Origin of the sequence: Sinorhizobium sp. FG01, from assembly GCF_002531875.1 — a bacterium.
Taxonomy (GTDB): Bacteria; Pseudomonadota; Alphaproteobacteria; order Rhizobiales; family Rhizobiaceae; genus Sinorhizobium; species Sinorhizobium fredii_C.
The window spans coordinates 166,011-223,223 of sequence record NZ_NWTB01000008.1 but is presented as its reverse complement, the minus strand read 5'-3'; the positions used below and the strand labels follow the sequence as shown (position 1 = coordinate 223,223).

Below are 57,213 nucleotides of genomic sequence, written 5' to 3'. Positions count from 1 at the left end.
GGTCTGTACCTTCCCGTCCACGACGCCAAGGGAGGTCGCGCTGCCATTGCCTTTGGCGGAGACCGGGAGGTGGTCTCGAGCGACGAAATGCAGGCCCTCAATTTCTGGGCGGGGCTGCTCTATAGCCGGCTTTCCGAGATCAGAACGCGCGACCGGCGCCGCCCGGGCGGCCTTTCCCGACGCGAGATCGAATGTCTGCGCTGGGCTGCGGCCGGAAAGACGACCGTCGAGATGGCGCGAATCATGGCGCTTTCCGAATACACGGTGAACCACTATCTGAATCGCGCGACCCGCAAGCTCGATTCGGTCAATCGTGTGCAGACGGTCGCCAAGGCGATGCGGGCCGGCCTGATCAATTAAAAGAACAAGCCTCGCTCCTGCCCCTCGTGCGTCCCGCCGCGCGAAACGTAATACACAGCCTTTTGGCGGCGAAGGGAGACCATTGCCGATCACCTGTTGGCAATCATGCGCGGCTCAGGCTATTTGATACTTGATGAATGTCATGGAACGCGCGAATGCAAGATACGATGACGACCGGGATGACTGACATCGATCTACCCCGGGGCGGTGATTTCGCGTCTGAGATCGCAAGGCTGGAGACTCAGTTCGATATCATCCGTTATATGCGGCGGATTACGCATATTTTCGGCTTCAAGACGTTCCTCATCTGCTCGATCCCGCCGATCGACATGGAGCGGCTTTCCGCCGCCACCGTCATTTCCAACATGCCGGCCGAGCTTCTCAACAAATATGACAGCCTGTCGATGCTGCGTTTCAGCACGGGCGTTCGTCGGTTGCGGGAGACCACGACGCCGTTCCAGATCACCCTTGAAGACTGGGAGAGCGAGGGCGGCAAGCCGGCGTCTGCCGGGGACTACATCGCGATGCTGCGCGAAAACGGCATCTTTCAGGCCAACTATTTCCCTGTCCATGATGCCGAGGGCGGCCGCGGCGCGGTCATTCTCATGGGCCCGGCGGCCGATCTGCCGATGACCGCGGCGATGGAACTGCAGATGATCGCGATCCACGTCTATAACCGGCTCGCCGAGATCGGTTCGGTTTGGAAGAACAGCAACACGACCCTGTCTGAGCGGGAAATCCAGTGTTTGAGCTGGACCGCAGCCGGTAAGACAAGTGCTGAAATTGCCGGGATCCTGGGCCTGTCCGAGCACACCGTCAATCACTACCTCAACCATGTCACGAAGAAGCTCGACGCCGTCAACCGCACGCAGGCGGTCGTGAAGGCGATGAAGAAGGGCTATATTAGCTAGCCTTCGGCCCGCCGTTACGGACAGCTGCTCGATTGCGGTCAAAGTGTTGTGCCCAAAAGCACGCATGCCCAGGATTTGGGCGGACACGCGGCCTGCGTCTCGCGTCGCTTCGCCTATTTCCGTGGAAATCGCAGCTTTATCCCCGCCGTTTGAAACTGGCACGGTTTCTGCTTGTTCATTGCTGGTCCACAGAGGGGACTAAAAAGAACAGCGCCCAAGAAGGTCGCGAAAAGGGCCGCCGCCCACCGCCCGTGATCCCGGATGTACGGACACGGGTGATAGGCTGGCGGCCCTTCATTTTCTCAATTCCAACATTGGCGAAGTGCCTCGCCTCGATTATCTACTGCACAAGGACTCTCGGATCGGACTCGGTTCGAAGGGATCGCATTGTAAGCGTGGGCAGCACCGTCCCGTCCCAACAGGCGGTGAATAGCCGGCGCGGCAGAGAGAAGAGGGCGAGATGCCGGACGTGACCAGGGAAATGGTGCTGGAAAGGCTGCGGAGCGTGCGCGGCCCGGACATGGAGGGCAACATCGTCGATCTGGGCCTGGTCTCCGATGTGTTCATCTCCGACGGCAAGGCCTATTTTTCGATCACCGTGCCGGCGGATCGTGCGAAGGAGCTCGAACCGATGCGCGCCGCTGCCGAACGAGTCGTTCGGGAGATGCCGGGCGTGAAGGCGGCCATGGTCGCGCTGACTGCGGACCGCAAGGCGGCGGCTCAGGCGACCCCGGTACAGCGGCCGGCGCCGCCTTCAGGGCAGGCTCACGCGCATGCTCCGCGGCCGGCCGGCGGCGCGCCGGCCAAAGCAGGTATCCCGGGCGTTGGCGCGATCATCGCGGTTGCCTCGGGGAAGGGCGGCGTCGGCAAGTCGACGACCTCGGTGAATCTGGCCCTGGCGCTTCAGGCGAACGGTCTCAAGGTCGGGTTGCTCGATGCCGATATCTATGGCCCGTCGATGCCGCGCCTCTTGAAGATTTCCGGCCGGCCGCAGCAGATCGAGGGGCGGCTTATCCGGCCGATGGAAAATTACGGACTGCCGGTGATGTCGATGGGATTCCTCGTCGACGAGGAGGTCGCGATGATCTGGCGCGGACCGATGATCCAGTCCGCTCTCCTGCAGATGCTGCGCGAGGTGGCCTGGGGCGAACTCGACGTGCTCGTCGTCGATATGCCTCCTGGCACTGGCGATGCGCAGTTGACGATGGCCCAGCAAGTGCCGCTCGCGGGCGCGGTTATTGTGTCGACGCCGCAGGATCTGGCGCTCGCCGATGCGCGCAAGGGAATTACCATGTTCCGCAAGGTCGAGGTGCCGGTGCTCGGAATCGTCGAGAACATGAGCTATTTCGTCGCTCCCGACACCGGCAAGCGCTACGATATTTTCGGCCATGGCGGTGCCCGCAAGGAGGCCGAACGCATCGGCGTGCCCTTCCTCGGCGAAGTCCCGCTCACCATGGGAATCCGGGAAACCTCGGATGCAGGCACACCCCTGGTGGTGTCCGATCCTGATGGTGAGGTCGCGCGAAACTACCGCAGCATCGCCGAACGGGTCTGGAAACAGCTCTCGGCCGGGAAGGCGAACAAAGGCCGGGCGATGCCGAACATCGTCTTCGAATAGACCATCGGTGGGGCAGAACCAGACCGCGCTATTTTTTCTTTCGCGGGAAGGTACCGCTTGCGGAAAATATGACGTAGGGTCCGGCACCGTTCGCAACGAGGCGTAATGTGCCGCCGAGGTCGGCATCTGCAAAAAGCATTGATTTTGCCCGAGTGTTGCGCCATATGGCTTGCCGCTCGCGCAGAGGCAGGCGCACACCGTCCCTCACCGGAGATTTCAGCCAAGGGGAGATGTCGTGGGGCGGAAGTCTGCATCAGATGAATCGGCATTGTGGAAATCCTGTGGCGGCTGATCGTTTCAATCCTTCATCCTTCTTTCCTGTCGGTCCCACCCAAAAGGCGGCCGCATGATCTCAGGCTATTGCGTCAATGGCGAAGCCGTCGCCCTTACGACGGCCGAACCGCCAGCCGCCCTGCGCCCGGAGATCGTCTGGATCGACCTCGTCGAGCCGACCAGGGCCGAAGAACACATGATGGAGGGGCTGCTCGGAATTTCCATTCCGACCCGCGACGATCTCAAGGGCATAGAGCCGTCGAGCCGCCTTTATGTCGAAGGGGGCGCCGTCTTCATGACCGCGTCGCTGGTTTATCGCAGCGAAACCCAGATTCCCGGCTTGACGGATGTAGGCTTCATCCTTTCCGGAGGCAGACTGGTGACGATCCGCTACGCGGAGCCGCGCGCCTTCGGCCTGTTCAAGGCGGGCTTGCATCGGATTCCCAACGGCTGCCGCAACGGCGTGGTGCTGCTGACCCGGCTGCTGGAAACGATCACCGACCGGACGTCGGAAATTCTTGAGCAGGCCGTCGTCAAGATCGATGACCTGTCGATCGAGGTGTTCGGCGACAGGGCTGCGGGCCGGCGCCGGCCGCCGCAATTTCTCGAAGCCCGCCTGCGCGATGTGGCGGGCCACCACAGGCTGGTTGCGAAGACGCGCGATAGCCTCGCTTCCCTGTCGCGGCTGCTCACCTTCCTCTACACCGTGCCGGAAGTGCAGGAGGACAAGGACAGCCGCGAGCTTTGCCGCTCGATCTCCAGGGATATCCAGTCGCTTTCCGAACATGCGGCCTTCATCTCGGGAAACATTACCTTTCTGCTCGATGCGTCGCTCGGTCTCATCAATGTCGAGCAGAATGCCATCATCAAGATCTTCTCGATCGCTTCGGTCGTCCTCCTGCCCCCTACGCTGGTTGCTTCGGTCTATGGCATGAACTTTCGCGTGATGCCGGAACTCGAATGGCAGTTCGGCTATCCCTGGGCGCTCGCGGCCATGGTGCTCTCGGCCGTGATCCCGTTTTTCTTCTTCCGCTGGAAAGGCTGGCTCTAAGGAGCCTGTTGGATACCATGTCTCAGTCGTCTGCCCCTGCCGCACATGGATCCGAGAACCTGCGCCGCCTGCTTGCGCTTGGGCTTGGCTCGATCGGCGTTGTCTATGGCGACATCGGCACGAGCCCGCTCTACGCTTTCCGCGAAGCGCTGCGCCCGGTCGCCCATGACGGCGTCACGGATGCGGAGATCATCGGCCTGATCTCGATGATGATCTGGTCGCTGACGATCATCGTGACGATCAAATATGTGCTCTTCCTGCTGCGGGCCGACAACCAGGGTGAGGGCGGCACGCTCTCGCTGCTCGCTCTTTTGATGAAGACAGCCAACGGTCACGCGCCGATTCTGTTCTTCATGGGCGTCGCGGGGGCGGCGCTCTTCATCGGCGACGCGATGATCACGCCGGCGCTCTCGGTCCTCTCTGCTGTCGAGGGCCTGAAACTGGTGACGCCGGCGCTTTCGGACTATGTCGTTCCCATTGCCGTCGTCATTCTGCTGCTTCTCTTCGCCGTCCAGTCGAAGGGCACGGCGGCCGTCTCGAATTTCTTCGGGCCGATCACGCTCGTCTGGTTCCTCGTCATGGGCGGGATCGGCCTCGTGCATATCGCCGACGATCTGTCGATCTTCGCCGCCTTCAACCCCTTTTATGCGGTGACATTCCTGTTCACTGAGGGCTATGTCGGCATCATTGTGCTGGGCGCCGTGTTCCTGACGGTGACGGGAGCGGAAGCGCTCTACGCCGATCTCGGCCATTTCGGCCGCCGGCCGATCCAATGGGCATGGTTCACCATCGTCTTCCCGGCCTTGACCCTGAACTATCTCGGCCAGGGCGCCTTCGTGCTCGAGCATCCGGAGGCCATGTCCGATCCGTTCTTCCTGATGTTCCCAAAATGGGCGCTGCTCCCAGTCGTCATACTTGCGACCGCAGCGACCATCATCGCAAGCCAGGCGGTGATCACCGGCGCCTTCTCGCTGACGCGCCAGGCGATCCATCTCGGCTTCCTGCCGCGCATGGCGATTTTCCATACGTCCGAAACCCACACCGGCCAGATCTATTTGCCCAATGTCAACACGCTGCTGATGTTCGGCGTCATGGCACTCGTATTCGTCTTCGGCTCCTCGGAATCGCTTGCGACCGCCTACGGCATCTCCGTGACAGGCGCCATGGTCGTGACGACGATGCTCGCCTTCGAGTTTCTGCGCGCGCGCTGGAACTGGTCCGGCTGGTGGGCCGCCGCCGCTTTGCTGCCGCTCCTCACGCTGGAGCTCGTCTTCCTAGGCGCGAACATGCTGAAGATCCATGACGGCGGCTATGTGCCGATCCTGATCGCGGCGACCTTCATCATCGTCATGTGGACCTGGAAGCGCGGCACGGAGATCCTCCACAACAAGACCCGCCATATCGACATTCCGCTCGCGAGCTTCATAAAGTCGATCGAACGCAAGAGCGAGCACGGGCCGGTCGCCGTACCGGGCACGGCGATCTTCCTGACCAGCGATCCGGATTCGACGCCCGCCGCCCTCCTGCACAACATCAAGCACAACCACGTCCTGCACCAGCAGAACTTCATCCTGACGGTCCGCACCGCCAACACCCCGAAAGTGCCCAAGGAAGAGCGCGTCAGCGTCCTGCCGCTGTCGGAGCGCTTCACCCAACTCGAGATGCGGTTCGGCTATATGGAAACGCAGAACGTTTCCCAGGCGCTCGGCCTTTTCCGCAAATCCGGCCTGAAGTTCGACATCATGTCGACCTCCTTCTATCTCGGCCGCCGCAAGCTCGTGCCCGACGCCCAGTCGGGCATGCCGCACTGGCAGGATCGCCTCTTCATCGCGCTCGCCAATGCCGCCATCGATCCTTCCGACTATTTCCGCCTGCCGACCAACCGCGTCGTCGAACTCGGCTCCCACGTGATCATTTGACGAGCTTCGCCACTCAGCCGCATTAACCAAACATCAAGGTTAATGCTTCATTTTCGAGGTCGAACGAAGCGCCCCCGGGCAACCGTCCGGACGCTTCAAGATCTTAGCGTCCCTGCATGTCGTCGTCAGGCCGGTTTCAAAATTAGAGCCGGCTTGCGAGAACGCGTGCGCCAGTAAGATTTGCGTGGAGCGGTATGATGCGTAGGAGTAAACAGTCGCGTCGCAAGTTTCGCCTGTCCTTCTCCGCCTGGCGCGCCCCGGCCATCATCGGCCTTGCCATTTTCTTAGGCTTTCCGTCGGTCGCTGCCTATTCCGATCTCGCCACCTTTCTTTCTGGCATCAACCGGGGCGGCGAGCGTTGGCGCATGTATCTGACCCGGTCGCCGGCCGGATCGCTTCACGACGTCGACATGGTGTTTGCCGATCCGATCACGACCGGCGGGCTCGACGGCGGCGCCGGCATGACGCTCTCCGATGGCAGGCGCGTGGCCCTGACGGCCGAATCGAAGCATCAGGGCGGAACTCCCGACGAGGACCGCGTCACCCGCAAGCTGAAGAAGGGCCGAATCGTCGCCGTCACGCCGGTAACGCCGCCGAAGGATTTCAGCGCCGGCTCGATCCTGAAGCGCACGAGCTTCCTGATGGAGCCTGATTTCGACGGGGCGGAGAAGATGGCCTTCGCCAAGCCGAAGATCATTGGCAAGGAGATCGAGATCGCCACGGCCTTCTACCGCAGGAAGCCGCCGCGGCCGGACCCGGGCGTTTCGCCCATGCTTGCCAAGCTCGTGACCAACCGCGATGCCGACATCCTCGCCACTGCCTACGTCCGGCCGGAGCCGGACTATGCGCGTGAATCGCCTTTCGATTCGATCCTTCGCCAAGACAAGAACGGTGGACGGTTCATCCCGGACATCTCCCCCGACGATCATGCCTGGGCGGCGACGGCCTTGCCGGCGACGGTGTTCGGCAAGGAGGAGCAGACCTGTCTTGCCGAAGGCATCTACTTCGAGGCGCGCAGCGAATCGGTGAAGGGGCAGGCGGCAGTCGCCCAAGTGATTCTCAACCGGGTGCGCAATCCCACCTACCCGAAGACCATCTGCGGCGTCGTCTATCAGAACAAGGCCTGGCGCAACCGCTGCCAGTTCTCCTTCGCCTGCGACATGATCCGTGATCTCATCTATTCGCGTTCGCATTGGAAGACCGCAAAGGAGGTCGCGATGGCGGTCACCGCCGGAAAGATCTGGCTTCCGGAAGTCGGTTCTGCGACACACTACCATGCCACCTATGTGAAGCCCGCCTGGGCGAAGACCATGAAACGCGTGGGACAGATCGGTCTGCACATCTTCTATCGGACCTATGGCGGCGGCTGGAGTTGATCGGCCACAGGATTCCGCACAAGTCACGCCTGTGAGGCGAAGAGCGGCTCCGATGAATGAGGGCGATTCCCGGTGCAGCTTTGTCGCAGGTGCCGCAAATTTCCATTAAGCCGTTGAAAAACCTTGCAAACATTGTCCACCCTCTATGCCCCCGCATGCCTTGACTATGCGGGTGCCTAAAACTATGTTGCGCGCGACTTCAAATGGGGCCGAACCGTGGCTTGAGCACCGGCCGTTTGTATGACCGAGATCGCGTTCGACCGCGTGGGGCTGCAAAAGGGGAGCCATGTGACGGAGAAGCCGGAAGAAAGTCTGGAAGCGCGGCTGAAGCGCCTTGGTGAGGACATCGCGTCGAAGCGCGTGGATGTTTCGGACGAGGCGGAGGTTCGAAGCGCGGAGAGCCGCAAAGGCTACGCAGCAGCGATGAAGCTCTCCAGCGAGTTCATCGCCGGCATCGTGGTCGGGGCATTCCTGGGCTATCTTTTGGACCATTTTGCGGGTACAGGGCCGTGGGGCATGATCGTCCTCCTGCTTCTCGGTTTCTGTGCCGGTGTTTTGAATGTGCTGCGTTCTGCCGGTCTGGTGGCGACACCCGACCAGCGCGGAGGCGGTACTGATGATAGCAAGAAGGACGGTGACGGCGCCTGAGGCGCCGACCGGAAAACACGGTTTCCGCTTGCGGGCGGGCAGAACGAAAGAGAAGCGCGGTGTCAAACGATCCGACCCACCAGTTCCTGGTCAACAAGATTGTCCCGATCGAGATTGGCGGAATTGACTTTTCCTTCACCAATGCGTCGCTGTTCATGGTGGCGACCGTCGGTGCTGCCGCGGGCTTTCTCTACCTGACGACTTCTCAGCGCGGCGTCATCCCAACGCGCATGCAGTCGGTTTCTGAACTGTCCTACGAGTTCATCGCCTCGATGCTTCGCGAAGGGGCGGGCAGCCATGGGATGAAGTTCTTCCCGATGGTCTTCTCGCTGTTCATGTTCATCCTGACGGCGAACCTGCTCGGCATGTTCCCGTATTTCTTCACCGTCACCAGCCAGATCATCGTGACTTTCGCTCTCGCCGTCTTCGTGATCGGCACGGTCCTGCTCTACGGCTTCTACAAGCATGGTCTGGGCTTTCTCAAGCTCTTCGTGCCGCACGGCGTGCCGGGCGCGTTGCTGCCGCTCGTGGTGTCGATCGAAGTCATCTCTTTCCTATCCCGGCCCATCAGCCTCTCGGTCCGTCTCTTCGCAAACATGCTGGCCGGCCATATCACGCTGAAGGTCTTCGCAGGCTTCGTCGCCTCGCTCAGCGCTTTCGGTGCGCTCGGCATCGGTGGCGCGATCCTGCCGCTCATCATGACCGTCGCTCTCACCGGTCTTGAGTTCCTCGTCGCCTTCCTCCAGGCCTATGTCTTTGCGGTACTGACCTGCATGTACCTCAACGACGCTGTCCACCCGGGAAGCCACTAAGGAATAACAGTCGCTCGCTTCCGGTCGGCTTCAGCCGCCCGGGCGCAAATCCTAAGCCGCAACACCATTCGAAGGAGTCAATCATGGACGCGGAAGCAGCAAAGTTCTTGGGTGCAGGTCTTGCATGCCTTGGTATGGCCGGCACGGCTCTCGGCCTCGGCAACATCTTCGGCAACTATCTCGCTGGCGCTCTGCGCAATCCGTCGGCTGCTGACGGCCAGTTCGGCCGCCTCGTATTCGGCTTCGCCGTTACGGAAGCTCTGGGCATCTTCTCGCTGCTCGTAGCCCTGCTCCTCCTCTTCGCCGTCTAATAACGGCTGAAGCTTCGGCCGCGGTCCCTCGGGTTCGCGGCCGCGCATATCTTTAAGTGCACCTTGGAGGTGAGCATGTTTGTGACCGCGGCCTATGCCCAGCAGTCAACCACCACTGAAGGCGCCGAAGCACACGATGCCCCTGCGGCCGGTGAGGTGCACACCGAAACGGGTGTGGCCCACGAAGGCGAGCATGGTTCCGGCGTGTTTCCGCCCTTCGATTCGACTCATTTCGCTTCGCAGCTGCTCTGGCTGGCGATCACCTTCGGGCTTTTCTATCTCCTGATGTCGAAGGTCATCATTCCGCGCATTGGCGGGATTCTCGCAAAGCGCCATGACCGCATCGCCCACGATCTCGATGAAGCCTCCCGCTTAAAGGGCCAGGCCGATGCCGCGATCGCTTCCTACGAGCAGGAACTGGCGAATGCCAAGGCCGAGGGCCACTCGATTGCCGACACGGCCCGCGAAGACGCCAAGAGCAAGGCGAATGCCGACCGCGCGGCCGTGGAGGCCGAGCTCACAAAGAAGATTACCGCTGCCGAAGCGCGCATCGCCGAGATCAAATCCAAGGCGCTTGCCGATGTCGGCGCTATCGCCGAGGAGACGGCCACGGCCGTCGTCAAACAATTGATTGGCGGCAACGTCACGAAGACCGAGATCGCTGCGGCGGTCAAGGCGTCAGCCGGCAACTGAGGGGCAGGGAACAATGGCACTTGATGCGACTTTCTACGCCCTCGTCGGCCTGATCCTCTTCTTCGCTCTCATCGCCTATCTGAAGGTGCCGGGCAAGATCGCCGAAGCGCTCGACGCGCGTGCCGACAAGATCGGCAACGAACTTGCGGAAGCCAAGCGCCTGCGCGAGGAAGCCCAGGCCCTGGTTGCCGAATACCAGCGCAAGCGCAAGGATGCCGAGGCGGAAGCCGCCAACATCGTCGCTGCCGCCCAGCGCGAGGCGGAGATGCTGGCGGCGGAAGCCAGGCAGAAGACCGAGGACTACGTCACCCGCCGTACGGCCCTTTCCGAACAGAAGATCAAGCAGGCCGAAAGCGACGCAATCAACGCGGTTCGCGCGGCAGCCGTCGATCTCGCGATCAGCGCAGCCGAGAAAGTGCTTGCGACCAAGACCGACGCGAGCGCACAGGACGCCCTCTTCCAGAAGGCGCTCGGCGAGGTCAAGGGACGCCTGAACTAAGCTCCGCATTTACACTTCGCGCATTAAGAGCCCTGCTTCGGCGGGGCTTTTTCTTTGGCACGGGCACTAGGGAAGGGGTTCTTCGTCAGGAACTGACTTCGAGCGGTTCGGCGCTCATTGCCATGGGTTGCTCTTGCTCCTGCCGAAACGGGCGGAAGCTCATCCGATGCAGCGAACACGGTCCATGGCTGTCGATGGCGTTCCGGTGCCGGACCGTGGCATAGCCTGCGTGCATGGCAAAGCCGTATGCGGGAAAGGTCGCGTCGGCGCGGGCCATCATGCGATCGCGGGTGACCTTCGCGACGATGGAGGCGGCAGCGATCGACACGGAGCGGGAATCGCCCTTGATGATCGCCTTCGCGTGGCAGGCGAGGCCCTGCGGAACGTCGCGGCCGTCGATGAGTGCGAAGCGCGCCGCCACGGACAGGCCGTCGATCGCGCGGCGCATGGCGTCGAGGCTTGCCTTGAGGATGTCGGTTGCGTCGATATGTGCCGCCGAGGACGAGGCGATCGACACGGTCGCCGTCGCCATGATCTCGTTGAACAAGGCCTCGCGCTGCTCGGCCGTCAGCAGTTTGCTGTCGTTGAGACCGGCCGGCACGGCCTCGGAATCGAGGATGACGGCTGCTGCCACCACCGGACCGGCAAGCGGGCCGCGGCCGGCTTCGTCGGCGCCGGCGACCGGCCAAAAACCATCCCGCTTGGCGGCGATTTCGAAGCTGAAGTCCGGAGGCACCGGCTCAAGTTGAAAAAGCGGGGAATCGGGCGACTTGCGACGTGACATGCGGGGGACCCTCGCATATTCGCCCGATTCCCTTCAAGCCCCCCGGTACGTGTGCGGCGGTAAACCGGGAGGAAAGCCAGCGCCATCCTGAGGCAAGGGTGGCGCCGGAACTGAATATGAGATGAGAGGGTCTTTTCGCTCCCCCACACATTCGCGGCTCGTCTCGCACCCTCCTAACGCGCGTCGCGTTCAAACGCATTCACGCGGCGCGCTTTAGGTCTTTGTTTTTGTGCATGTCGTCATCCCAAAACCGCTGCACACTTTTGGGCGACATGCATTAAAGCAGCGACAGCTGCACTCCCATTCCCAGCGGCGGCACGAAGAGATCGTGCCGCAATTGGCGACGGGTGAGGTTGAGCTCCAGGCGCTTGGCGGCAAGTTCGAAGCGGCGGCCGATCTGCCAGGCATAGGGACCGGCGCCCTTCATCCGCTTGCCGAACTCGGCGTCATAATCCTTGCCGCCGCGCATCGAGCGGACGAGCGACATCACGTGTCTGTAGCGGTCCGGATAGTTTCTGAGCAGCCAGTCACGGAAGAGCGGGCTAACTTCCAGCGGCAGACGTAGGAGAACGTAGCTTGCTTCCGTAGCGCCCGCCGTTTTCGCGGCATCGAGCACCCGCTCTATCTCATGATCGTTGAGAGCGGGAATGATTGGTGCCACCATCACGCCGGCGGGAATGCCTACTTCAGAGATCGCGCGAATGGCTTCGAGCCGCTTTGGCGGTGTCGATGCCCGCGGCTCCATGGCACGCGCCAGCTTGCGGTCGAGGGTGGTCACGGAAATGCCGACGCGCGCCAGACCTTTTTCCGCCATCGGTGCGAGGAGATCGATGTCGCGCGTCACCAGCGCCGACTTGGTAACGATCATCACCGGGTGATTGGCGGCCTTCAGCACCTCGAGGATCTGGCGCATGATGCGCCACTCTTTCTCGATCGGCTGATAGGGATCCGTGTTGGTGCCGATCGCGATCGGCCGCACCTTATAATCCGGCCTCGCCAATTCCCGTTCCAGCAAGCGGGGCGCGTCCGGCTTGGCGAAGAGCTTCGATTCGAAATCAAGCCCTGCCGAGAGCCCCATATAGGCATGCGTCGGCCGCGCGAAACAGTAGATGCAGCCGTGCTCGCAGCCTCTGTAAGGATTGATGGAACGATCGAAGGAGATGTCCGGCGACTCGTTGCGGGTGATGACGTTGCGGGGTTTTTCGATCTGAACATCCGTCCTGAACGGCGGCAATTCCTCAAGCGTCTGCCAGCCGTCGTCGAACACTTCGCGCGTCCGCGGTTCGAAACGTCCGCTCATGTTGAGGGCGGCACCGCGTCCCCGCCGACGATCGACGTCTATTCTGGCACCCGTACCGGTGACGATCGCTTCAGCCAGCTCTGCGCTATTGCCGGGCGCAAAGGCACCCTGCCTGAGTTGAGGCAGCTCGGTCATGGAAATCTCCTCGGAACCGATTTGCGACTTCGTTCCGCTCTGATTATTTTCCTAGCGCATCGAAACGAACAAAGCAAGAACAAATATCGCTGTAGGTCGGGAATGGCCGAGGGAAGCAGCTAACCTCCCTTAAGAATTATGGTATTTGATGCAGCTATGCGCTAGGAGACGGTATGCTGACGATCATAATGGAGACACGCGACAACGAGGCGGAACTCGCGCAGACCTTGTCCGTGCTCGTCGCCGGGGCCGTCGAGGGGCTCGTCAGCGACGTGATCATTTTGGATCACGGCTCGAGAGATGGCTCGGTACACGTCGCCGATGCGGCCGGCTGCCGCTTCTGCGCCGAATGGGACCTCGCCGATGTGGTCCGTTCCGCGCGCGGTGATTGGCTGATGCTGCTCGAGCCGGGGGCCCGTCCGATAGGGCGCTGGGTGGACGAACTCATCGAATATCTGGCGCTCAACAAGGATCCGGCCCGGTTTTCACCATCGCGCATGCACAGGCGTCCGTTCTTCAAGCGCTTGTCGCAACGGGCCGCGCCGCTGGAAACCGGGTTTCTGCTGCGCAAGCAGGATGCCGTGGCTGTCGCGCGTGCCGATATGCAGCTCAGCGACATCGCCAATGCCCGGGCAGTCCGCAAGCTGGCGACCGAAATCGTTCCGGCCTGGGTTGCTCTCGGCAATCGATCTTTGGCCGCGCCTATTTGAAACAGTCCAAGTGCTGCAGCCACACAAGAGGGAAGTGCCTTGCGGCACCCCCTGAAACGATTCTCAAATGACCTTGCCTAGGAAAGGGCTTGCCATGCTGCTCCATCTCCTTGTGGTGGGGCATCATGTCGTATGACTCTCTAGCTCTTTCCACGGGGAAAACGGAAAGAGGCGTCTTCGCTTCGCCTTGTACGAATGCTCGCTAGGTGCATTGTTCCGGTGAGCTGACGAGTAGCAATCTAGCGAGTTCAACCATGCGTGGCTGTTCCAAACGGAACAGGGTCAGCCGCGTTTCAGGTGTTCGTCAAGCCGGGGCATGATCTCAACGAAGTTGCAGGGCATGTGCCGGTAGTCGAGCTGCTGTTTCAGGATTCCGTCCCAGGCGTCCTTGCAGGCGCCGGGCGAGCCGGGCAACACGAAGATAAAAGTGGCATTAGCAACGCCGGCCGTTGCCCGCGATTGAATTGTCGACGTGCCGATCTTGTCGTAGGAGATCCGGTGAAACACTTCCGAGAACCCATCCATACGTTTCTCGAATAGCGGCTCCAGCGCTTCGGGCGTCACGTCTCGGCCGGTGAAGCCGGTCCCGCCGGTGGTGATGACGACGTCGATCGCCGCATCCAGCGTCCAGGCCTTTACCTGATCGTAGATCTTCTGGCGATCGTCGGGCACGATTGCGCGCGCTTCGAGCCGATGTCCGGCGTCGCGGATGCGTGCCTCGAGCGTGTCGCCCGACTTGTCGTCGGCGCGCGTGCGGGTATCGGAAACCGTGAGGACCGCGACCCGAACCGGAATGAAGGAACGTGTTTCGTCGATGCCGGGCATACCTAATCTCTCATCCCCGCGGTTCGGGTGGCGTGAACGTACCACTCGGCATGACCGGCGGAAATGCGCTGTGCCGCCGCAGCCGCCCTTTCGTCGCTGTCGAAGAGGCCGAAGCAGGTGGCGCCCGAACCGGACATACGCACCAATTTGGCTTCTGCGGCTCGCAACGCAGCCGACACCCCCTCTATCGTCGGCTCCAGGGTTTGCGCCGGTCGCTCCAGATCGTTGCGCATACCGGCAAGCGCCGTCAGCCAGTCCGCCGCCGTGCGGGCGCCTTGCGGAAGGGTGAGGGGAGGGTTGCGCTTCTCGGCGAGCATCCGGAAGATGACCGGGGTCGAGACGGCAACGAGCGGATTGACGAGGACGATCGCAAAGGACGGCAGATCGGCAAGCGGGGCAAGCTCTTCGCCGATCCCCCGCGCAAGCAGCGGCCCGCCGTCGAGACACATGGGCACATCGGCACCAAGTTCGAGCGCGAGCTCCACGAGCCTTTCCGGGGCGATCTCTGCTCTCCATAGGGAAAGCAGCCCCCGTAGCGTCGCAGCCGCGTCCGCCGAGCCTCCGCCGATGCCCGACGCGATCGGCAGGTTCTTCTCCAGGTGCAGATGCACGGGCCCCGCAGCATCGCCGCGTCCGGTCAGCTCCCGCCGCAAGAGGTCGCGGGCCCGCAGCACTAGATTGCCCGTACTGCCTTCCGCCGAAACCGGCAGATCGCGCGCGAAGGGACCAGACAGAGTGAAGCGGTCGGCATCCGCCGGCGAGAATGCCACCCGGTCGCCGCACTCCGCAAAAGTGACGACGCTTTCCAGACTATGATGTCCGTCGGCGCGCTGACCGACGACATGCAGTGCGAGATTGATCTTGGCCGGCGCCACGCGGGTCAGCGCGAAGCCGGCGATGCCGTCCGCCTGCATGCCGTCAGGATTTCTTGTCCGGCGCGGCAAGCTCAGGGCCCGGCTTTTTCGGCAGCGTCTCCTTGGCGTCCGCCGCGGCTGGAACGTTCTGCTTGAGCGGCGGCAGGCCCTTCTCGATCTTGGCCTTGATCTTCGGAACTTCCGCTTCCTCGGGCTTCATTTCGAGAGCCTGGTTCCACTGGAAGACGGCCTCGAGCTTGCGACCGACCCGCCAATAAGCATCGCCGAGATGGTCGTTGATCGTCGGGTCGCCGGCCATCAGCTCGGCGGCGCGCTCCAATTCGGTCACCGCCTCGTCGAAGCGGTTCATGCGGAAATAGGCCCATCCGAGCGAGTCGACGATGTAACCGTCGTCGGGCTTCAGCTCGACCGCCTTGCGGATCATCTCCAAGCCCTTGTCGAGGTTGATGTTCATGTCGACCCACGAATAGCCGAGATAGTTCAGGACCTGCGGCTGGTTCGGATTGAGCTCAAGCGCCTTCAGGAAATTCGGCTCCGCCTTCGCCCAGACCTTCTGCCGCTCATAGGCGATCCCCCTCTGGAAGAACACCGTCCAATCGCTGCGCTTCGGCACCGGGCCGATCGCCTCGACGGCGCGGTCGTAAAGCTCGCCCATTTCCTTGTAGGCCTTGGCGTCGGAAAGCACGCTGCCATAGGCGAGATAGTTGCGGATGTTCTTCGGATCGACTTCGATCAGCGCCTGCAGGTGCTTCTTCGCCTCGTCGACCTTGCCGACGTCGGCCAGCGCCAGGCCGAGCTGAAGCTCGGAGATGCGGCGCATCGGGGAATCTGCCGGCACGCTCTTGTAAAGCGCGATCGCCTCTTCCTGCTTCTTCAGATTTTCGGCGATGCCGCCGAGCATGACCAGGATATCGGCGCTTTCCGGATCCAGGTGGCGGGCGGTCTGAAGATAAAGCGTGACGATGTCTTCCGCTCCCTCGCGGTTGAGGGCGCCGCCGATCGAGAAGAGGACGGCGGCAGCCCCTTGCGCGGCGTTGCGCACCTGTTGTTCCTGGTGCTCGCCCTTTTCGATGCTCTCCCTGAGCGCCTCGAGTGGCGTGTAGTTGTTGACCATGCTCTCGCCGACGGCAACCGTATCCAGCGCCTTCTGCTTGTTGCCCTCGCGGGCCTCGAAGCGGGCCAGCGCCTCGACCGCGCGCATGAACGTATCCGGTGCGGCACTGCCGCCTTCCCGGTCGAGAATGGCGTCGTTCAGCCTGGCACGGGCGGTTGCCTTGTCGCCGGCCACAAGGGCGATCGCGCCGGCGTGATAGTTCTTGAACACCCGGAACCACTCCGGCCCTTCGAGCGCCTTGATCTGCGCGACGGCCTCCTTGGGCCTGCCCTGGCCGGCCCGCGCCCAGGAGGAGAGCAAAGTGCTCATCAGCCGATCGAGATCGTTCGGGCCCTGATAATTCAGGAGCTTCTGGGCGCTGCGATATTCGCGCTTGCGGATCGCCTCGATGGCCCGCACGGTCGTCGTGATGCGCTCGACGGCCGGATCGGCTTTCAACGCGTCGGCGATCTTGACCCCTTCATCGAACTTGCCGCTCATCAGCAGCGTGATCATCAGCCGCTGCTTGACCTCGGGATTGTCCGGTTCGAAGCGCAGGGCGATGCGGTAGAGCTCCGTCGCCGTTGCGAAGTCGCGATCGACGTCGGCCGTCCGTGCAGCCAGGAAGGCGCCGGCGAAGGTGTTGACGCTCCTGACGTCGAAAGGCCGGGCATCCTCTACGGCCGCCTTGTCTTCAGCGAATGCCTGGTGGCTTCCGGTCACGCACAGAAGAGCCAGCATTGCCGCTCCGCCGAGCAGGCGAAGGAATGTATTATGCCGCATGTCAAACCTTTCGTTGCCGATCGTCTCGGCTCGCCGCGTCTCTGCTGGTTGTTCCGGAGTCGATCGCAAGTTGCCGAACGCAAGTCTTGAAGAATAGAATGGCTTTTTTGGCGCAACGCGGCAAGAAATTCCTCCCGCGGAGAATATTGCTCCTCGGCCGGCGCTCAGCTGAGCCGATCGATGCAGAAGTCGATCACCTCGATCAAGGCGGACTTCCAGGAAGAGGCCGGCAACGGCGCCAGAGCGTCGCGCGCAATCGTTCCATAGTGCTGGGCGCGGGCGATCGTGTCGGTCAATCCGCCGTAGCGGCGTATGAGGCCGAGGGCTTTGTCGAGGTTGGCCGCATCGCTGGCGCCGCCTTCGATCGCTTCGCGCCAGAAAGCTCGATCCTCCGGCGTGCCGCGCCGGTAGGAAAGGATGACCGGAAGGGTGATCTTTCCCTCGCGGAAGTCGTCGCCGACATTCTTGCCGAGATCGCTCGACGAGCCGCCATAGTCGAGAACGTCGTCGACCAGCTGGAAGGCGAGGCCGAGATTCATGCCGTAGGATTTCAGCGCATTGCGGTCGGACCGGCTGGCGCTCGCGACGATCGGTCCGACCTCCGCGGCGGCGGCAAAAAGCGCCGCGGTCTTGGCCCGGATGACCTGCAGGTAATCGTCTTCGGTTGTCTCCATGTTCTTGGCGACCGAGAGCTGCAGCACTTCGCCCTCGGCGATCACCGACGCGGCGGTCGACAGCACGTCGAGCGCGTCGAGCGAGCCGACGTCGACCATCATGCGGAACGCCTGGCCGAGCAGGAAGTCGCCTACGAGCACGCTCGCCTGATTGCCCCAGATCGTCCGCGCCGTCGACTTGCCGCGCCTAAGATTGCTTTCATCGACGACATCGTCGTGCAGCAGCGTCGCCGTATGCATGAACTCGACGCTTGTTGCGAGCTTGACATGGGCGTCGCCCTCGTAGCCGAACATCGAGGCTGCAGCGAGCGTCAGCATCGGCCGCAACCGCTTTCCGCCGGAGGAAATCAGGTGGTTGGCGACCTCCGGAATCATCTGCACGTCGGAGCCGGCTTTGGAGAGGATGAGCTGATTGACGCGCTCCATGTCGGACGCCGTCAGGTCGACGAGCGGCTTCACGGAAGCCTGTTTGTTTTTATTGTCTTCCAGCGGTATCACTACGCCCAACGCCCCGGACTCCTGCTTCGTTGTCGGGTCTGACAATAGAAAGCGGGACTTCGGGCGGCAAGAGGCGAATTGCCTCGCCCGGTGCAATTTAAGACGGGATCATTGAGACGAATGAAGGAATTGATCCGCACCAACGACGCCGTGCTGCTCTCCTTTTCGGAAAGCCTGATGAAGGATGCCGGCATTGCATGCCTGATTGCCGATCGGGACATGAGCATCCTCGAAGGCTCGCTCGGCCTCTTGCCACGCCGCTTTCTGGTGGCCGATGAGGACGCCGACAGAGCCCGGCGTATTCTCATCGATGCCGGCCTGGAAAAGGAACTGCGGCAATGACTCCCGGCCTGCCGGCCAGCGGCTGCCGGTTCGAGGCGTCGTTGCTGCAATGACGACGAGGACGACGACGGCGGAAACCGTGGACGCCTTTCACCGCGGGAAATTTCATCTGATCCAGCCGCTCGGCCAGGGCCATCGCTCCGGCATGGACGCGATGCTGCTTGCGGCACTCGTCTCGTGCGGGCGGCCTTGCCGCGTCGCAGATCTTGGTGCGGGCGCGGGTGCGGCCGGCATGGCGGTCGCCTCGCGGCTCGAAGAGGCAGAGGTCCTGCTCTTCGAGCGCTCGCCGATCATGGCGGACTTTGCCCGCCGCAGCCTTGCGCTGCCGGAGAACGCGCGCTTCGCGGCGCGGGTCGCGGTCCTCGAGGCGGATGTTTCGCTGAACGGCAAGGCGCGTGCCGCCGCCGGCCTTCCGGACGATGCCTTCGATCACGTGATCATGAACCCGCCGTTCAACGATGCGGCCGACCGCAGGACGCCCGATCGCCTCAAGGCGGAGGCGCATGCGATGAGCGACGATCTCTTCGAGACCTGGATCAAGACGGCCGGGGCGATCATGAAACCCGGCGGACAGCTTTCGCTGATCGCCCGTCCGGAATCGATCGCCGAGATCCTTGCCGCCTGCGGCCGCCGTTTTGGCGGCATCGAAATCACGCCGCTCCTGCCGCGTGCCGGCGAGAATGCGGTAAGGATCCTGGTGACGGCCATCAAGCAGAGTCGCAAGCGTTTGGTGCTTCGGGCGCCGCTGATCATGCATGCCGAAGGGACGCACCGTTTCGCGCCGGAGGTCGATGATCTCAACAATGGCCGCGCCGCCTATCACCGCCGATGATTAACGGCAAGCGTGCCATTGCGTTTGCGGCGCCAATGCATACATGCAGGTTCGGGTTCGTATCGGGCAGGAGTTGAAATGGCCGGATTCTTCAGAAAACTGATGCCAAGGCGTTTTCGCAAGGACGGGGTTGCGATTCCGACGATCCGGCTTCACGGTACCATCATGTCCGGGGGCGGGCAGTTCCGTCCGGTCCTCAATCTCGGGACCGTGGCGCCCCTTCTGGAAAAGGCTTTCTCCGTCAAGGAGGCGCCCGCCGTTGCCATTTCCGTCAATTCGCCCGGCGGCTCGCCCGTCCAGTCGCGGCTGATCTATCAGCGCATCCGCGATCTTGCGGAGGAGAAGAAGAAGCGCGTGCTGATCTTCGTCGAGGACGTCGCTGCCTCGGGCGGCTACATGATCGCGCTCGCCGGCGACGAGATCATCGCCGATCCGAGTTCGATCGTCGGTTCGATCGGCGTCGTGTCCGGCGGCTTCGGCTTTCCGGAGCTCCTGAAGAAGGTCGGCGTCGAGCGGCGCGTCTATACCGCCGGCGAGAACAAGGTAGTGCTCGACCCGTTCCAGCCGGAAAAGGAGCGCGACGTCGAGTTCCTCAAGAGCCTCCAGTTGGACATCCACGATACCTTCATCCAATTGGTCAAGGCCCGCCGCGGCTCGCTGCTTGCCGACCATCCCGATATATTTTCGGGTCTGTTCTGGACCGGGCGCCGCGGCCAGGAACTGGGCCTCGTCGATGGTCTCGGCGACATGCGCGGCGAAGTGAGGCGGCGCTATGGTGAGAAAGCCCGCCTGGAGCTCATTCAGCCGAGCCGCAGCCTATTCGGACGCCGCCAGCCCGGCGCGGCGGTGGATGGATCGATCGCCGCCCCCTTGGCGGCCTCGGCCGCTGCCGGCCTTATCGAGGCAATTGAGGAAAGGGCGCTTTGGGCACGCTTCGGCCTATGAGAGAATGGCTCCGGCATCTGGTCAGACGTGCAAGGCCGCTGTAACAAAAGCTGCTGCATCTCCTGTCCGACATTCCGTCTGATCCAAGGAGGAGCAGAGGAGAACCCATGCCGCAGATCATTCTGCTCTTGATCATTGCCCTGATCGCCTGGATCGGCTACCGCAAGTTCATAGCTGATGCCAAAAGAGTGACGCGTCAACAGGAACGCTTGCGCCGGGAGCGCCAGACCGGGGCCAACGGGACGCTCATCAAGGATCCGGAAACCGGGGAATACCGCCTGAAGCGCGAGGACGAGTGAGGTCTGCCGAATTCGTCGACCGATCTGCCGTCCGGCCAAGGCGCTTGACCCTTGACCTGCGGCATGGCACCTGTCCCGGCAAGATTTCGATGAATTCGGACGTGATCCATGACCACTGCCTCCCTGCCGGACCATATGAACCCGAAGCGCTCCTTTCAGGCCCTGATCCTTACGCTGCACAACTACTGGGCCGACAAGGGCTGCGCCGTGCTTCAGCCCTATGACATGGAGGTTGGGGCCGGTACGTTCCATCCGGCGACGACGCTACGCGCGCTCGGGCCGAAGCCGTGGCGGGCGGCCTATGTCCAACCGTCGCGCCGCCCGACCGATGGCCGCTACGGCGAGAACCCCAACCGGCTCCAACACTACTACCAGTATCAGGTTCTTCTGAAGCCGAATCCGTCCAACCTTCAGGAACTCTACCTCGGCTCGCTGGAAGCGATCGGCCTCGATCCGCTGCTGCACGACATCCGCTTCGTCGAGGACGATTGGGAAAGCCCGACGCTCGGCGCCTGGGGGCTTGGCTGGGAGTGCTGGTGCGACGGCATGGAAGTCTCGCAGTTCACCTATTTCCAGCAGGTCTGCGGCATCGAGTGCTCGCCGGTTTCCGGCGAGTTGACCTATGGCCTTGAGCGCCTGGCGATGTATGTCCAGGGCGTCGACAATGTCTACGACCTGAATTTCAACGGCCGCGAGGGTGCCGAGAAGATCACTTATGGCGACGTGTTCCTGCAGGCCGAGCAGGAATATTCGCGGCACAATTTCGAATATGCCAACACGGCGATGCTGCATCAGCACTTCATCGACGCCGAGAAGGAGTGCATGGCGCTGCTCGCCGCCGGCGCGCCCGGCGACGCCAGCAACAACCGCCTGCACAAATGCGTTCTCCCCGCCTATGACCAGTGCATCAAGGCGAGCCACGTCTTCAATCTCTTGGATGCCCGCGGCGTCATCTCCGTGACCGAACGGCAGAGCTATATCCTGCGGGTGCGCACGCTTGCCAAAGCCTGTGGAGAGGCCTTTCTGCTGACCGACGCTGGGGGTGCGAACGCAGCGAGAGACGCGGCCTGATCAGGCGAGCCTGATCTTTCGGCCGCATGGCATGGTGGCGTGCCTCTTCTCGGAGGTCCGCGCGCCGGAAGCCGACACCATGTTCTGCAGGCAAAAGAACTCGCTGCCATCGAGCCGCCACATCGGCTCCAGCCTCATCGAGGCGCTGTTCGTCAACTCGCCGGCATAGATCTGTAATGCGCGGCGAACGCCGGTCGGCCTCTCGACCGGGGCTGCGCTCGCATGGGCAGCGAAGAGCGCCGTAAAGGCGACAACGTTGATGAAAGTGGCGAGCGAGCCCATGGTCCTGTCTGCGTGCTGTGGTTGTTTGATGATCTGAGTATCGGCCATCGGCGGCCATCGTGCCGTTACCCGCGGAACAACTCGGTGCCTGGCGACGTCGCTACATCGAGAAGGGGCAAGGCGGCGCTTTTGACAGGCCCCGGCTGGTGGTCGGCAATCGTGCGGATGAGCCGGTTCGGCCGCGGACATGCCTTGGAATTGGAGCGGGGAAATCTGCGCATTTTGCCTGCGCGTCCAGTATCTCGCAGGCGGAGTCGGTGTTAACCTCCCGCGGGTTTCGAAGGAGGGCATTTCATGATCGGGCTGGCAATCGGGGTCGCCGTGATCCTGTACCTGGTGTTCGTCTACAACGGCCTCGTCAAGGCGCGGCAGATGGCGGAAGAGGCCTGGTCCGGCATCGACGTGCAGTTGAAGCGCCGCGCCGACCTCATCCCCAACCTGATCGAGACGGTGAAGGGCTATGCGGCACACGAGAAGACGACGCTCGAGGAAGTCGTCGCCCTGCGCAACCGGGCCCAGGCTGTCCCCGAGGGCGATGTCGCCGCGCGAGCGGCAGCCGAGGGGGCGCTCTCGCAGGCGCTCGGCCGTGTCTTTGCGCTCGCAGAAGCCTATCCGGATCTGAAGGCGAATGAGAACTTCGCCGAGCTACAGGGCTCGCTGGAAACGATCGAAGGCGAGATCCAGATGTCGCGCCGCTATTACAATGGTGCCGCCCGGGACCTCAACGTCAAGGTCGAAAGCTTCCCGTCCAACCTGATCGCCAGCGCTTTCCGCTTTGCCAAGGCCAGCTATTTCGAGATCACCAACGAAGCGGATCGCGCCGTGCCGTCGGTCAAGTTTTGAGACGGTCCGGAAGAGGAAATCCCGATGAAGCGGCTTCTGGCGGCGCTTTCTTTCGTGCTTATCGTGCTCGCCGCATCGTGCCCGGCTGCGGCGGAAGAGATCATCTCGTCCTATCATTCGGTCATCGACGTCGCCAAGGACGGCACCCTCACGGTGACCGAAACGATAACCGCGAATGTCGAGGGCAAACAGATCCGCCGCGGCATCTATCGTGACTTTCCGCTAACCTTTATCGACCCGAACGGCCGCCGCGTCCGGGCGGATTTCAAGCTCGTATCCGTCGAACGTGATGGCGAGCAGGAGGAGTACCGGACCGAATCGATCAGCGACGGCATCCGCATCTATACCGGCAATGCCGAGGTCTTCCTGCCGCGCGGCGAGCATATATTTCAGATCACCTATGAGACCGGCCGCCAGATACGCTTCTTCAACGATCACGACGAGCTCTACTGGAACGTCACCGGTACCGGATGGGCCTTCCCGATCGAGGAGGCGACCGCCACCGTGACTCTGCCGGATGGCGTCGTGGCCCAGGCGCTCGACGTCTTTACCGGCGGCTACGGCGCCACCGGCAAGGACGCGCGCGCGGTCGAGGAGGGAGGCGAGGTCTTCTTTGCCACCACGCGCAGGCTTCGACCGCAGGAGGGCCTGACCATCGCGATCAAGCTGCCGAAGGGCAGCATCGACCAGCCGAGTGCCTCCCAGCAGAACATCTGGTGGCTGCGCGACCACCTGGCGCTTGTCATCGCCGGCGCCGGCCTTGTCGTCGTGAGCCTCTATTACGGGCGGGCCTGGCTGCGCGTCGGGCGCGATCCCGCCCGCGGCGTGATGGTTCCGCGCTGGGATCCGCCGGACGGCATTTCGCCGGCCCTCGTCAATTACATCGACAACAAGGGATTTTCCGGCGAGGGCTGGACGGCGCTCTCGGCTGCGGTGCTCGACCTGGCGGTGAAGGGATATGTCGTCCTCGACGATCTGAAGAGTGCCATCGTCGTCTCGGCGACGGGCAAGAGCGGCGGTGAAAAGCTCCCGGCGGGCGAGGCGGCGCTGATGAAGGCGGTCAAGGCGGCCGGCGGCACGCTCAAGATCGATCGGGCGAACGGCAAGGCGGTGGCAGCCGCCGGTTCCAGCTTCCGCAGCGCCATGGAGCGCGAGCACCGCGGCAAATACTACCGGGCCAATATCGGCTACATCATCGGTGGCGCGGTGCTTTCGATCGTTGCGCTGGCGGGGCTTTTCATCTTCGGCCACCTCAGCGAAGAGACCATTCCCTTTCTCATCGTCCCGGTGTTTTTCGCCGTGTTCGTCTCCGGTTTTGCCGTTTCGGTCGGCAAGTCCCTGAGGCGCGGAGCGAGCCTCATGCGGCGCATCCTGTCGATCGTCGCGCTGGCCTTCATCGGTTTCGTCCTGTTCGCCGTCTTTTCGAGCATTCTGGCGGTCCTCTTCATTTCGGCAACCGAACCGGACGACCTGCCGCTGTTTTTCGCGGTCGGCGGCATCGTGCTCGTCAACGGCCTCTTCTATTACCTGATGGGAGCGCCGACGCCGCTCGGCAGCCGGATGATGGACGGTATTGATGGGCTCCGGCAATATATGACGCTTGCCGAGCAGGATCGGCTGAACATGCAGGGCGCGCCGGAAATGTCGCCGCGGCATTTCGAGACGCTCTTGCCCTATGCTGTGGCGCTCGGCGTCGAGAAGCCATGGACCGAGACGTTCGATCGTTGGCTGCTGGCGGCAGCCGGAGGGGCGGCAGCCGCCGCCTACCAGCCGAGCTGGTATCAGGGCGATTCTTTCGGCCCCGGATCTTTCTCCGACACGATCGGCGGCTTCGCCGGCTCGATGGCTGATACCATGACGTCATCGCTGCCGCCTCCGCCCAAGAGTTCGTCATCCGGCTTCTCTTCCGGCGGCGGCTTTTCCGGCGGCGGCGGTGGTGGTGGCGGTGGCGGCGGCTGGTAGGAGGCCAATTTCCTCGCCGCACTTGATGACATTTTCGCCCCGGCTTGCTAAGTCGAGCCACCCACCGGAATAGAACAAAGTCTCGATTGATGCCCGATCTTCTTATTGAACTGCGCTCCGAAGAAATCCCTGCCCGCATGCAGCGCAAGGCGGCCGGCGACCTGAAGAAGCTCGTGACTGACGCACTGGTCGAGGCGGGCCTCACCTATGAGGGGGCACGCGAATATTGGACGCCGCGGCGGCTGACGCTCGACATCCGCGGCCTCAATGCGCGCTCCGCCGATGTCCGCGAGGAGCGCAAGGGGCCGCGCACCGACGCCAACGCGAAGGCGATCGAAGGCTTTCTGCGTGCCGCCGGCCTCTCCTCCATCAGCGAGGCCCATGTCCACAGCGATCCGAAGAAAGGCGAATTCTACGTCGCCCATATCGTCAAGCCGGGCCGCGACGCGGAAGACATCATCGCCGAGGTGATGCCCACGATCATTCGCGACTTCCCCTGGCCGAAGTCCATGCGCTCCGGTGCCGCCTCCGCGAGGCCGGGCAGCTTGCGCTGGGTGCGGCCCCTGCAATCGGTCATCTGCACCTTCGGGGCTGAAACCGAGGAGACAAGGGTCATTCCCTTCGAGGTCGACGGTATCGTCGCCTCGAACGTCACCTACGGCCACCGCTTTCACGCACCCGAGGCGATCACCGTGCGCCGCTTCGCCGACTATGCCGACAAGCTCGAAAAGGCGAAGGTCGTACTCGACGCCGAGCGCCGCAAGGAGATTATCGGTGCTGACGCGCGTAACGTCGCCTTTGCCAACGGGCTCGAATTGGTCGAGGACGAGGGCCTGCTTGAGGAAGTGGCAGGTCTCGTCGAATGGCCGAGGGTGCTGATGGGAAGCTTCGAGGAGAGCTATCTCGAGATTCCCTCCGAGATCATCCGGCTGACGATCAAGACCAATCAGAAATGTTTCGTGACCCGGCAGCCGGGCGCGGAAACGCTGTCGAACCGGTTCATCCTCGTTTCGAATATCGAGGCGAAGGACGGCGGCAGGGAAATCGTCCACGGCAACGGCAAGGTTGTGCGAGCGCGCCTCTCCGACGCGGCGCACTTCTGGAAACGCGACCAGGGCGATTTGCCGGATCTCGAGACGCTGAAGCCGTCCGCCGACAAATTCGGGCTCGATCTTCAGAAGCCGCTCGACCAGCGCATGGCCAAGCTCGACGCGCTGAACGTCACCTTCCATGCCAAGCTCGGAACGCAGGGCGAGCGCGTCCTCCGCATCCGTTCGATCGCCTTGGCGCTTGCCGAGGTCACCGGCGCCGACCAGGCTCTGGTGGCGCGCGCCGCCGTGCTTGCCAAGGCGGATCTGCGCACCGAGGCCGTCGGCGAGTTTCCCGAGCTGCAGGGCATCATGGGCCACAAATACGCGGTTCTGCAGGGCGAGGACGCGGCGGTCTCCAATGCGATCGAGGACCATTACAAGCCGCAAGGTCCCTCCGACCGGGTGCCGACCGATCCCGTGTCGGTGGCGGTTGCGCTTGCCGACAAGCTCGATACGCTCGTCGGCTTCTGGGCGATCGACGAGAAGCCGACCGGCTCGAAGGATCCCTATGCGCTGCGGCGTGCCGCACTCGGCGTCATCCGGCTCGTTCTCGAAGGCAAGGCGCGTCTGCCGCTGCTGCCGTTCTTCGACATCGCGCTGAAAGCCCAGAGGGCGCAGCGCCCCGATCTGGCCGGCGATATTGCCGCAGACCTTCTCGCCTTCTTCCATGATCGCCTGAAGGTCTATCTGCGCGATCTCGGGGCGCGCTACGACCTGATCGACGCGGTGTTGACGTCGGATGCGGACGACCTGTTGATGATCGCGCGCCGTGTCGAAGCACTCACTGCCTTCATCACGGCCGAGGAGGGCAGGAACCTGCTTGCCGGCACCAAGCGCGCCACGCAGATCCTCGCGGCCGAAGAGAAGAAGGGCACCGAAGTCGCAGACGCGGTGGACGAGAAACTTTTCAGCCTCGATGCGGAGCGGACCCTGCACGCTTCGATCAAGCTTGCCTCCGGCGATGCGCGCGAAGCGATCGTCAAGGAGGATTTCCGCTCCGCCATGGCGGCGCTCTCCAAATTGCGCGAGCCGGTCGATGTGTTTTTCAACGACGTGCTCGTCAATGACGAGGACAAGGCGATCCGTGCCAACCGGCTGGCGCTCCTGGGGCTGATCCGCTCGGCGACCGGCGAGGTTGCGGACTTTTCGAAGATTTCCGGATAGGTGCTTTCGGTTGGGCTGAGGTGCCTGTCGACAACCGACAGGCGCTTCCCTATCTGTGCAGGATGACGAACCACCATCCGAGCGCAGGTGCAGGTGCCATCGAGCCTCCGGACCTGAGCCGACGTGGCGACTGGATCGCCCTCGCCGAGGATGCGGTTCCCTTCGAGCGCATCGAAGCCTTCTTTGCCGGACGGGCCTACGAGCCGCACCGCCACGATACCTATGGCGTCGGCCAGACGCTTACAGGCGTTCAGAGTTTTCGTTATCGCGGCGCGGAGCGCACCAGCCTTCCCGGCGCAACGATGGTGCTGCATCCCGACGAATTGCATGACGGCCAGGCCGGTGCCGAGGAAGGATTCCGCTACCGGATGATCTATATCGAGCCGGCCGCCATCCAGGCGGTGCTCGGCGGCCGGCCGTTGCCGTTCATAAAAGGCGGCATCTCGTCCGATCCGCGCCTGTTCGCCGCGGTTCACGCTCTCTTGCCGGCGACGGACACCCGCATCGATGCCCTGGAGTTCGAAGACGGCCTCTTCGAGCTTGGCCATGCGCTCGAGGCGGCTGCGGGCGGCCATGCAAAGCCTGGCGTGGCGCTCGACTATGGCGCCGCCGAACGCGCGCGCGTCTACCTCCATGATCTGCCCGAGGGAAACGTAACGCTTGAGCGTCTGGAGGCGATCAGCGGCCGGGATCGCTGGGGACTCAGCCGTGACTTCCGCCGGCTGTTCGGGACGAGCCCTTATCGTTATCTGGTGCAGCGGCGCCTCGATGCGGTGAAGGCCGACCTCCGGCGCGGTGTCGGGGCGGCTGAGGCCGCCCTTGCTGCCGGATTTGCCGATCAGGCGCATATGAGCCGCCATTTCAAGAAGGCCTTCGGCGTCTCGCCGGGCCGTTGGCTGCGCATGGCGGGGCCGGCGCCTTTAGAAATCCCGCCGCGCACCTGATTCCTGCACGATCGTTCAAGACCCCGGTTGCCTGAACTGCTGTAGTCCCGGCCGAAACAGCCTGAGGAACGCAGCCATGACCCTATCCAGCACCTACGCGCCGATCAATTTTTCCGAGAAGCTCACGAAGTTCGCCGATCAGTGGCAGCCGCGCGTGATCGCCGAACTCAACGACTACCAGTTTAAGATCGTCCGTATCGAGGGCGATTTCATCTGGCACGATCATCCTGAAACCGACGAGGCCTTCATCGTTCTTGACGGCACGCTCCGGATCGACTTTCGCGACGGTTCGGTCACGCTCGGGGCGGGCGAAATGTACATCGTCCCCAAGGGCGTCGAGCACAAACCCTATGCGGCAAGTGAGGTGAAGATGCTGCTCATCGAGCCGAGGGGCACGGTAAACACCGGGCAGTCGGGCGCCGAACGCACCGCTGCGAATGATATGTGGATCTGAATGCGATGGTCCGTGACCTCGCGCTTCTTGCACTTGCGGCCTTGCCGCTGATGGGCAGCCCCGGCCCGGCGACGCTCAGCATCGCCGGCATGGCGGCGGCTCACGGTGTCGTCCGCAGCTTCCGCTATGCCGCCCGGCATCAATACCGGCACGATCGCTGTGGTCCTGCTGATCGCGACGGGAACGACTGTGATCGTCCTCGGGCTGCCGCGAATGAAGACGGCAACAATGGTTCTTGGCGGGCTCTACATGCTTTACCTTGCCTGGCGCATTGCGACCGCGCCGCCGGTCGGCTCCGGTGAGCAAGGATCGCACCGTCCCTCGTTACTCGGCGGCTTTGCACTGGCTATCGCCAACCCCAAGGCCTACGGGGCGATCGGCTCGCTCTATGTGGGAAGCCTTGTCGAAGCAGAGCAGGGGGCATACACGACCGCTGCAAAAGTCCTGGTCCTGGCGATCGTCGCGGTAACGGTGAACACGACCTGGCTTGCCTTCGGCGCGGCCATTGCAGCGGCTTTGCGGGATCCGCGGAAGGCGCGGATAGCCAACATCGTTTTTGCACTTCTGCTGCTTCTATCGCTTGCTCCGCTGCTGCTCAGCTCGCCCCTTGAGCGTTAGCACCCGGAGGTCTATGAACGCGCCATGACCGCCAAGATCCTCGTCAGCGCCTGTCTCATGGGCCATGCTGTGCGCTATGACGGCGCAGCGAAACCGCTCCGTCATCCGGCGATCGAGCAGTGGCGCGCGGAGGGGCGGCTCGTGACGCTCTGTCCCGAGATGTCGGCAGGCATGCCGGTTCCGCGCACGCCGGCGGAGATCGAGGCAGGCAGGAGCGGTGCGGCCATCCTTTCCGGCGCCGGGCGGGTTGTCGAAAAGACCGGCGGCGATGTCACCGAGGCGTTTCGCCATGGTGCGGAAAACGCGCTCGCCCTGGCGCTTGCCACCAACTGTCGCTTCGCACTGCTGATCGACGGCAGCCCGTCCTGCGGCTCCAGCTTCGTCTATGACGGCAGCTTCAGCGGCGCGCGCGTCAAAGGCGAGGGGGTCACCGCCGCACTGCTTCGCCAGAACGGCATCGAGGTCTTTTCCGACCGCGAAGTCGAGATGCTTGTCGAGAGACTTGCCGGTGAGGAATTGGCCGCCCCATAAAAGATTACGCCCCTGCTTCTCTCAGGGGCGCAACCTTTCGCCATTGCAGCGAAACGCCCGTCAGCCTGAATATTCCGGCCGATGGGGCAGGGAACTCTATGTATATGGTGTCAATCTAATCTAAGTTCGAAGGCCGACGGATCAAATTCTTGTGAACCGCTGGCCGCCATCGAGGCGCTGACCGGTTCGGCGTGCGACACGACCCCGACCGCGGCGGTCTTTGCCGTCCGGTCGATGTCGGCGACTGCGGCGACTGTGGGCGCGGGGGCCGTCTTCATGGACGCGGCCCTGATGACGTCCTCCGAGGCCTTGTTGACGAAGACGACCGGCGATCCTCCGAGCCAGGCTTCGGTGCGGAGCGCCTTCATTTCGCCATCGATCTCCTTGAGCTCGAGCTTGGCGGTACCGGGTGCCAGCTCCGGTACGACATAGGAGGCCTTCTTCTTGGGTTGCAGCGGCGGGCACTGCGCGCAGGAAATCGTCGCGACGCTGGAATTGACGGCCGCTCCGGAGGCTACGTCCTCGACCGACGACGCTGCCGCCGTGCCGGCGGCAAATGTCAGGGCGGCGGTGATCAGCAGTGAACGCATCGGTTTCTCCTCGAAAGTATCGAGGAGAAGAATACGAGTTCTCCCTTACCTTCCCGTCAGGAGAATTGGTAAAAATTGAATCACGCCGCGATCCCGGGCAATCACGCCTTCTCGCGTGCGAGCGCCCGCCAGCCGATGTCGCGGCGGTAGAAGCCGTTCTCCCAGGAAACGCTGTTCACGCCTGTATAGGCGGCGTTTTTTGCATCGCTGACTGTCCGTCCTAGCGCCGTGACGTTCAGCACGCGGCCCCCGGTCGCGACGAGGCGGCCGTCCTTGAGCGCAGTCCCCGCATGAAACACCCTTGTCGTGGCGGATGCCTCGGGCAGGGCCGCGATCGGCGTGTTCTTTTCATAGGCCCCCGGATAGCCGCGCGAGGCCATCACGACCGTCAAGGCCGCCTCGTCGTGCCATTCGGTCTCTTTGCCCGCGAGCGTTCCCGTCGCTGCCGCGTAGAGCAGTGGCAGGAGGTCGCTCTTCATGCGCATCATCAGCACCTGGCATTCCGGGTCGCCGAAGCGGACATTGTATTCGATGAGTTCCGGCCCCTTCGCCGTGATCATCAGGCCGGCGAAGAACACGCCCGTGAATGGATGCCCGCTTTCGGCCATGCCGCGCACGGTCGGCTCGATGATCTCCTTCATCGTCCGCTCGACCATCTCGGCCGTCATCACCGGAGCGGGCGAATAGGCGCCCATCCCGCCCGTGTTCGGTCCCGTATCGCCGTCGCCGACGCGCTTGTGATCCTGTGCCGAGGCAAGCGGCAGCACTGTCTCGCCGTCCGAGAGGCAAAAGAAGCTTGCCTCCTCGCCATCGAGATAGGCTTCGACGACGACCTCCGCCCCGGCGGAGCCGAAGGCGCCGGCGAAACACTCGTCGATGGCGGCGAGCGCCTCGTCGAGGGTCATCGCCACCGTGACACCCTTGCCGGCGGCGAGCCCGTCAGCCTTGATGACGATCGGAGCGCCCTGTTCGCGGACATAGGCCTTCGCGGGTTCGGCTTCGGTAAAGCGCCTATAGGCGCCGGTCGGGATCCCATACTTGGCACAAAGATCCTTGGTGAAGCCTTTGGAACCTTCGAGCTGGGCGGCAGCGGCAGAGGGGCCGAAGACGGCGATGTCGGCGGCACGGAGCACGTCCGCGAGGCCGGCGACGAGGGGGGCCTCCGGGCCGACCACCACAAAGTCGATCGCTTTCTCGCGGCAGAAGTCGACCACGGCTGCGTGGTCGTCGGTGTCGAGGGCGACGATCGTCGCCTCTTCGGCAATGCCGGGATTGCCGGGTGCCGCGTAAAGCGCGGTAAGCTGCGGCGACTGCGCGATTTTCCATGCAAGCGCGTGCTCGCGTCCGCCCGATCCGATCAGAAGAACCTTCATTGCCATCCCTGCCGTCAGCGCCTTGATGCGCTGCGGTTAGGACGCCGGGCGGGGCAAGGTCAAGGGAAAACCGGCGCTGCGCTCAAGATTCACCGGAGCGCTTCGCGGCTCGGGCTCCGGCGCGCGCTGCCGGACCGCTCGTCGGCGGGCCGGTCCTTGACGTGCTGCGCCGTCCGGGTCAGCGCCCAGATGGCCAGATCGTCGAGCGAGAGCGGCTTGCTGATCAGGTAGCCCTGGAAGCGGTCGCAGCCGGCTGCGGTGAGCATGGCGAGTTTTTCCGGCGTATCGACGCCTTCGCCGATCACTGCCATGTCCTTGGCATGGCAGAGTGCGATCACCGCCTTGAGCACGAAAAGGGAGTGCGAGGCCGTAAGGTTGGTCACCAGCGCCCGGTCCAGTTTGATCGTATCCGCGGCGTAGTCGATGATCTGTTGGATCGAGGTGTAGCCGGCACCGAAGTCGTCGATCGACAGGCGGAAGCCTTTGTGGCGCAGCTCGTCGATGTTCTGCCGGAGCTGATCGCTGATCTTGACTGCGAATGTCTCGGTGAGTTCGATGTCGATCGATCGCGTTTCCAGTTGATGGCGGGCTGCGCAATCCGACAGATAGTCGCCGAGCGCATGCGAATGCAGCTCCGCCGAAGAAATGTTGATCGCCACGACCGTGTCTTGCCCGAAAAGGGCCTTCAACTGTCGGCAGTCGGACATCGCCCTGTCGATCACCCACCAATCGATCTTGGTGAAAAGACCGGAGCTTTCGGCAATCGGGACGAATTCGTCGGGCGTCACGGCACCGAGGACGGGCGAGTTCCAGCGCAGCAGCGCCTCACAGCCGGTGACCTGGCCGCGTACGTTGACGATCGGCATGTAGACCAGATGGAATTGCTCGTCGGGATTGAGCCCCCGCAGTTCCTCCTGAATCTGGCGGAGCCGTGTACGCTTGTCGTGGAGCGCACGCGAGAAACGGGAGGAGCGATTCCTGCCGCCGGACTTCGCCTGGTACATGGCCGCATCTGCATTGGAGATCAATTCGGCGATGTTGGTCGCATCGTCCGGGCAGATCGCCACGCCGATGCTTGCCGTCACCGGATAGCGCTTTCCGGAAACTTCGAAGCCTCCGTCAAAGAGGGCCAGGATCGCGTCCGAGATCTCCCGGACGGTGCCTTTGCCGGGGTTCGACCGCACCAGAACCGCAAATTCGTCACCGGAAAGGCGGGCGAGGACCGCAGGCTCCAGCTGTCTCCGCCGGGTGATCGTCTCCACCGTTTGCCCAATTCGTCCAGCAAGCGTCTTGAGCAGGTCGTCGCCGACGTCGTGGCCGTGCTTGTCGTTGACGAACTTGAAATTGTCGATGTCGATGAACAGCAGGCTGCACTTCTCGCCGGAAGCGATCACTTGGTCGACGACGCCGGCCGCAAGCGTGTTGAAGCGACCGCGGTTGTTGATGCCGGTGAGCGTGTCGGCCCATGAGCTTTGCTGCACGAGACGCAGGGAATGGGCGGACTGGCTGTGAAGCTCGCGGATATTGTGTGTCAGCCGGCCGATCTCGCCCGCCTCGTCCATGTCCCTGATGTCGTCACGCTCGCCGGCCATGACCGCCGTGACGTCCGCATCGAGGCTTGCGATCGGTCCTGTGATGAAACGTCTGATCAACAGCACGATCAGGAAGATCGAAACTAGGCTCATGGCGAGAGCACCGCAAGCAAGCAGCACCTTTCGGCGCCACACTTGAGCCTCGAAATAGGCGTCCGGAACGACGATCGTGGCATAGAGCTGCGTCCCGAGCGGCGTGCTGGCTGAAAGCTTGTCCGTGGCGGCGAGCGGCCATGGCTGGAGAACGACGTCGGCCCCATACTCCTTCTTCAGAGCAGCCTGCATTGCCAGGAACCGGTCCGGCAGGATGGCGATCTGCATCAGCAATGCATTGGCCTTGTTGCTCGGCAAGGGACGACCAAAGGTGACCGGGTCGACAAAGAGGGAATAGACGATCCGTGGCCTGTCGCCGGTGGGCTCAAGATAGGTCAAGTCGCTGAGCCGCTTGCCGGCGATCAACCTCCTGGCAAGATCGCGCTGCGGCTCGTCGATATCGGCAAAGGGATCCCAACTATTCTCGTAATAGTAATCGGCCTCGTTTCGGGTGTTGAGGACGGCGAAGGAGATGTAGGCTATCGGGTCCTCCGACAGCGACTTGATGCTTTCCTGCAGGCGAGCCCCGAGCGCCGTGACGCGATATCGCTCGTCGGTCTCGGCGACGAACTGGTGCAGAACGTCTCCGTTCAGGAGCGCGTTGAGAAAACTCTTGCTGCGCTGAACCTCGTTCTGGAAAACCGCGGCTGCGTGCTCGAGCCGTTGGGAGAGCTTCGCCTTCTCCAGCGCCTGAATGGAGCGCTCCTGGGCAACATAGACCGATAGCGCTGCGAGGATGTAGCCGAGCAGCACGACGGGGAAGATGAGGAAAAGTGCGCGCTTGCTGAGGGTCACTGAAAATTCGCCAGAGTGCTGATGATGCGTCGGCGTGCCTGGACCGACGGGATGGAAAGTTCCTGCTGGTACTGGCTCTTCGCCAGGGTCGCGGCCGGCGGATAGATCTCCGGATCGGAGCGCATCGCTTCCGGCAGAATCTTCAACGCCGCGCTGCTCGTGGTCGGCATCGTCAAGGCAACGGCGTTGGCGGCGGCGCCTTCCGGCGAACCGATGAAGTCGAGGAACTCCAGGGCACGCTGCTTGCGAGGCGAACTGGCCATGACCGAAACACAGTCGAGCCAGGAAAGCGTCCCTTCCTTCGGGACCGAATAACGCCACAACCCGGGCGTGCCGACCTTGTCGTTGAGGACGTGCTGGTCGCCGCTGTAGCCGAGTGCCATATGGATCTCTTTGCCCGTCGCCTGGTCCTGAATGGCGGTGATGACATAATCGTAGGTCAGCACGGCCGGCGCCTGTGCCTTCAGAAGATCGAAGGCGGCCTTCAAGGTTCCCGTTTCGCTCGCATTGATGGATGCGCCGAGCAGCATCAGAGGCGGCACGAAGAGTTCGGTATGGTCGTCGAACATCGCGATGTGCTTCTTGAGCGACACTGCAGGCCGCATCATATCCTGCCAGGAGGTCGGCGCCTGTGCGATGACGTCGGAGCGATAGAGAATGCCGACCGTTCCAGAGAAATAGGGCAGTCCGCGTCCGGAGCAGCGATCGCGCCACTTGGGCGCATAGTCCTTGAGGGCGGGCAAATTTGCTTCATCAAGCAACTCGAGCACGCCCTTTTTGCCGAAAAGATGCGCACCGTTCTCATCGACGACGACAAGATCGACATTGTTGCTGGGATCCGCGAGGATCTCGTCGCGGGCATCGTCGCTGTCGAAATTGATCTGGCGGATTTCGACACCGGTCTCCTGCGTCCAGCGGTCGATCAGACCCTGGTCGATATAGGCTTCCCAGATCAGCAGGTTCAGCGTTTCGGCGCGGCTTGCGGCCGCGCAAAGCAACGTCGCCAGGAAGACGGATGTAGCCGCGCGCCTTCTCATTCCTTGGCCCCTCGCCCTTCAACCCCCACTGGCAGACGGTAACCGGCAATAATTTAGGAATGCTTACGGGCAGCGCGAGCCATGCATCTCTTCGCGGTGCGCCTATCGAGACGGTATTTTCGGCAGCAACACCGTGAAGATACCGAGCAGCGGCAGGTAGGAGCAGATCTTGTAGACGAATTCGATGCCATGGCTGTCGGCGAAGATGCCGAGCACCGCCGCACCCATGCCGCCGAAGCCGAAGGCAAAACCGAAGAAGACGCCGGCGATGAGCCCGACGCGGCCGGGAACGAGTTCCTGCGCGAAGACGACGATCGCAGAGAAGGCCGACGAAAAGACGAGGCCGATCACCACGCTGAGCACGCCCGTCCAGAACAGGTTCGCATAGGGCAGCATGAGCGCGAAGGGAATGACGCCGAGGATCGAGAGCCAGATGACGAAACGGGCACCGTAGCGGTCGCCGATCGGTCCGCCGAGGAAGGTCCCGGCCGCCGCGGATCCGAGGAAAAGGAACAGCATCAGTTGAGCCTGCTGCACGCTGGTGCCGAACTTTTCGATGACGAAGAAGGTGAAATAGCTGGAGACGCTGGCGAGATAGACGTTCTTGGTCGCCGTCAGCAGGACGAGGATCGCGACCGTCCAGAGGACCCGGGCCTTGGGCAGCGGCAGGGTCCGGCTCGGCGCCGCACGGCTCATGGTCGAGCGGCGATGCCGCACGTACCAGGTGCTGACCCAGGACAGCACGAAGAAGCCTGTTATGGCGACGATCGAGAACCAGCCGAGGCTGCCCTGGCCGAAGGGCAGGACGATGAAGGCGGCAAGGAGCGGGCCGAGCGCGCTGCCGGCATTGCCGCCGACCTGGAACAGCGATTGCGCCAGCCCGTGGCGACCACCCGAGGCAAGCCGCGCGACGCGCGACGATTCGGGATGGAAGATCGCAGAACCGACGCCGATGAGGCTCGCCGCGAGCAGCAGCATCCAGAAGTGATCGGCATGGGCGAGGAGGAGAAGGCCCGAACAGGTCGACAGCATGGCAGCCGGCAAGGTGTAGGGGAGGGCCCAGCGGTCGGTGACGATCCCGACCGCCGGCTGCAGCATAGAGGCAGTCACCTGGAACGTGAAGGTCAGGAGGCCGATCTGGACGAAATCCAGTGCGTAGTTGGCCTTGAGCAACGGATAGAGCGCGGTCAGCAGCGATTGCATGATGTCGTTCAGCATGTGGCAGAAGCTGACGGCAAGAATGACGGAGAAGGCCGTCTTTTCCGGATTGATGCTGCCAGCCGTGACCGAAGACATGAGGTGTTCCTTCCGCGTGGCTCGCTGCGGGAGCCTTTCCTCCATCTCTAGACGTCTTGCTGTTGGCCTGCTTTTGTGATTTGGTCGAATTCTTTCGCGAGTGGGCCAAATGCCGAAATACGACCGAGGACACCTGCCGGAACTACCGGACATGGATCACTTCAGGAGTCTGGAGTGGATAGAAATGGCGAATGCCCCGGTGGTGGCGATCGGCAAGGATTATGGCTGCGGGCTGGTCGTGCCTCCGCACAGCCACACGCGCACGCAGCTCTGGTGGGCCCGCTCCGGCGTGGTCCTCGTGCACACGGCTGACGGGCGATGGATGATCCCTCCCGGCCATGCCCTGCTCATTCCTTCTGGGATGGAGCACTCGGCCGAGATGGTCAGCGACGTTCGGATGCATTCCATCTATATCGCGGCGATGAGCCGGGCGCGCCGGCCTCTGGTGCTGGAGGTGTCGGCCTTGGCCGGCAGCCTCATCGACGAACTGGTCCGGATCGAGAACGAGACATTCTCCCAACGGCGGGAGCAGCTGATCGTCGAGCTGTTGCTCGAGGAAATACCGCGCCTCGCCGAGCGGCCGCTGGGCCTGCCCTTTCCGCAGGACCGTGCCCTTGCCGGCCTCTGTCGGAAATTCCTGGAGGCGCCTTCGGCGGCCGCCAATATCGATCAATGGGCCGACAGCATCGGCATCAGCCGACGTTCCTTCACGCGATTCTTCCGTCGCGAGACGGGCATCAGCTTCGTTACCTGGCGCCAGCAGGCCTGCATCTTCGCCTCGCTGCCGCGCATCGCCGACGGCGAGCCGATCACCACCGTCGCTCTCGATGCGGGCTATGAGAACGTCGCGGCCTTTACCACCATGTTTCGCCGCATGTTGGGTGCACCGCCGAGCCTTTACCTGCGCGCCCGTAATGCCTGACTGCAACGGATCATGCGGGCGCTTGACCGGCTTGCTCAGCGGGGCCAAACAGGGACCATGAACAGCTCATCCATCGATTCCGGCCGCGTGCACGATGCACCGTCGAAGAACTGGGTCTACCGCGTGCTGCCGCGGGTGCTTTGGCCTTATGCGCAGCTCGCCCGCTGGGACCGGCCGATCGGCTGGCAATTGCTGATGTGGCCATGCCTCTGGTCAGCGGCACTCGCGGCCGGCGCCGCAACCGCGCTCGGCAGTTTCTCCACGGCTCGCTTCCTCTTGCACGTCCTTCTGTTCATCGCCGGGGCGATCGCCATGCGCGGCGCCGGCTGCACCTATAACGACATCGTTGATCACGAGATCGATATGGAAGTGGCGCGCACCCGATCGCGGCCGCTGCCGTCCGGACGCGTGACGCGCGCCCAGGCGAAGGTCTTCATGGTGCTACAGGCGGTGGTGGGCCTCGTGATCCTGCTGCAGTTCAACGCCTTGACGATCATTCTCGGCATCGCCTCGCTGGGCCTGGTGGCAATCTATCCATTTGCCAAGCGCTTCACCGACTGGCCGCAATTCTTCCTCGGCCTGGCTTTTTCCTGGGGCGCCATCATGGGCTGGTCGGCGGAATTCGGCTCGCTGTCCTTCGCCGCCATCCTGCTCTACGCCGCGGCAATCGCCTGGACAATCGGCTATGACACGATCTACGCCTATCAGGACCGGGAGGATGATGCACTGATCGGCGTCCGCTCGACCGCACGCCGCTTCGGCGACAATCCGCGGCCCTGGCTGATAGGGCTTTACGCCTTGACCGTTCTCCTGATGGTTTTCGCATTCCTGGCGGCCGGCGCGGGATTCTTCGCCTATGCTGGACTGGTCGTAGCGGCCGTTATGCTCGCGTACCAGATCCTGGTGCTGAACATTCACGATCCTGAGCAGTGCCTGGCCCTCTTCAAGTTCAACAGCGTCGTCGGGCTGATCATCTTTGCCGGGCTGATGCTGGCGCTTCTCCTGCGTCTGATATGAAAAATCCTCCGGAAGGCCCGGAGGACATCTTGTTCAACGGATAGGGCGATCACGCCCAACTTGCTTCGGCGTCCGCCTTGCGCCGCTTGGCCGCGATGTGGGTACGAAGAGCGGCCCAAAGGGCGACGAGGGTGGCGAGCAGGTGCTTGCGCATCGGTATCTCCTTCATTCGTTGCCTTGGCTATGTGCCGCTTGTGGCATGATGAAGGCCGAGACCGCTGTATCCACCGTAACATTTGCCGCGGCCGCGTGTACGTTCTCCCGCGATAACATAAGCCGGCCGCAGGGATTGGCAGGCTTTTGCACTGGAGATGGAGATAGGCGGTCAGGACCGGGCGATGATCTCGCGGCCGTCGATTTTCATCTGCACGCCGAGCTTGCCGGTGGAGCGGCGCACGAGGAAGCGCGGCCGGCGCTCGGCAAAGAAGGAGTGGCGCCGGCGCGGCTTTACCGGCGCGGTGCGGATTTCGCCGAGATGTTCTTCCAGCGGCCGGGCGACACCATCAGCTTCGACCATCAGCATTGGGATGCGATAGGCATCCGCCCAGGCACGCCAGTCGGCCGCGATATCAGAAAGATCATGCGCGACGAGCAGCGGGATGCAAAGATCCGGATCGTCGTGATGAAGCTCGAGCGTCACAGTTACCTCCCCGTCGCCGTGGTCGATGGCCCGCGCTGCGACACCCTTGAAAGCTCGCGCAGGCAAGGCGATCGAAAGGGGCAGGCCGCTGGATGGTAGCACCTTGCGCAGGACAGCGCCACGCTGGTCGAGGCTGATGCTCACATTGCCCACATCGCCGCGTAGCACGTAGGTCGCCTGCTGCGGAAATCGCTTCGGATCGAGCCGCAGCGTATTTCCTACCCACGCCGGTTGAGAGAGTGTGTTGCGCATTTTCATTTCGCCCTTGTTTTCCTTGAGAGCCGGTTCCCGGTCTTCTTCTCGGGACGTTTTCGTCCTCTATGGGCTGGAGGATAGGCGGCCGCTCTTCCGGACGACTTAAAAATCGCGGTTAAAAAAACTTTGCGTCTCCCGATGGTTAGCAAAAGCCGAGGCGGCAAGGTTTCTCCTTCGTCAACGAAATCGCCGGGATTTTGCGGGTCGGCCGAAAAGCCACGCACAAGCCTTTTGATCCAGTTTCGGACGGAATAACCATCGGGGATGTCGCGTGCCGGCTGTCCCCGATCCTTGCTGGCGGGGCAGCGCGCATGGTTTCGACTTATCTCGACTACAATCTCATCGCGCGGGACATGAAGGTCAGCCTGAGCCGCGTCTCGGAGCAGACGGTCGTCGCGCGCGACACGCAATACTACAAGGACAACATCGGCAATGTGAGCTCGGTCGACGACTTCCTCGACGACTACCGGCTCTATTCCTACGCGATGACGGCATTTGGCCTCGGCGACATGATCGATTCGGTGGCCTTCATGCGAAAGGTGCTCGAAAGCGACCTCTCCGACACGAGCAGCTTCGCCAACAGCTTGACGGACGATCGCTATCGAGAATTCGCTCTCGCCTACAGCTTTAGCGGCGGGACCGCCGTGTCGCAGACCGAGGCACAGCTCGACGAGATCATCGGCCTCTACGATACGAGCATTCTCAACCTCGCGGAGACGCAGAAGGAGGAGACCCGCTACTACAACGTCATGATCGACAAGATCACCAGCGTCGATCAGCTCCTCAACAACGATCGGCTGAGAGCCTATATCTTCACGGCTTTCGGCATCGATGAGAGCACCTACTCCCGCCAGACGATCCGCAGCGTCCTCTCCAGCAGTTCCGGCGATGCGAGCAGCTACGAGAATACGGTGATTGCTCCCAAGCTTACTGAACTCGAGACCGCCAAGGCAGCGGCGGAAGCACAGTTGGCCGCGGGAGACCTCACCGACGAGGAAGAGGCGGAGCTCGAGAGCAAGGTAACGACCTACACGAATTCCATTGCCACGCTGAACAACTATCTCGACCTTGCAGCTGCCTTCGACTTTGGTTCCGATGGCACGGTGAGCGCGGGTGCGGCGCAGACCGACGAAAACAAGCTTGCCGTCAACGACCTCTATGTCTCCAGCAATTCCCGCGTTACCTCACAGGCGGCGCTGCTGAACAAGGCCTATTTCGAGGAGACGATCGCGAGTATCACGTCCGTCGATGAGCTCATCGCGGATACACGCCTTTACAATTACATCAGGACCGCTTTCGACCTCGACGAGGTGACGATCGTTTCCGCAACCATCAAGAACATCCTGACGAGTGATCCGGATGATCCGGAGAGCTATGTCAACACGATCGGCGACCGCGACGAGAACTACCTGGCGCTCGCCAATGCCTTCAATTTCCAGGAGGACGGCACGCTGGCTGACGGCGACAGCGCGCAGACCGCCACCCAGACGACGCTCACCTCCAACCGTTACATGACCCGCTATAATGACAAGGACGACGAAGCGGACGAGAAGGCGGTCAGTGCCTACAAGGCCGCGGTCTCCGGCATGACGTCCGTCGACGATTTCATCGTAACCGCCTCGATCTATGATTTCGCCTTGCAGGCCGTCGGCCTCGATCCCGACACGGAGAGCACCCGCACCATCCAGCGCGTCCTGACCAGCGACCTCACCGATCCGAAGAGCTTTGTCTACACGCTCACGGACGAGCGATACGTGACCCTTGCCAAACTGTTCAACTTTACGACACAGGGCGAGGTCGGTGCACCGGCACTGGCTCAATCGGAAACGCAAATCCAGGAAACCGCGAAGAACTACATTGTCATCAAGTCCCGTTTTGGGTCGGATGAGGACAAGACCAAGGCCCAAGAGGAGAGCGAATATTATACGGCCGGGGTCGCCAAACTTTCCTCCCTCGACGCGTTCCTGGCCGACGAGCGTCTCGTCACCATCGCGCTCGAGGCGAACGGCATCGACCCCGAGGGCGTGGCGGCCGATTTCCTCCGCAACATCTTCGCCTCCGACATCGATGATCCGGGCAGCTTCATCAACGAACAGGAAAATTCCGCCGCCTATATCTCGCTCGTGACCTCCTTCAATTTCGACAGCGAAGGTGACGTGCTACGCGAGGAAAGGGAAAGCATCGTCACACGCCACGGGCTTTACGAAACGCTTGATCAATATCTGCACCAGACGCTCGAAGAACAGGCGGGCGAAAGCAATGAAGGCGTTCGCCTGGCACTCTATTTCGAGCGCAAGGCCGGCACGATTGTCGACGCCTACGACCTCCTCGCCGACGACGCGCTCGCCGAGGTGTTCCGCACGATCTTCAGCCTGCCCGACGAGTTCAGCACCATGGACATCGATCAGCAGGCGAAGATCGTCGAAAAGAATCTCGATCTCGAGAAACTCAGCGATCCGGTCGAACTGAAGAAGCTGCTGGCGCGCTTTGCCGTGCTTTACGATCTGGAAAACAACACCGAGCTCGATCCGGCCGTCTCGGTGCTCACGAGCAGCGGCAGCAGCGTCGGCATCAGCGCCGACACGCTCTATACCTTGTCGCAGCTCAGGATGGGCGGATAGCGCCGCCTCAATCAATCCTGCCGCAGCACCTTGTCCGGGTTCATGATTCCGGCCGGATCGAAGGCATGCTTGATCCGCCGCATTAGCTCGATCTCGATCGGCGCGCGGATGGCCGCAAGTTCGTCGCGCTTCAACTGGCCGATGCCGTGTTCGGCCGAGATCGATCCGTTATATTTCAGCACAATGGCGTGAACGATCGCGTTCACTTCGTGCCAGCGGGCCAGAAAGGCCTCGCGGTCCGCGCCGACCGGCTGGGTAATGTTGTAGTGGATGTTGCCGTCGCCCATATGGCCGAAGGCGCAGATGCGTGCGTTGGGGATTGCCGTGATGACCGCCGCATCCGCTTCCGCCATGAAGGCGGGAATGCTCGACACCGGTACCGACACGTCATGCTTGATCGAGCCGCCCTCGGGTTTCTGCGCCGGAGACATGCTCTCGCGCATGTGCCACAGCGCCTTTCGCTGCGCTTCGCTCTGGGCGATGACGGCATTCTCGATGAGACCCTCCTCTGCACCTGCTTCGAGCAGGCTTTGCACCATCTGCTCCGAACTCTCGGCCGAGTCGGAGGTGGAGATATCGATCAGCGCATACCAGGGATGACTTGTTTCCATCGGGTCGCGAACGCCCGGTATGTGGCGGGTGGTGAACTCGATGCCGAGCCTCGGCATCAGTTCGAAGCCGGTCAAGGCGGGACCGCAGAGGCTCGATGCCCGCTCGAAGAGTCCGATCGCGTCTTCGACGCTTGCGAGCCCGGCAAAGGCGACCTGATGGCCGCGCGGCTTCGGGAAGAGCCTTAGGACGGCGCCGGTGATGACCCCGAGCGTCCCTTCGGCGCCGATGAACAGATCGCGTAGGTCGTAGCCGGTATTGTCCTTCTTGAGGCGTCGGAGACCGTCCCAGATTTCGCCGGTCGGGAGCACGACTTCCAGCCCCATGCAGAGCTGTCGCATGTTGCCATAGGCAAGCACGGCGGTGCCGCCGGCATTGGTGGAAAGATTGCCGCCGATCCGCGCCGATCCTTCGGAGCCAAGCGACAGCGGAAACAGCCGGTCGACGTCGTCCGCCGCCTTCTGAATGTCTGCGAGAATGCAGCCGGCGTCGGCGACGATCACATTGCCGACCGGGTCGATGTCGCGGATGCGGTTCAGCCGCTCAAGGGAAAGCACCACATCGGCCTTTCCCTCGCGCGGGATCTGGCCGGCCACGTGGCCGGTGTTTCCGCCCTGGGGCACGATCGCCGTCTGGCTCTGGCTGGCGAGCCGCAGGATGCGCGAGACTTCATCGACCGAGGCGGGCTTCAGCACGAGCGGTGTCGTGCCGCGGTAAAGCCCGCGCGATTCGACGAGATAGGGCGCCGTCTCCGCCGGTCCGGTCAGCGCATGGCCGGGGCCGACGATGTCGGTGAACGAGGCGATCAGTTCGGGAGAAGGGATTGCTGTGCTCATGACCTGCCTGCGATTTATATTGCCGAAACAGCCGGACCACACAGGTCTCGCGCTTCCGGTCAGATCCTCGGGGCTGCGGCCCGTTCGAGCCGGTCGATGATCGCTTCGCCAAGGCCTTCGCCCGGGATCGGCCCGAAAGCGATGGTTCGAGCGCCGCTCGCATCTGCCTTTTTCATATAGTCGAAAAGATTGGCGGCCGCTTCCCTGAGATTGCCCGTTGGGCTGAGGTCGAGGACGATCGCCGCGCTGCCTTCGCCAGGCAGCGCCTTGCCGCCGAAGCGGATCAGCGCCTCTCCCGTGTGGACGTCCGTCGCATTGAGCCGCACCGCGGCACCCGGCGCATAATGCGAGGCGAGCATGCCGGGAGCTTCGATCGTCGCGCCGGCCGCTTCCGGCCGCTCAACGGGAAGGCCGGCGAGCGCCTCGATCTCGGCCGCATCGAGACCCCCCGGCCGAAGCAGCCGCAGCCGGCCGTCTTCGACCTTGATGATCGTCGATTCGAGGCCGATTTCCGCCGGGCCGGCATCGAGGATCAGCTTCAGCTTCGCACCGAGATCCGCCTCCACATGGGCCGCGCTGGTCGGACTGATCTTGCCCGACGTATTGGCGCTCGGCGCCGCCAGCGGGCGCCCAAAATGTGAGATCACCCGCCGGGAAAAACCTTCAGGCATGCGGATCCCGAGCGTGTCGAGGCCGGCCGAGGCAAGCGCGTGCACGGTGCTTTCGGGTCGCTGAGTGAGAATCAGCGTCAGCGGCCCCGGCCAGAAGGCTTCCGCGAGGCGTCGGGAGATGGGGTCGAATATCACATGCGCTTCGGCCATTCCCATGTCCGAGACGTGGCAGATCAGCGGATTGAAACGCGGCCGGCCCTTCATCTCGTAGATGCGGCTGATCGCATCGGCACTCGTTGCGTCTGCTGCAAGGCCGTAGACGGTTTCCGTCGGGATCGCCACGGGCTCACCTTCGGAAAGCACCGCGCAGGCCGTTTCGATCGCCCGATCCGGTTCGCTGCGCGTATCGATGATTTCGGCCATGGCGGTTCTGGTCCTTTCCGTCGCTTCCTTAACGGAGGAGGAGGGAAAACAGAACGATTTTCTTTGTCGTTGACCGGCGTCAGAGGCTGCGAATGATCCGCCGCAGCGCTTCGTCGCGTGCGCCGAGCATCAGGACGTTCTTGAGCGCCACCTTCGGGTCCTGCGTCCGGAAGATCAGGCCGTTGCCCCGAACATTTCGATCGAGGACCATCCGCCCCTCTTCGGTGCCGGGTTGAATGGCCACGGCGAAATACATGCGCGAGTAGCTTGTCTGTATGCGTTCGAAGAAGTGCGCCTCGTCGCCGAGGTCGGAGAAGAAGTTGGCAAAGTAGAACGCCCAGGTGACGTCTCGCGATCGAGCGAGATGAGTCCGCGCCGCGGTGACATGGCAATAGCCGAGGTGGGGACTGTCGGCGAGGGTCCTGTGGAAGATCATCTTCGGGAACTGGATCGAGGCATGAAAGCCGTTGATCCGCCTGTGTGTCGTCTCTCCCGCCGCCTGTAATCTCTGTCCGGTTCTCTCTGCCACTTCCTCATGCGTCATGTAGCGGCGCTGTTCGGGCAACCACGGCCGGCGCCGCTCGATTCGGCCCGTGCGCAGGAACTCTGTATGGCCGCCCGCCGTTTTCGGCGCCGGCGCCTGCGGTTTGCCTGAGGCGTCGTAATATCTGATTTTTGCCATCGACCTCTGCGTCACTTGTCGCTGAACGGACTGAACCGTCAGCGAACGCTAAATCACTATGGTTAATAGAGTATTTCGGGCGCCCGCGCATCGCTTTATGTCGCAAAATGGCCCGTGATCTTCGCGGCCTGGATGCCGCTGCAAAAAAAAGCGCCATTTGCCGAAAAATGTATCTATCACATTGTTTATTATAGAAGATGTCACAGGACTTCCAACGCGCGCGCATCGAAAATCTTTGTCGTCTTTCTGGAATGGAATGTCGCGCACCGGCAATTGCCGAGCCTGTCTGGCCGCTTAGATTCGAATTGCTCAAGGTGCCGCTTCTTCGCAGGGAGGGGCGGAGAATTGGGAAGCCGGTCAAATCCCGGCGCTGCCCCCGCAACGGTGGTGGAGTGAACCCCCGGCATAAGGCCACTGGACAATCGTCCGGGAAGGCGCCGGGCAGGGCCCTCGGGCCGCTCCAGAGCCCGGAAACCAGCCTTGAGGAAAACGACCGTAACTGGTTGCGGCGGGCAGCCGGATCGGAGCCAAGGCGCACGGCATCTCTCCGGCGCGGTTCCTGTCCTGCCTGCCCGAAACAGGGCTAACGAGGACATGGGCATGGACATCCAGAACGAAATGCTGCGCAAGCTGAAGACCCGCCGCGAGGGCTACAGCCTCGATCGGGCCTTCTACATCGACCCGGACTATTACCGTCAGGACCTGGAGAATATCTGGTACAAAGACTGGCTATTCGTCGGCCACGACTGCGAAATCCCGCGTCCCGGCAATTACTTCACGCTGCAGGTCGGCGACTATCCGATCGTCATCGTGCGCGATCGCCAGGGGGCGGTCCGAGCGCTGCACAATTCCTGCCGCCACCGCGGCTCGCGCGTTTGCACCCAGCACAAGGGATCCTCGGCCAAGCTCGTTTGTCCCTATCACCAGTGGACCTACGAACTCGATGGCAGGCTGCTCTTCGCCCGGCAGATGCCGGAGGATTTCGATCCGGCCCAGCACAGCCTGAAGCCGGTCAATTGCGAAACGGTCGGCGGCTATATCTTCATCAGCCTTGCCGAGCGGCCCATGGATTTCCAGCCCTTCCGCGACACGGTTGCAGCCTATCTCGCGCCGCATCGCCTCGGCGAAACCAAGGTCGCCTATGAAAGCACCATCGTCGAGAAGGGCAATTGGAAGCTCGTCTGGGAGAACAACCGCGAGTGCTACCATTGCGCCGCCAACCATCCGGAACTCTGCCGGACCTATCCCGAGGCTCCGACTGTGACGGGCGTCCAGGGCGCCATGGACGATCCGGAAATCGGTGCCCATTGGGAGAGATGCGAGGCGGCGGGGCTGCCGAGCGCCTTCAAGATCGGGCCGACCGGCCAGTTCCGCATGACGAGGATGCCGCTGATCAACGGGGCGGAGAGCTATACGATGTCCGGCGAGAAGGCGGTCCGCAAGCAGCTTTCCGGCGACATAAGCGCGAACCGCATCGGCACGCTGCTGCTCTTCCATTACCCGACGACGTGGAACCACATCCTCGGCGACCATGCGATCACCTTCCGCGTGCTGCCGCTCGGGCCGGAACTGACGCAGGTCACGACGAAATGGCTCGTCAGCAAGGATGCGGTCGAAGGGGTCGACTATACCCTCGAAGACCTCACCCATGTCTGGACCGAGACCAACGACCAGGACCGGCAGATCGTCGAGGAAAACGCCTTCGGCATCCGCTCGCCGGCCTATGAGCCGGGTCCCTATTCGGCCGAACACGAGGGCGGGGTCATGCAGTTCGTCGACTGGTATTCGCGCTTCATGCAGGATCGCCTGCAGGGCAGCGCCGCTCCTCTGTCGCGGGTGGCATGACGATGGAAATGGCACGCTCCTTTCACCACTTCGACGAACTGCAGCCCTGGAAAGATCGCCAGTTCCTGCTCGAATGCATCTCCGCGGTCGGCGAGACCGCGGACGTGATGACCTTCACCTTCCGGTCCGACAGGCCGGCCTGGTTCCGCTACCTGCCCGGGCAGTTCGTGACGCTGGAACTCCCCGTCGGCGAGGAACCGGTGATGCGCACCTATACGCTATCGTCCTCGCCGTCCCGCCCGCTTTCCGTTGCGGTCACGGCCAAGGCGCAGTCGAACAGCATCGGCACGCGCTGGATGTTCGACAATCTCAGGCCTGGCATGACGTTGAAGGCGCTGGGGCCGCTCGGCGATTTCAGCTTCGTGCGCCATCCGGGCGAAAAATATCTGTTCGTCTCGGCAGGCTCCGGCATCACGCCGATGATGTCGATGACGCGCTGGATGGCGGATTGCGCGCCGGACACGGATGTGACCTTCATTTCCTGTGCCCGGCAGCCGGAGGATCTGCTGTTCAAGCCGGAGCTGGAGATCCTCGCCCGCCAGATGCCGCGTCTCAATCTCGGCTTCCTGGTGGAAGGACACGAAGCGCGTCACGGCTGGCACGGCCTGCGCGGCCGTATCGATGCGACGAAGCTGCCGCTGCTTGCACCGGACTTTCTGGAGCGAACGGTCTTCTGTTGCGGCCCCGAACCCTTCATGCGCGGGGTTCGGGAGATGCTGGAGGGGGCCGGTTTCGATATGGCCCGCTACCACCAGGAAAGCTTCCAGCCGGCGGCGGCGCCGGCGGCAGAGGAACTCGCCATCCGCGCCGGCTCGGCGGCCGGCGCTCAAGGCGAGGCGGCCCGGGTAACCTTCACCATGAGCGGCAAGGAAGTCTCGACCGTCCCCGGCCAGACGATCCTGCAGACAGCACGCGCCAACGGGGTCAGGATCGGTGCGGCCTGCGAGGGCGGCATCTGCGGCACGTGCCGCGTCTTGAAGATCGCCGGCGAAGTCGAGATGAACCACAATGGCGGTATTCTCGATGACGAAGTCGACGAGGGCTACATCCTCGCCTGCTGCTCGCGGCCTATCGGCGACGTTCAGATCGAAGCGTAGACAGCTACAGGCGCCGTCCGGCTTTTTCAGCGGCGCTCGGGCTGGTTGGGCAGGTGGGCCTCGGCGGCCTTCACGCTGATCGCACCGGTGACCGTTCCGTCGACGCCGGCGCCCGAGCCGCTCTCGGCCTCGGCACGGCTGATGAGCAGGGGTTCTGCGAGCGGGACGGTGGCCGCGGCGCTCGCCGCCGGCGCCTTGCCAATCTTCGCGGAGGCGATGACGGTGACGATCGGCGGCTTCTCCGGGAGCAGCGCGCCCTGCGGCCACACCTTCTTCAACTCTGAAACGGTCATTGCGGCGACGTTGACGTCGATGTCGTTGAGCGTCCCGGGCACGCGATAGGGGCAGCGCTTCTTTCCGCAATTATGCGACGACGAGAACTGCCACAGCGCATAGCGATCCCAGTTGCCCATCGGAAAGACGTTGCGAATGTCGGGCTTGTAGCGGGCATACCAGAGCGGCAGGCGGGAAAGCAGCCGATGCTGGGCGCGGTTGGCGGCGATCTGCTTCGCGGTGATGTGGTTGGTGTAGAGAATGGGGTATCGCCCGGTGCGGGCCTTGATATGGCCGGCAAAGATCGCGGCGTCCTCGAGTGACATGTAGTTCTCGGGATCGATACCCTCGAGGTCGAGAACCATCAATTCGTCCTCGCGCGGCGCCGCATAATCGAGGAAGTGGTTGGCCTGATCGACGGGATTGCCCGGGCGCGCCAGGTGATAGGCGCCCCAGAGCAGTCCATGGGAGCGGGCGATCATTCGGCGCGTCTGATAGAGTTCCCGGCTGACCGCATATTTTCGCCACATCGTCTTGCAATGGGCGACCGTGTCTCCGCCGTGATCGCCGGTGCAGCTGTAGCTTTCCGGAAGGCCGTCGGAGGCCTTCGCGATGAAGCCGGCGATGCGCTTGTCCTTCAGCATCGCTTCCCAGTCGATGCTGTTCAACTCGTAGGCGTCGACGATGATGGCGTTCTGCCGCGCTTTCCACGGTTCGACGTCTGCGGCGCGTGCGTTCGCCGCCGCAAAGGACAGGCCTACCAAGGCCGCCAGGCGCAAGATCATCCCCGAGATCGAGATTCCCCGCTTTTCCATTCTCTGAGATTGCCGACTTAGCGTTAAAGGGTCGTAAATCTCAGCCCCTCAGCCAATCTGCGCGAGAGCGCCGCTCCTGTACACTGACTCTTGGCGGTAAAGTGCGGCGGGACTCGGCTCTGGATTGTGGCGCGAAACGCGGCGTGTTGGTCGTATCCGGTCAAAGGATGCCGACGCGTTTGAGGATCAGCCATGCCAGGCCCATGGAGGCGGCGATGATCAGCCCGGCATAGAGCGTGCCGCTGCCGTCGGCGAAGGGCAGGGCACCCGTGTTCATGCCGAAGAACCCGGTGACGAGCGTCGGCGGCAGCAGGAAAGCGGTCATCAGCGAGAGAATGTAGAGGTGACGATTGGTCTCCGACGAAATCTTGCTGTCGATCTCCTCGTGCAGCAGCCTGGCGCGCTCCTGAAGCGCGAACACGTCGCGATCGACCGCCTCCAGCCGATCGGATAGCCGTTCGGTGACGTCGATGAAGCCCGGCGGCACCTCGTCCTCATCGGACGCGCCGGCGCGTCGCAGCAGCGCGAGGATCGTTCTCAGATGCCGATGCAGCCGCACGACGGTTCGGCGCAAGGGCGCCAACCCCGGCTGCTGCCGGTGCCCCGCCTCGCCATAGACCCGGTCCTCGATGACGTTCAGTTCCTCGGTCAATTCAAGCACCAGCGTGATCAGCGTCCGCTGGAACTCGGTGACGAGCATTTCGAAGAGATCGATCGGTCGGCCGCATTTGGCGCTCTTCTCGACCGCCGCCTTGACGCGGTCGATGCTTCTCAAAGGATGCAGGCGGCTGGTGATGATCATCCGGTCGCCGACGGCGAAGTGCAGCCAGCCGATCGTCTTCGTCATCGTGTCGAAGGTCCGTTCGAAGTCGACAAGCGTGCCATAGACGACGTCCTCGGCAACGGTGATCGCCGCTTGGGTGTCATGGCTGGTGAGCGTCGCCATCGCCGCCGGCGGGAGGGTGCCGATGCGCTCGATCAGTGCCGGCGTGCGCGCATCGCTCAACGCCAGATGCAGCCAGACCCAGCCTTCGCCGCCTTGAAGGCTGTCGACGGGTGAATCCGTCGCGATTCGCAGGCAACGGCTTTCTCCGGGCAGGAACCGGTAGGCCCAGACGAGGCCGGGTATTTCGGGAGAAATCAGGTTCATCGGAGCGCCATGACCGTCGTTCGAAGTGGCTTCTATTCGCGCGCCATTACAGTTTTGTTACAGTCCATCGCCCGCCGCGGTGTCCAGAATTGACGTTGACGTTTACGTAAAAACTAATAGGGTGCGGCCGGTAGGAAGCCGAAGCGAACCTGCGCCTGCGGCCGCAAGGGAGGAGCACCATGTACAAGGCACCGGTGGACGAGATCGCATTCACCCTGAAGCACGTGGCCGGTATGGCCGATGCCCTGAGCGCGGGCGTCTTCGGCGAACTTGGCGAAGATATCGTCGACGCGATCCTTTCGGAAGCCGGCCGCTTCGCCACCGACGAGGTGGCGCCGCTCGGCGAAGTGGGGGACCGTCAGGGATCGCGGCTTATCGACGGCGCGGTCAAGACGCCGGAAGGTTGGCGCAACCTCTACCATAAATGGATTCAAGGAGGCTGGAACGGCCTGACGGCGCCAGAGGTTTTCGGCGGCCAGGAACTGCCGCACATGCTGCATGTCGCCGCCATGGAGATGTGGAACAGCGGCTCCATGGCCTTCGCGCTTGGCCCGACCCTCACCATGGGCGCGATCGAGGCACTGGACAGGCACGGTTCCGATTTCCTGAAGGCGACCTTCCTGTCGAAGATGGTCTCCGGCGAGTGGATGGGGTCGATGAACCTGACCGAGCCGCACGCCGGCTCCGACCTCGGCGTGCTGAAGACCCGTGCCGAGCGCTGCGGCGACGGCAGCTACCGCATCTTCGGCCAGAAGATCTTCATCACCTGGGGCGAGCACGATTTCACCGACAACATCGTCCATCTCGTGCTGGCGCGCCTGCCGGACGCGCCTGCGGGTACGAAGGGCATCTCGCTGTTTCTTGTGCCGAAGTTCCTCGTCAATGAGGACGGTTCGCTCGGCGCCCGCAACGATCTCTTCTGCCACTCGCTCGAACACAAGCTGGGCATCCATGGGTCGCCGACCTGCACGATGATCTATGGCGACGGCAAGTTCGGCGACGAGAAGGGCGCGATCGGCTATCTGGTCGGCGAGGAAAACCGCGGCCTTGCCTGCATGTTCACGATGATGAACAACGCCCGGCTTGCCGTCGGTATGCAGGGCGTGGCGATTGCCGAGGCAGCGACGCAAAAGGCCATCACCTATGCCAAGGAACGCACCCAGGGCCGGGCGCCCGGCTGGAGCGGCCAAGGCATGAGCCCGATCATCGAGCATCCGGATGTCGCCCGCACGCTCTTGACGATGAAGGCGCTGACGCAGGGCTCGCGCGCCATCGCCTATGCCTGCGCGCACGCCGTCGACATGGCGCATGCGAGCGAAGGCGAAGTGGCCCGCCAGTGGCAGGAGCGCTCGAGCCTCTTGACGCCGATCGCTAAGTCCTTCGCCACCGACGCCGGCGTTGACGTCGCCTCCATGGGCATTCAGGTGCATGGCGGCATGGGATTCATCGAGGAAACCGGTGCGGCCCGCTATCTGCGCGACGCCCGCATTGCGCCGATCTACGAAGGCACCAACGGCATCCAGGCGATCGATCTCGTCACCCGCAAGCTGCCGCTTTCCGAAGGTAGCCAGGTGCGCGGCTTCATCGGCGAGCTCCGCGACGTCGCCCAGGCGGTGGCGGCTTCGAACAGGCAGGAGTTCGGCGAGACCGCAGCGCGCCTCGAGACGTCGATTGCCGATCTTGAAGAGGCAACCGACTGGCTACTTGCAGCGCTCGGCGACGGACGAACCGCCGAAGCGCTTGCCGGCGCGACCGCCTATCAGCGCCTCTTCGGCCTGGTGCTGACGGGGGCCTATCTTGCCAAAGGCGGCCTGGCGGGCGCCGGTGACGGGAAAGAGGAGGCGCGCGTCGCCCTCTGCCGCTTCGCCGCGGAGAACCTGCTCGCCGAAACGGCGGCGCTCAAGGATCGTGTGGTCACTGGGGCGCAGAGCCTCGCCGCCGCCCGCTTCATTCTCGACTGAAGCAGAAACAGGAAAATCCTTATGACCGATCATGTGCTTGTCGAACGTCCGGACGCCTATCCCGGCGTACAGGTGATCCGCTTCAACCGCCCGGATAAGAAGAACGCCATCACGCGCGACATGTACGCGAAGATGACAACCGCGCTGACGGTCGCCGGATCGGATCCCGCGATCCGCGCCACCGCGTTTCTCGGCACGCAAGGGTGCTTTTCAGCCGGCAACGACATGAATGATTTCATGGCTTTCGCCATGGGCGGCAGCATGGGAGGCGAAGTTCTCGACTTTCTCCGCGCCCTGGTGAGCGCGACGAAGCCGGTCGTTTCCGGAGTCGACGGCCTGGCGATCGGCATCGGCACGACGATCCATCTCCATTGCGACCTGACGGTCGCCTCAGCCCGATCGGTGTTCAGGACGCCCTTCGTCGATCTGGCGCTCGTCCCGGAAGCCGCCTCGAGCCTGATCGCCCCGCGCATCATGGGCCACCAGCGAGCCTTCGCCCTGCTTGCCGCCGGCGAGCCGCTCGAAGCGGCCGCTGCCCTTCAGGCCGGATTGATCTGGAAGGTGGTCGACGAGAACGCCGTCGAGGAAGAAACGCTGTCGCTTGCAGGTCGTCTGGCGAAGAAACCGCCCGAGGCGCTGCGCATCGCCCGCGATCTGATCCGCGGCGACCGGAATGACGTCCTCGCACGGATCGACGAGGAAGCCGAGCACTTCGCCGCGCAATTGAAGAGTGCCGAGGCGCGCGCGGCATTCGAAGCCTTCGTGCGGCGGTGAGGTCCGAGCGCCCGAACTTGCTTCGCGGGAGATGTTGAACCGCTGCAGCAACTTCGTCATGCCACATCAATCGGTCTGCACCCGGCCTGTCGCGGACGACAGCCATCGGCTCGGTAATACTCCACATGGATGGAATGCCAAGAGGCAACTGCCCATATTTGGTGTTTAATGGTGGAGTTACCGTATAGACGCATGTGATCAAGCACAGGTCTGCGAAACGACGACGGGTGTGCCCGGACTGCCCATTTGAACTTCGCCATATGGCGAGGCATCACCGGAATGCCGCCGTCGAGGAACGAGAAGGCATTGGCTGGGCGTGGATGGCCACCGCGGGGTAAACCCATGGAAAGACGGGACAAGGAAAGCGACAAGGAACAGGAAAACCTTTCCCGGCTCGAACGGGCCGCGCAACAAACTGCTGATCCAAGAACCATGCAACAGAAGGCGAAGAAGCCCGAGGAAGAATTTCGCTTCAGCCTTCGCAAGGAAGACATCTGGTGGACGGTAGGCTTCGCCGGCGCTGCCTTGCTGCTTTTTGGCATTCAAGTGCTGATTAACTGGCGCTTAGAATGGCTTGACGCGCCTATGCGCCTTCGCGTGCTGAATTACGTCAGGGGCGGCCTTCTCATTTTCACCATGCTGACCGTGGCGAAGGTCGTTGAAGTCTTTCTCATTGGCCGAATTCCCAATCGTGTTGCGCGTTTCAATCTGAAACGTATTTTTCGATTGGTGGTCGTCGTCGCCATCGTATTCGTCGCCATCTCAGTTTTGTTTGTGAACTGGTACGGCGCGGTCGTTTCGCTGGGCCTGATTTCTCTGATTCTCGGTTTTGCGCTGCAAATGCCGATCTCCAGTTTCATCGCGTGGATTTATATTCTGGCCAGGGCGCCTTATCGCGTCGGCGACCGAATTCGCATCGGCGATGCCCACGGCGATGTCATCGATGTCAGCTATCTCGACACGACGTTATGGGAATTCGGCGGCGAGTATCTTTGGACCGATCATCCGAGCGGACGCATTATCAAGTTTCCGAATTCCACCGTGTTTGACACACCGGTCTTCAACTATTCCTGGCCGCTGTTTCCCTATGTCTGGAACGAAATCAAGTTCCAGCTCGCCTATGAAAGCGATCTGGAATTTGTGGCGCGAACCATGAGAGAGGTCGTGGAAGAGCAGATCGGCGACATCATGAGCCAGAAGGTGAAGGTCTATAAGCATATCCTGTCGGAAACGCCGGTGGACGAACTCGACGTGAAGGAGCATCCCGTGGTTCATTTTCGCGTCAGCGAAAACACCTGGCTGGAGGCCATTGTACGTTACCTGGTGCCGCCGAAGGAAGCGGGGCGTACCAAAACACGCTTGATCAAGGAAATGCTGGCACGAATGAATGCGAAACCTGATCGCGTGCTGTTTCCGAAGAGCAATTTGAGGTGAGCCTCCTCACGCCACGAGTCGCATCTGGCCGGATGAACAGCGGCCCATAAGAGATCACTTCTCCAGAGTCGCAACCGTCTCGACATGCGCCGACCAGAGGAATTGGTCGATGGGGGTCACCGATGTAATGCGGTAGCCGGCGGCAACGAGGATCGAGAGATCCCGCGCAAGCGTCACCGGGTTACAGGAGACCGCGGCGATTTTCTTCACGCCCGAGCGGGCGAGTTCATGGCATTGCGCCTCGCCGCCGGCCCGGGGCGGGTCGAAGACGACGGCGTCGAAGACCTTCAGTTCCTGCGCCATCATCGGCCGGCGGAAAAGGTCGCGCTTCTCGACCGTCACCGGCTTCAGCCCTTGTGTGTTGCGTGCGGCGAAGTCGAGCGCCTTCAGCGCCTTGTCCTCACCCTCGACGGCATGCACTCGGCTGGTCCGGGCGATCCGAAGCGCAAAGGTGCCGATGCCGGCGAAGAGATCGGCCACGCGCTTCGCCTTGCCGACATGCCCGAGCACGAGCTTCGCCATCGCCTCCTCCGCCGGCCGTGTGGCCTGGGTGAAGGCGCCGGGCGGCGGCGAAACCGATACGCCGCCGAAATCGATCAGTGGCTTGACCGGTTCGATGATGATCTCGCCGTTCAGGCTGACGCGCGCGATGCCCCGCTCGCCGAGAACGGCTTCCACGGTCGAACGTCGCTGACGGTCGCCGAGCTTGATGTCTTCGAAGGCGAGGTCGAGGCCGGTATCGGTCTCGAGCACGGTGATCCGGAACGGTTCGGTGCTCGACGCCATAGCCGCCGCGATCTTGCGGATGGTCGCGAGCCGCGAGACGATGCCCGGGCTGGTGATGGGACATTCGCCGATCGCGACGATATGATGGCTTTGCGCCTGGTTGAAGCCTAGCAGCAGTTCCTTTTCGGTCCGCCGGGCCGTGAACACGGCGCGCCGGCGCTCGCCGGGCCGGGCGACGATCAATGGAGCGACCTCGGGCGTCAGGCCTTTCGACTTCAAGGCGTCGATGACGAGATTGCGCTTGAAGGCGTGGTAGAGCGGGTCGGAGGCGTGCTGCAGGGTGCAGCCGCCGCAGGTGCCGTTGATGCCGTCCGGGCCGAAATGCCGACACTTCGGTTCGGTCCGCTCCGGGGAAGCCTCTTTCAGCGAAATCAGCGTGCCATGTGCCTTGTTGACGGCCAGCGCGACGGTTTCGCCGGGCAGGGTGAAGGGCGCGTAGACGGGGCCCGCTTCGGTCTGCGCAATGCCGTCGCCCTGGGCCCCGAGACGGCTGATGGTGACGATCTCTGTGCTCATCGCTTCAGCCCCGCAAGCAGAAACTCCCTGTTGCCGTCGCCGCCGGCAATGGGCGAGGGGACGAGGCCAAGGCTTTGCCAGCCCATGTCCTCCACGAGCCAGCGTTCGAGTTCGGCCGCCACGGCCGGGGCGCTCTCCGGGGCCTTGAGGAGCCCGGCCTTGCTGATTGCGTCGCGTCCGGCCTCGAATTGCGGCTTCACGAGCAGGATACAATTGGAGCCCGGCTCGGCCAAAGACAGCGCCGGCGGCAGTGCCAGCTTGATCGAAATGAATGAGACGTCGGAGACGACGAAGCCAATCGCCCGGTTACCGATGTCGTCCGCTGTCATCGCGCGGGCATTCAGCCCTTCGATATTGGTGACGCGCGGATCTTCCGCGATGCGCGGGTGCATCTGCCCGTGGCCGACATCGACCGCTACCACATGCGCGGCGCCGCGCTTCAACAGCACCTCGGTAAAGCCGCCCGTCGAGGCGCCGACATCGAGGCAGGTCCGACCTGCCGGATCGAAGCCGAAATGGGCGAGCGCGGCAACGAGCTTCAATGCGGCCCGGGAGACATAGGCCTGCGCCGGGTCATCGATGGTGATCGCTGCGTTTTCCGTAAAGGCGGCGGCGGGCTTGGTCACGGTGCGCCCGTCGACCTTGACGGTGCCGCGCTGGATCGCGTCCCGCGCGCGGGCGCGGCTGGCGACCAGGCCCTTGTTCAGGAGCAACTGGTCGAGGCGGAGGATGCTTTGCTTGCTATCGGACATGGGCCGTCATCGCCCGTCGAGAGGTATATTGCAAGCGTGTTCCGTTGAGCCGCGCGGTTCTAAGATTTCTAGCCGGCCGCGCCGAGATCCACCGACTGCTTCTGGCCGAGCGCCTTGAAAACGGTCGATACGATGCCGGCCCGGTCGAGGCCGGCCTGAGCATACATGGATTCGGGCTTTGCCTGCTCCATCCAGATGTCCGGCAGCACCATCGGCCGAACTTTGAGGCCGCCGTCGAGCAGGCCTTCCTCCGCCAGGAAGTGCAGCACATGGCTGGCGAAGCCGCCGATGGCGCCTTCCTCGATGGTGATCAGCACCTCGTGGTGACGGGCAAGCTGGCGGATCAGTTCCTGGTCGAGCGGCTTGGCGAAGCGCGCATCGGCAACCGTTGTCGAAAGGCCGGCGGCATCCAGGTCCTCGGCCGCCAGCAGACAGTCCGCGAGCCGCGTTCCGAAGGAAAGCAGCGCCACCTTGGTGCCCTCTTTGATGATCCGCCCCTTGCCGATCTGAAGAATCTCACCCCGTTCAGGAAGCTCGACGCCGACGCCTTCGCCGCGCGGATAGCGGAACGAGATCGGGCCGTCGTCATAACCCGCGGCGGTGCGTACCATGTGCTTCAGTTCCGCCTCGTCGGCGGCCGCCATCACCACGAAGCCCGGCAGCGAGGCGAGATAGGTCGTGTCGAAGGAGCCGGCATGGGTCGGCCCGTCGGCGCCGACGAAACCGGCCCGGTCGATCGGGAAGCGCACCGGCAGGCCCTGGATCGCCACGTCGTGCACGACTTGGTCGTAGGCGCGCTGCAGGAAGGTCGAATAGAGCGCCGCAAAGGGCTTGTATCCTTCCGCGGCAAGGCCGGCGGCGAAGGTCACCGCGTGCTGCTCGGCGATGCCGA

53 protein-coding genes and 1 riboswitch (2 of these 54 running past the window's edge) are annotated in these 57,213 nt (G+C 62.8%); of the genes, 32 read left to right on the top strand and 21 right to left on the bottom strand.

Going from position 1 to position 57,213, the window contains the following annotated elements; all coding sequences use genetic code 11:
* The 11 genes from CO656_RS15480 to CO656_RS15425 all read left to right on the top strand — a co-directional run.
* A protein-coding gene (locus CO656_RS15480; protein ID WP_097526327.1) for an autoinducer binding domain-containing protein crosses the window boundary here: on the top strand, positions 1–360 show its end. 381 nt of this gene lie to the left of the window's left edge; only the last 360 of its 741 coding nucleotides appear in the window; the start codon falls outside the window, past its left edge; its stop codon occupies positions 358–360.
* 155 nt (positions 361–515) lie between these two features.
* Positions 516–1,271 carry a LuxR family transcriptional regulator gene (locus CO656_RS15475; protein ID WP_086022718.1) on the top strand — a complete coding sequence of 252 codons (756 nt, stop codon included), beginning with the start codon at positions 516–518 and terminating at the stop codon, positions 1,269–1,271.
* A 460-nt stretch (positions 1,272–1,731) separates the two neighbouring features.
* Positions 1,732–2,889 (top strand): Mrp/NBP35 family ATP-binding protein, encoded by a 1,158-nt coding sequence (locus CO656_RS15470; RefSeq protein WP_037413295.1) that lies wholly within the window; start codon positions 1,732–1,734, stop codon positions 2,887–2,889.
* A 346-nt stretch (positions 2,890–3,235) separates the two neighbouring features.
* On the top strand, positions 3,236–4,213 hold the full coding sequence (locus CO656_RS15460) for a magnesium transporter CorA family protein (RefSeq protein WP_037413296.1): 978 nt from the start codon (positions 3,236–3,238) through the stop codon (positions 4,211–4,213).
* A gap of 17 nt (positions 4,214–4,230) precedes the next feature.
* Positions 4,231–6,132 carry a potassium transporter Kup gene (locus tag CO656_RS15455; RefSeq protein ID WP_037413297.1) on the top strand — a complete coding sequence of 634 codons (1,902 nt, stop codon included), beginning with the start codon at positions 4,231–4,233 and terminating at the stop codon, positions 6,130–6,132.
* A 197-nt stretch (positions 6,133–6,329) separates the two neighbouring features.
* Complete coding sequence (locus CO656_RS15450; protein WP_037413370.1) at positions 6,330–7,508, top strand: cell wall hydrolase; 1,179 nt, start codon at positions 6,330–6,332, stop codon at positions 7,506–7,508.
* A 288-nt stretch (positions 7,509–7,796) separates the two neighbouring features.
* The gene (locus tag CO656_RS15445; protein WP_097526388.1) at positions 7,797–8,156 is read left to right on the top strand and encodes an AtpZ/AtpI family protein; all 360 of its coding nucleotides are present in this window, start codon (positions 7,797–7,799) and stop codon (positions 8,154–8,156) included.
* 59 nt (positions 8,157–8,215) lie between these two features.
* Positions 8,216–8,968 carry a F0F1 ATP synthase subunit A gene (locus CO656_RS15440; RefSeq protein WP_037413299.1) on the top strand — a complete coding sequence of 251 codons (753 nt, stop codon included), beginning with the start codon at positions 8,216–8,218 and terminating at the stop codon, positions 8,966–8,968.
* 83 nt (positions 8,969–9,051) lie between these two features.
* Positions 9,052–9,279: a F0F1 ATP synthase subunit C gene (locus tag CO656_RS15435; RefSeq protein ID WP_026612986.1), complete on the top strand. Its 228-nt coding sequence runs from the start codon at positions 9,052–9,054 to the stop codon at positions 9,277–9,279.
* Positions 9,280–9,354: 75 nt separating this feature from the next.
* Positions 9,355–9,972, top strand: a complete 618-nt coding sequence (locus CO656_RS15430) for a F0F1 ATP synthase subunit B (protein WP_037413300.1) — start codon at positions 9,355–9,357, stop codon at positions 9,970–9,972.
* A gap of 13 nt (positions 9,973–9,985) precedes the next feature.
* Positions 9,986–10,471: a F0F1 ATP synthase subunit B gene (locus CO656_RS15425; RefSeq protein WP_037413301.1), complete on the top strand. Its 486-nt coding sequence runs from the start codon at positions 9,986–9,988 to the stop codon at positions 10,469–10,471.
* An 85-nt stretch (positions 10,472–10,556) separates the two neighbouring features.
* Here CO656_RS15425 and CO656_RS15420 read toward each other — a convergent pair whose 3' ends face one another.
* Positions 10,557–11,255, bottom strand: coding sequence for a ribonuclease HII (locus tag CO656_RS15420; RefSeq protein ID WP_097526326.1), 699 nt, complete (start codon positions 11,253–11,255; stop codon positions 10,557–10,559).
* Between the two features lie 277 nt (positions 11,256–11,532).
* Entirely contained in the window at positions 11,533–12,690 is a 1,158-nt protein-coding gene (locus tag CO656_RS15415) for a PA0069 family radical SAM protein (protein WP_097526325.1), read from the bottom strand.
* Between the two features lie 173 nt (positions 12,691–12,863).
* Between CO656_RS15415 and CO656_RS15410 the strand changes: the two genes are divergently transcribed.
* The gene (locus CO656_RS15410) at positions 12,864–13,400 is read left to right on the top strand and encodes a glycosyl transferase (protein WP_037413304.1); all 537 of its coding nucleotides are present in this window, start codon (positions 12,864–12,866) and stop codon (positions 13,398–13,400) included.
* Positions 13,401–13,682: 282 nt separating this feature from the next.
* Here the strand turns inward: CO656_RS15410 and moaB are convergent, their stop codons facing one another.
* The 4 genes from moaB to CO656_RS15390 all read right to left on the bottom strand — a co-directional run bounded on the left by moaB (position 13,683) and on the right by CO656_RS15390 (position 18,157).
* Positions 13,683–14,225, bottom strand: coding sequence for a molybdenum cofactor biosynthesis protein B (gene moaB / locus CO656_RS15405; RefSeq protein ID WP_037413305.1), 543 nt, complete (start codon positions 14,223–14,225; stop codon positions 13,683–13,685).
* Positions 14,226–14,227: 2 nt separating this feature from the next.
* The gene (locus CO656_RS15400; protein WP_097526324.1) at positions 14,228–15,139 is read right to left on the bottom strand and encodes a 4-(cytidine 5'-diphospho)-2-C-methyl-D-erythritol kinase; all 912 of its coding nucleotides are present in this window, start codon (positions 15,137–15,139) and stop codon (positions 14,228–14,230) included.
* Between the two features lie 4 nt (positions 15,140–15,143).
* A complete protein-coding gene (locus tag CO656_RS15395; protein WP_037413308.1) occupies positions 15,144–16,976 on the bottom strand; it encodes a tetratricopeptide repeat protein in 1,833 nt (610 codons plus the stop codon).
* A 164-nt stretch (positions 16,977–17,140) separates the two neighbouring features.
* A complete protein-coding gene (locus CO656_RS15390; protein ID WP_037413309.1) occupies positions 17,141–18,157 on the bottom strand; it encodes a polyprenyl synthetase family protein in 1,017 nt (338 codons plus the stop codon).
* A gap of 111 nt (positions 18,158–18,268) precedes the next feature.
* Between CO656_RS15390 and CO656_RS15385 the strand changes: the two genes are divergently transcribed.
* From CO656_RS15385 to CO656_RS15365, 5 genes are all read left to right on the top strand, one after another.
* The gene (locus CO656_RS15385) at positions 18,269–18,490 is read left to right on the top strand and encodes a DUF2007 domain-containing protein (protein ID WP_097526323.1); all 222 of its coding nucleotides are present in this window, start codon (positions 18,269–18,271) and stop codon (positions 18,488–18,490) included.
* A gap of 49 nt (positions 18,491–18,539) precedes the next feature.
* Positions 18,540–19,322, top strand: a complete 783-nt coding sequence (locus tag CO656_RS15380) for a tRNA1(Val) (adenine(37)-N6)-methyltransferase (protein WP_097526322.1) — start codon at positions 18,540–18,542, stop codon at positions 19,320–19,322.
* A gap of 78 nt (positions 19,323–19,400) precedes the next feature.
* Complete coding sequence (locus CO656_RS15375; protein WP_037413314.1) at positions 19,401–20,267, top strand: S49 family peptidase; 867 nt, start codon at positions 19,401–19,403, stop codon at positions 20,265–20,267.
* Between the two features lie 107 nt (positions 20,268–20,374).
* Positions 20,375–20,566, top strand: a complete 192-nt coding sequence (locus CO656_RS15370; RefSeq protein WP_037413316.1) for a hypothetical protein — start codon at positions 20,375–20,377, stop codon at positions 20,564–20,566.
* Positions 20,567–20,674: 108 nt separating this feature from the next.
* Entirely contained in the window at positions 20,675–21,637 is a 963-nt protein-coding gene (locus CO656_RS15365; protein WP_037413317.1) for a glycine--tRNA ligase subunit alpha, read from the top strand.
* Here CO656_RS15365 and CO656_RS15360 read toward each other — a convergent pair whose 3' ends face one another.
* Complete coding sequence (locus CO656_RS15360; protein WP_037413318.1) at positions 21,638–21,919, bottom strand: hypothetical protein; 282 nt, start codon at positions 21,917–21,919, stop codon at positions 21,638–21,640.
* A 294-nt stretch (positions 21,920–22,213) separates the two neighbouring features.
* Between CO656_RS15360 and CO656_RS15355 the strand changes: the two genes are divergently transcribed.
* The 7 genes from CO656_RS15355 to CO656_RS15320 all read left to right on the top strand — a co-directional run bounded on the left by CO656_RS15355 (position 22,214) and on the right by CO656_RS15320 (position 29,526).
* Complete coding sequence (locus tag CO656_RS15355) at positions 22,214–22,762, top strand: LemA family protein (RefSeq protein WP_097526321.1); 549 nt, start codon at positions 22,214–22,216, stop codon at positions 22,760–22,762.
* Between the two features lie 24 nt (positions 22,763–22,786).
* Positions 22,787–24,724: a DUF2207 domain-containing protein gene (locus tag CO656_RS15350; protein WP_097526320.1), complete on the top strand. Its 1,938-nt coding sequence runs from the start codon at positions 22,787–22,789 to the stop codon at positions 24,722–24,724.
* 89 nt (positions 24,725–24,813) lie between these two features.
* Positions 24,814–26,979, top strand: a complete 2,166-nt coding sequence (gene glyS / locus CO656_RS15345) for a glycine--tRNA ligase subunit beta (protein ID WP_097526319.1) — start codon at positions 24,814–24,816, stop codon at positions 26,977–26,979.
* A 20-nt stretch (positions 26,980–26,999) separates the two neighbouring features.
* Positions 27,000–27,923, top strand: coding sequence for an AraC family transcriptional regulator (locus CO656_RS15340; RefSeq protein ID WP_234819780.1), 924 nt, complete (start codon positions 27,000–27,002; stop codon positions 27,921–27,923).
* 76 nt (positions 27,924–27,999) lie between these two features.
* Positions 28,000–28,377, top strand: coding sequence for a cupin domain-containing protein (locus CO656_RS15335; RefSeq protein WP_097526318.1), 378 nt, complete (start codon positions 28,000–28,002; stop codon positions 28,375–28,377).
* Between the two features lie 105 nt (positions 28,378–28,482).
* Positions 28,483–28,995, top strand: a complete 513-nt coding sequence (locus CO656_RS15325) for a LysE family transporter (protein ID WP_234819779.1) — start codon at positions 28,483–28,485, stop codon at positions 28,993–28,995.
* 24 nt (positions 28,996–29,019) lie between these two features.
* The gene (locus tag CO656_RS15320; RefSeq protein ID WP_097526316.1) at positions 29,020–29,526 is read left to right on the top strand and encodes a DUF523 domain-containing protein; all 507 of its coding nucleotides are present in this window, start codon (positions 29,020–29,022) and stop codon (positions 29,524–29,526) included.
* Between the two features lie 110 nt (positions 29,527–29,636).
* Here the strand turns inward: CO656_RS15320 and CO656_RS15315 are convergent, their stop codons facing one another.
* From CO656_RS15315 to CO656_RS15295, 5 genes are all read right to left on the bottom strand, one after another.
* Positions 29,637–30,116, bottom strand: a complete 480-nt coding sequence (locus CO656_RS15315; RefSeq protein WP_097526315.1) for a plant virulence effector HPE1-like domain-containing protein — start codon at positions 30,114–30,116, stop codon at positions 29,637–29,639.
* Between the two features lie 101 nt (positions 30,117–30,217).
* Entirely contained in the window at positions 30,218–31,489 is a 1,272-nt protein-coding gene (purD, locus tag CO656_RS15310) for a phosphoribosylamine--glycine ligase (protein WP_097526314.1), read from the bottom strand.
* An 89-nt stretch (positions 31,490–31,578) separates the two neighbouring features.
* Entirely contained in the window at positions 31,579–33,969 is a 2,391-nt protein-coding gene (locus tag CO656_RS15305) for a bifunctional diguanylate cyclase/phosphodiesterase (protein ID WP_097526313.1), read from the bottom strand.
* On the bottom strand, positions 33,966–35,006 hold the full coding sequence (locus tag CO656_RS15300; RefSeq protein ID WP_037413331.1) for a spermidine/putrescine ABC transporter substrate-binding protein: 1,041 nt from the start codon (positions 35,004–35,006) through the stop codon (positions 33,966–33,968). The genes CO656_RS15305 and CO656_RS15300 overlap by 4 nt, the downstream gene beginning before the upstream one ends.
* 102 nt (positions 35,007–35,108) lie before the next feature.
* The gene (locus CO656_RS15295) at positions 35,109–36,302 is read right to left on the bottom strand and encodes an MFS transporter (RefSeq protein ID WP_097526386.1); all 1,194 of its coding nucleotides are present in this window, start codon (positions 36,300–36,302) and stop codon (positions 35,109–35,111) included.
* A 109-nt stretch (positions 36,303–36,411) separates the two neighbouring features.
* On the opposite strand from CO656_RS15295, the gene CO656_RS15290 reads away from it, so the two are divergent.
* Positions 36,412–37,224 (top strand): helix-turn-helix transcriptional regulator, encoded by an 813-nt coding sequence (locus CO656_RS15290; protein WP_097526312.1) that lies wholly within the window; start codon positions 36,412–36,414, stop codon positions 37,222–37,224.
* 57 nt (positions 37,225–37,281) lie between these two features.
* Complete coding sequence (gene ubiA / locus CO656_RS15285; protein ID WP_097526311.1) at positions 37,282–38,241, top strand: 4-hydroxybenzoate octaprenyltransferase; 960 nt, start codon at positions 37,282–37,284, stop codon at positions 38,239–38,241.
* A gap of 325 nt (positions 38,242–38,566) precedes the next feature.
* Here ubiA and CO656_RS15280 read toward each other — a convergent pair whose 3' ends face one another.
* Positions 38,567–39,133 carry a DUF6101 family protein gene (locus CO656_RS15280; protein WP_037413373.1) on the bottom strand — a complete coding sequence of 189 codons (567 nt, stop codon included), beginning with the start codon at positions 39,131–39,133 and terminating at the stop codon, positions 38,567–38,569.
* Between the two features lie 314 nt (positions 39,134–39,447).
* Between CO656_RS15280 and CO656_RS15275 the strand changes: the two genes are divergently transcribed.
* Positions 39,448–41,757, top strand: coding sequence for a DUF1217 domain-containing protein (locus tag CO656_RS15275; RefSeq protein ID WP_097526310.1), 2,310 nt, complete (start codon positions 39,448–39,450; stop codon positions 41,755–41,757).
* 11 nt (positions 41,758–41,768) lie between these two features.
* On the opposite strand, the gene CO656_RS15270 is transcribed toward CO656_RS15275, so the two are convergent.
* The 3 genes from CO656_RS15270 to CO656_RS15260 form a co-directional block, all read right to left on the bottom strand.
* Positions 41,769–43,202, bottom strand: coding sequence for an FAD-binding oxidoreductase (locus CO656_RS15270; RefSeq protein WP_097526385.1), 1,434 nt, complete (start codon positions 43,200–43,202; stop codon positions 41,769–41,771).
* A gap of 59 nt (positions 43,203–43,261) precedes the next feature.
* Positions 43,262–44,236, bottom strand: coding sequence for an L-threonylcarbamoyladenylate synthase (locus tag CO656_RS15265; protein ID WP_097526309.1), 975 nt, complete (start codon positions 44,234–44,236; stop codon positions 43,262–43,264).
* A 79-nt stretch (positions 44,237–44,315) separates the two neighbouring features.
* The gene (locus CO656_RS15260; protein WP_097526308.1) at positions 44,316–44,918 is read right to left on the bottom strand and encodes a DUF6656 family protein; all 603 of its coding nucleotides are present in this window, start codon (positions 44,916–44,918) and stop codon (positions 44,316–44,318) included.
* 295 nt (positions 44,919–45,213) lie between these two features.
* A riboswitch (cobalamin riboswitch) is annotated at positions 45,214–45,416 on the top strand.
* 102 nt (positions 45,417–45,518) lie between these two features.
* Here CO656_RS15260 and CO656_RS15255 point away from each other — a divergent pair.
* Entirely contained in the window at positions 45,519–46,763 is a 1,245-nt protein-coding gene (locus tag CO656_RS15255; RefSeq protein ID WP_037413339.1) for an aromatic ring-hydroxylating dioxygenase subunit alpha, read from the top strand.
* Entirely contained in the window at positions 46,760–47,860 is a 1,101-nt protein-coding gene (locus tag CO656_RS15250) for a hybrid-cluster NAD(P)-dependent oxidoreductase (protein ID WP_179864773.1), read from the top strand. The genes CO656_RS15255 and CO656_RS15250 overlap by 4 nt, the downstream gene beginning before the upstream one ends.
* A gap of 26 nt (positions 47,861–47,886) precedes the next feature.
* On the opposite strand, the gene CO656_RS15245 is transcribed toward CO656_RS15250, so the two are convergent.
* Positions 47,887–48,948, bottom strand: coding sequence for a glycoside hydrolase family 25 protein (locus tag CO656_RS15245; RefSeq protein WP_179864772.1), 1,062 nt, complete (start codon positions 48,946–48,948; stop codon positions 47,887–47,889).
* 160 nt (positions 48,949–49,108) lie between these two features.
* On the bottom strand, positions 49,109–50,098 hold the full coding sequence (locus CO656_RS15240; RefSeq protein WP_037413342.1) for a transporter: 990 nt from the start codon (positions 50,096–50,098) through the stop codon (positions 49,109–49,111).
* A gap of 179 nt (positions 50,099–50,277) precedes the next feature.
* Between CO656_RS15240 and CO656_RS15235 the strand changes: the two genes are divergently transcribed.
* From CO656_RS15235 to CO656_RS15225, 3 genes are all read left to right on the top strand, one after another.
* Positions 50,278–52,059, top strand: a complete 1,782-nt coding sequence (locus tag CO656_RS15235; RefSeq protein ID WP_097526306.1) for an acyl-CoA dehydrogenase — start codon at positions 50,278–50,280, stop codon at positions 52,057–52,059.
* 21 nt (positions 52,060–52,080) lie between these two features.
* Complete coding sequence (locus CO656_RS15230) at positions 52,081–52,833, top strand: crotonase/enoyl-CoA hydratase family protein (protein ID WP_097526305.1); 753 nt, start codon at positions 52,081–52,083, stop codon at positions 52,831–52,833.
* A 342-nt stretch (positions 52,834–53,175) separates the two neighbouring features.
* The gene (locus tag CO656_RS15225) at positions 53,176–54,267 is read left to right on the top strand and encodes a mechanosensitive ion channel family protein (RefSeq protein WP_097526304.1); all 1,092 of its coding nucleotides are present in this window, start codon (positions 53,176–53,178) and stop codon (positions 54,265–54,267) included.
* A gap of 54 nt (positions 54,268–54,321) precedes the next feature.
* Here CO656_RS15225 and CO656_RS15220 read toward each other — a convergent pair whose 3' ends face one another.
* The 3 genes from CO656_RS15220 to dxs form a co-directional block, all read right to left on the bottom strand.
* Positions 54,322–55,569 carry a class I SAM-dependent RNA methyltransferase gene (locus CO656_RS15220; protein WP_097526303.1) on the bottom strand — a complete coding sequence of 416 codons (1,248 nt, stop codon included), beginning with the start codon at positions 55,567–55,569 and terminating at the stop codon, positions 54,322–54,324.
* Positions 55,566–56,321, bottom strand: a complete 756-nt coding sequence (locus tag CO656_RS15215) for a TlyA family RNA methyltransferase (RefSeq protein ID WP_097526302.1) — start codon at positions 56,319–56,321, stop codon at positions 55,566–55,568. The genes CO656_RS15220 and CO656_RS15215 overlap by 4 nt, the downstream gene beginning before the upstream one ends.
* A gap of 68 nt (positions 56,322–56,389) precedes the next feature.
* On the bottom strand, positions 56,390–57,213 hold the final stretch of the coding sequence (gene dxs / locus CO656_RS15210) for a 1-deoxy-D-xylulose-5-phosphate synthase (protein WP_083853830.1). The gene runs 1,114 nt beyond the window's last position; only the last 824 of its 1,938 coding nucleotides appear in the window; the start codon falls outside the window, past its right edge; it ends in the stop codon at positions 56,390–56,392.

Coding starts and splice junctions, on each gene's coding strand:
- CO656_RS15475 (WP_086022718.1), top strand. CDS start 516: ATGCAAGATACGATGACGACCGGGATGACTGACATCGATCTACCCCGG.
- CO656_RS15470 (WP_037413295.1), top strand. CDS start 1,732: ATGCCGGACGTGACCAGGGAAATGGTGCTGGAAAGGCTGCGGAGCGTG.
- CO656_RS15460 (WP_037413296.1), top strand. CDS start 3,236: ATGATCTCAGGCTATTGCGTCAATGGCGAAGCCGTCGCCCTTACGACG.
- CO656_RS15455 (WP_037413297.1), top strand. CDS start 4,231: ATGTCTCAGTCGTCTGCCCCTGCCGCACATGGATCCGAGAACCTGCGC.
- CO656_RS15450 (WP_037413370.1), top strand. CDS start 6,330: ATGCGTAGGAGTAAACAGTCGCGTCGCAAGTTTCGCCTGTCCTTCTCC.
- CO656_RS15435 (WP_026612986.1), top strand. CDS start 9,052: ATGGACGCGGAAGCAGCAAAGTTCTTGGGTGCAGGTCTTGCATGCCTT.
- CO656_RS15430 (WP_037413300.1), top strand. CDS start 9,355: ATGTTTGTGACCGCGGCCTATGCCCAGCAGTCAACCACCACTGAAGGC.
- CO656_RS15425 (WP_037413301.1), top strand. CDS start 9,986: ATGGCACTTGATGCGACTTTCTACGCCCTCGTCGGCCTGATCCTCTTC.
- CO656_RS15420 (WP_097526326.1), bottom strand. CDS start 11,255: ATGTCACGTCGCAAGTCGCCCGATTCCCCGCTTTTTCAACTTGAGCCG.
- CO656_RS15415 (WP_097526325.1), bottom strand. CDS start 12,690: ATGACCGAGCTGCCTCAACTCAGGCAGGGTGCCTTTGCGCCCGGCAAT.
- CO656_RS15410 (WP_037413304.1), top strand. CDS start 12,864: ATGCTGACGATCATAATGGAGACACGCGACAACGAGGCGGAACTCGCG.
- moaB (WP_037413305.1), bottom strand. CDS start 14,225: ATGCCCGGCATCGACGAAACACGTTCCTTCATTCCGGTTCGGGTCGCG.
- CO656_RS15400 (WP_097526324.1), bottom strand. CDS start 15,139: ATGCAGGCGGACGGCATCGCCGGCTTCGCGCTGACCCGCGTGGCGCCG.
- CO656_RS15395 (WP_037413308.1), bottom strand. CDS start 16,976: ATGCGGCATAATACATTCCTTCGCCTGCTCGGCGGAGCGGCAATGCTG.
- CO656_RS15385 (WP_097526323.1), top strand. CDS start 18,269: ATGAAGGAATTGATCCGCACCAACGACGCCGTGCTGCTCTCCTTTTCG.
- CO656_RS15380 (WP_097526322.1), top strand. CDS start 18,540: ATGACGACGAGGACGACGACGGCGGAAACCGTGGACGCCTTTCACCGC.
- CO656_RS15375 (WP_037413314.1), top strand. CDS start 19,401: ATGGCCGGATTCTTCAGAAAACTGATGCCAAGGCGTTTTCGCAAGGAC.
- CO656_RS15370 (WP_037413316.1), top strand. CDS start 20,375: ATGCCGCAGATCATTCTGCTCTTGATCATTGCCCTGATCGCCTGGATC.
- CO656_RS15365 (WP_037413317.1), top strand. CDS start 20,675: ATGACCACTGCCTCCCTGCCGGACCATATGAACCCGAAGCGCTCCTTT.
- CO656_RS15360 (WP_037413318.1), bottom strand. CDS start 21,919: ATGGGCTCGCTCGCCACTTTCATCAACGTTGTCGCCTTTACGGCGCTC.
- CO656_RS15355 (WP_097526321.1), top strand. CDS start 22,214: ATGATCGGGCTGGCAATCGGGGTCGCCGTGATCCTGTACCTGGTGTTC.
- CO656_RS15350 (WP_097526320.1), top strand. CDS start 22,787: ATGAAGCGGCTTCTGGCGGCGCTTTCTTTCGTGCTTATCGTGCTCGCC.
- glyS (WP_097526319.1), top strand. CDS start 24,814: ATGCCCGATCTTCTTATTGAACTGCGCTCCGAAGAAATCCCTGCCCGC.
- CO656_RS15335 (WP_097526318.1), top strand. CDS start 28,000: ATGACCCTATCCAGCACCTACGCGCCGATCAATTTTTCCGAGAAGCTC.
- CO656_RS15320 (WP_097526316.1), top strand. CDS start 29,020: ATGACCGCCAAGATCCTCGTCAGCGCCTGTCTCATGGGCCATGCTGTG.
- CO656_RS15315 (WP_097526315.1), bottom strand. CDS start 30,116: ATGCGTTCACTGCTGATCACCGCCGCCCTGACATTTGCCGCCGGCACG.
- purD (WP_097526314.1), bottom strand. CDS start 31,489: ATGAAGGTTCTTCTGATCGGATCGGGCGGACGCGAGCACGCGCTTGCA.
- CO656_RS15300 (WP_037413331.1), bottom strand. CDS start 35,006: ATGAGAAGGCGCGCGGCTACATCCGTCTTCCTGGCGACGTTGCTTTGC.
- CO656_RS15295 (WP_097526386.1), bottom strand. CDS start 36,302: ATGTCTTCGGTCACGGCTGGCAGCATCAATCCGGAAAAGACGGCCTTC.
- CO656_RS15290 (WP_097526312.1), top strand. CDS start 36,412: ATGCCGAAATACGACCGAGGACACCTGCCGGAACTACCGGACATGGAT.
- ubiA (WP_097526311.1), top strand. CDS start 37,282: ATGAACAGCTCATCCATCGATTCCGGCCGCGTGCACGATGCACCGTCG.
- CO656_RS15280 (WP_037413373.1), bottom strand. CDS start 39,133: ATGCGCAACACACTCTCTCAACCGGCGTGGGTAGGAAATACGCTGCGG.
- CO656_RS15275 (WP_097526310.1), top strand. CDS start 39,448: ATGGTTTCGACTTATCTCGACTACAATCTCATCGCGCGGGACATGAAG.
- CO656_RS15270 (WP_097526385.1), bottom strand. CDS start 43,202: ATGAGCACAGCAATCCCTTCTCCCGAACTGATCGCCTCGTTCACCGAC.
- CO656_RS15265 (WP_097526309.1), bottom strand. CDS start 44,236: ATGGCCGAAATCATCGATACGCGCAGCGAACCGGATCGGGCGATCGAA.
- CO656_RS15260 (WP_097526308.1), bottom strand. CDS start 44,918: ATGGCAAAAATCAGATATTACGACGCCTCAGGCAAACCGCAGGCGCCG.
- CO656_RS15255 (WP_037413339.1), top strand. CDS start 45,519: ATGGACATCCAGAACGAAATGCTGCGCAAGCTGAAGACCCGCCGCGAG.
- CO656_RS15250 (WP_179864773.1), top strand. CDS start 46,760: ATGACGATGGAAATGGCACGCTCCTTTCACCACTTCGACGAACTGCAG.
- CO656_RS15245 (WP_179864772.1), bottom strand. CDS start 48,948: ATGGAAAAGCGGGGAATCTCGATCTCGGGGATGATCTTGCGCCTGGCG.
- CO656_RS15240 (WP_037413342.1), bottom strand. CDS start 50,098: ATGAACCTGATTTCTCCCGAAATACCCGGCCTCGTCTGGGCCTACCGG.
- CO656_RS15235 (WP_097526306.1), top strand. CDS start 50,278: ATGTACAAGGCACCGGTGGACGAGATCGCATTCACCCTGAAGCACGTG.
- CO656_RS15230 (WP_097526305.1), top strand. CDS start 52,081: ATGACCGATCATGTGCTTGTCGAACGTCCGGACGCCTATCCCGGCGTA.
- CO656_RS15225 (WP_097526304.1), top strand. CDS start 53,176: ATGGAAAGACGGGACAAGGAAAGCGACAAGGAACAGGAAAACCTTTCC.
- CO656_RS15220 (WP_097526303.1), bottom strand. CDS start 55,569: ATGAGCACAGAGATCGTCACCATCAGCCGTCTCGGGGCCCAGGGCGAC.
- CO656_RS15215 (WP_097526302.1), bottom strand. CDS start 56,321: ATGTCCGATAGCAAGCAAAGCATCCTCCGCCTCGACCAGTTGCTCCTG.